Raw genomic sequence first — 54,983 nt, forward strand, 5'->3', positions numbered from 1 at the left:
GATCATCCTCGGAAACGGTTCCAACGATCTGCTGGACCTGATCGCGCGCACCTTCCTGACCGGCGCCGATTCGTCGGTGTACTCGCAATACGCGTTCGCGGTTTATCCGCTGGTGGTGCAGGCGATGGGCGCCGAGCAGATCGAGGTGAAGGCGATCGATTACGGCCATGACCTTGAAGCCATGCGCGCGGCGATCAAGCCCAATACCAAGATCGTCTGGATCGCCAATCCGAACAATCCGACCGGCACGCTGGCACGCCCCGGCGATCTGATCGAGTTCCTCGAGCTGTGCCCGAAGAATGTGCTGGTGGTGCTTGACGAGGCCTATACCGAATTCCTGCCGCGCGAGAAGCGTTCGGATTCGATCTCGTGGCTCAAGCAGTTCCCCAACCTGATCGTCGTGCGCACCTTCTCCAAGGCCTATGGCCTGGCCGGGCTGCGCGTCGGCATGGCGCTGACGTCGCCGGAAGTCGCCGATCTGCTCAACCGCTTGCGTCAGCCGTTCAACGTCAACAGTCTGGCGCAGGCGGCTGCGTGCGCGGCGATCGATGATGCCGATTTCCTGGCCGAATCGGTTCGGGTGAACAGCGCGGGCATGGTACAACTGACCGATGCATTCCAGCGTCTTGGCCTGTCGTTCATTCAGAGCTACGGTAACTTCGTGACCTTCCACTGCGGCGATGCCGCGCTGCTGAACCGCTTTATGCTCGAACGCGGCGTGATCATTCGCCCGCTCGCGGGCTATGGCATGCCGAACAGCCTGCGTGTATCGATCGGTCTGCCCGAAGAAAATGCACGTTTCATCGAAGTACTTGAAGAGGCAATGAACGATTGATCGTCACCTTCGTCTGAAAAGGGGCCATCCGGCCCCTTTTTTTGGACGCTGGCTCATCAAGCGTCCCAGAATCAATGAGTCGTCGGCCATCGTACCGACCAAGTTTTAGCTAACCCTTGCTACCCTCAATCATTGTGTCGCCCTGAAGCGGCATGTTTAAAAGGATATCCATATTGTCGCCAAATACGATCCCCCGCTGGACCCTGGTTTTACCGGCACTTGCCTGGGGGGCCATGCTCGCCTCGCCGTGGAGTGGCGGGCATATGGTCTTTCTGCTGATCGTTGGCATTGCACTGGCGGGAACCGTGTTCGCGGCCGTTCACCATGCGGAGGTGGTCGCCCATAAGGTGGGTGAGCCATTCGGCACGCTGGTGCTGGCGTTGGCGGTGACGGTGATCGAAGTGGCGCTGATCGTTTCGATGATGCTGCCCGGTGGCGAAGAGAAAGCCGCGCTGGCGCGCGATACCGTGTTCGCGGCGATCATGATCGTGTGTAACGGCATCGTCGGTATTTGCCTGCTTTTGGGCGGCTTGCGGCATCGCGAGCAGGATTTCCAGTTGCGTGGCGCGAGTACCGCGATGACGGTGCTGGCATCGCTGGCGGTGTTGACACTGATTCTGCCGAGCTATGCACAGGCGATACCGGGGCCGTATCTCTCGTCGACGCAACTGGCCTTTACCGGCATTGTTTCGCTGCTGCTTTATGGCACTTTCGTGTTCGTACAGACCGTTCGGCATCGTGACTACTTTCTTGCCGATGGTACGGGGAACGAGGATGCGCACGCGGAGGCCCCCTCGGCGCGTGTAGCCTGGATCAGCGGCGGCATGTTGCTGGTTTGTCTGGTCGCGGTGGTTGGGCTGGCGAAGCTGTTGTCGCCGGCGGTGGAGCTGGCGGTCGCGGGCATCGGCGCGCCGGCTGCGGTGGTCGGGATCATCATCGCCGCGCTGGTGCTTTTGCCCGAAGGCGTAGCTGCCGCGCGCGCGGCACGCGCAGACCGTTTGCAGACCAGCCTTAACCTTGCGCTTGGGTCGGCGCTGGCGACGATCGGTTTGACGATCCCGGTCGTATCCTTTGTGTACGTCGCCACCGGCCAATCACTGCTGCTGGGGCTGGAAATGAAAGAAACGGTATTGCTGGCGCTGACCTTGCTGGTGGGCTCGATGAGTTTGGCAACCGGGCGCACCACCGTGCTGCAAGGCATTGTTCATCTGGTGATTTTCGCGTCCTTCCTCTTCTTTGCCATCGTGCCTTGAGTTTGCCGGGCTCGATATGACCAACAAAAAAGCGACCGGACAGGTCGCTTTTTTGTTGGTCGAGGCAAACTTATTTTTTGAGCAGATCGCGGATTTCGCGCAGCAATTGCACGTCTTCCGGCGTGGCGGCAGCCGGTGCGGCTGGCTCTTCACGCTTGAGCTTGTTCATGGCCTTGACGACGATGAAAATTGCGAAGGCAACGATGGTGAAGCTGATCATGGTGTTGATGAATACGCCCAGATTGAGCGTCACCGCACCCGCTTTCTGCGCCGCATCCAGCGTGGCGTAGGGGCCGGGAACCTTGCCTTGGGCCAGTGTCAGGAACAGATTGGCAAAGTCGACCTTGCCGATCAGGAAGCCGAGCGGCGGCATGATCACATCCTTGACCAGCGAGTCGACGACCTTGCCGAAGGCGGCGCCGATAATGACACCGACCGCGAGGTCGATGACATTGCCGCGCATGGCAAATTCCTTGAATTCCTTGAACATGTGTATCTCCGTTATTTTTGGCGATGCGGTTTGCAATCAAGGTGCAGACCGAATGCCTGTAAGCCTAGCCAGCACTGCTAAAAGCTGTCAACGCCCTTTGATGCGAGTCAGGTAGCAGGTGATTTCTTCTCTATCGTGATACAGCTGCTTGGCCGTCAGCTGGTACTCGATGCCGGCGCTATACAAGGCGCCGTCGATCAGCCCGAAGCAACGCTCGATTTCGGCCCAGCGTTTTTTCATCGGCAGCTTCAGATTGAAGACCGCATGGCGGGTATGGCCGCGAACAAACCAGTCCGCGATCAACTGGGCGATGCGTGCCGGTTGTTCGACCATATCGCAGACCAGCCAATCCACGGGACTTTGCGGCCGATACTTGAACCCATCCTGACGCAGGTGTTTTACATGCGGGTGGATCGCCATATCACCCTTCATCGGGCCATTGTCGATTGCGAACACCTTGAGGCCGTGGCTGACGAGCTGGAAGGTCCAGCCGCCGGGCGCGGCACCCAGATCGACGCCGACCATGCCGGGCTTCAGTTTGCTCTCCGCATCCGGCACCAGGATCATCAACGCTTCGGCGAGCTTGAGCGTCGAGCGGCTTGGCGCACCGGTCGGCATGCGCACGCGGGCGATGCCAAGCGGCCATGGGCTGGCCAGCGCGGGCTTGGCCAGCGTGATCCAGGCTTCGGACATCGAGGTGAAGAACAGGTGCAGCCGATAGCGGCCGCGACGCTCGTCGATGGCTTTGCGTTTTTGCAGTGCCTCTTCGACGATGCCGCCAAAGCGTTTGCAAAAGCCCGAAAGCGGTTTGCCTTCATCACTATCGGAGTGCTCAAGCCAGACCGCTTTCCACGGTGCGGCGTAATGGGCATCCAGCTCGGCCAGCGCATTGGTAATGGGAGTGAGGCGATCGCGTTCACCCAGTGTGACCTTGGCCAGGGCCAGTAGCGCCTGACGGGTAAAGATCAGTTGGGCGACATCGAGCTGTTGGTGCAGTTCCATCAGCTCGACGCTATCGTCAGCCTCGAAGATGGCGTAGCCGGCGCCAGTCTGCCAGCGGCCATCGAGCGGATAACGCGCCGCGAACTCCTGTTGGCAGTCGGCCTCGAAGCCGGGACGGCAATAAAGCAGCAGGGCGGGGTTCATCGCAGCGACTCGCAAAACCGCAAAGGATAACTCATTTGGCGCTCCATCTGCTCGGCCAGGCCGGGGAAGCAGGTCGTTTTGCCGTTGTTCGGTATCGTCGCTGGCGCAGGGCGATCCAGCCTCTAAGCTGATTAGCATAGGCGTTGAAAAGGCCGGATATGCGTACTGCTCGCGTTCCCGAGTATAAAACCATTCCCAAGCCGGGAAGCCGGGTCGCCATTGTCGGTGCGGGCCTGGCAGGTCTGACCTCGGCCTGGCTGCTGGCTCGCGACTATCGGGTGACGCTGTTCGAGGCGAGGGCGGTGCCGGGTGGCCATGCCAAAACCGTTGAGGTCGAGCTGCAGGGCAAGCGTCACGGCATCGATACCGGATTACTGGTTTTCAACGAGCGCGGCGATCCGAACCTGAGCGCCTTGTTCGGCGCTCTGGATACGCACTTGCAGCGAGCGGAAATGTCATTCGGCGTCTCGGTCGATGGCGGGCGGCTGGAGTGGGCGACCAAGGGCTTTGGTGGCGTATTCGCACAACGCCGCAACCTGGTCTCGCCGCCGTTTCTGGGCATGCTCGTCGACATCATGAACTTCAAACGCCAGGCAGGGCGGGATCTGATCAAGGTAATTGCGACGCAGATCAGCCTGGCGCAGATGCTTGCCCAGCGGGGTTACGGCCGGGCCTTTCGCGATGACTACCTGCTGCCGATGGCTGCAGCGATCTGGCGCAATCCGGGTGATGATGTTCTGCAATATCCGGCGGCGTTCTTTTTGCGCTACTACCTGGAGCACGAGCTGTCACCGCGTGCGCATCATTCGGGGTGGTGGGGCCCGGGGGGGGGGACGCAAGCTTGCGTGCAACGCTTGTTGGCTGCGGTTCCGGGGATTCGCCTCGCAACGCCGGTGCTCGCCGTGCGACGCGATGCACGCGGTGTGGTGCTGGCCAGCGCTGAGGGTGATGAGCGTTTCGACGCGGTGGTGCTGGCAATCCACGCACCGGACGCCCGCGCTTTGCTGAGCGATGCCACCGAGGCCGAAGCTGCGGTGCTGAACGCTGTGCGCTATCAAACCCGTTCCGCGTATTTGCATGCCGATCGCCGGCTGTTGCCGATCCGGCGCAAGGTCTGGTCGGCGTGCAATTACCTCGGAAACCGTAGTGGCTTGCGCCCAAGCGGGATCAGTTTCCTTATCAACAAGCTGCAGCCGTTGCCGTTTGACGCGCCCTTGATCATGACGCTCAATCCGCCATTCGAACCCGCTTCGGCCAGCGTGTTCGACTGTTGCGACCATGCGATCCCGCTGCTGGATCATGCTGCGGTTCACGCCCAGGCGCGGCTGGCTGGTTTGCAGGGGCTGCGCCAGACCTGGTTTGCCGGTGGCTGGACGGGTGCCGCATTCGTTGAGGATGAGGTGATCTCGGCGCTACGGATAGCCGCCGATTTCGGCGTGCTGCCGTCCTGGGCTGTCTTATAGGACGGGAACAGTGCTGCGATTGTGGTGATCGGTCTCGCAGCCAACTAATCGGCCAAATATTTTTCATCGTCGAAGCTGGCCACCCATTGCGGCCGGTAAATCACCAGCAGTGCCATATTGCTACCGGTGGTGAAGGCTTCCGGCCAGCCCATCAGGAAGTAATACGGCAGCTGTTCGCTCAAGAGAAACTCGAGCGGGTAGGCGCCGACCGCAGCCAGCAGGCCGCAGGTGAGCAGGCCGACCGCCCACATCGACAGCGCAGCGGCGGCGAAGGCGTTGAGGAAGATGTAAATGAAGTAGTTCAGCGGCAAGCGCCGCTGCGCCATGCCGAGCAAGCCCTGGGTCAGGGTGCAGGGCAGCGCGGCGGTGATCAGCCACGACAGGCCGAACGCGCCCCAGCCGGCATGACCGAAGCCGGTGTCGATCGCCAGTGCTGCGGCCAGACCGAGCAGCGCGCGATCACGGCCGGCGATCAGTGTCAGCGCGGTGGCGCCGATCAGGTGGAAGGACAGCCCCGGCTGGATGCTGGCCTTCATCTGCCACAAGGTCAGCGCGGCGATGGTACAGCCCAGCCAGCCGGTGATCGCCGACTGCGACAGTGCGAACCACGGTACGCGCAGTGCGGCACGGATCAGCAGCAGTACGGCGGCGATCCATGACAGCGAAAGCAGCCAGAGCGGAAATTGTGACGAAACGAAGTTCATGTCGAGTGATGGTAAGGCGGCAGCCGGCATCTTAGTGTAGCCGGCGGCCGGCTGCAGCCGGTGCGCATGACCGTGTGCCATTGCCGTGCAGATCGGGATGACCTTGCCCGCTGGCATGGCCGGGTCTGGCTGCCCGATCCGCCGGGGGAAGGCTGCGCGACGTTTGGCGGGCTTGCGCTTACTGGGGCGTGTACGGCACGCCCTGATCCCAGCGTGACTGCCAGTGCGCCACGTACTGCCGGGTAATATCGGGCATGTCGCGCAATACGATGACGTTCTCCGAGTTCTCGGTCTCGGCCGATGGCGCGTAGTTGAACGAGCCGGTTTCCACCGTTTTGCCGTCGACGATGATCACCTTGTCGTGCTGGATGTTGTAGTGGTCGTCGATCCGCAGTTGTACGCCGTGACTGGCGACATACTGCATCGCTTTCTGGCTGGGCTTGCCTAGGTTGCGTTTCTTGTCGATGACCACACGGACGTCCACGCCGCGGGCCTGCGCAGCGGCCAAGGCTTGCATGATGTCGGGTGCGGTGAAGCTGTAGGCCATCATCTGGATGCTTTTTTTGCGCTGCCGATGGTCTGCAACACCAGCGTTCGCGCCGAACCTTCGGGCGAAAAGCCGACCTCGACACCGGGTGCGGCGAATGAAACGGCGGGAAGGCCCACGAGGGCCGCCAAGGCGATGCGCTTGAACCACGGGTGTAATTTCATGAAGGTGACGCTCCGATCTGCTGCAGCAACATTACGCCTGCGCGGATTTCTTCGGCGCCAAAGAAAGGCCGATCGCCACAATTTACACTTCCGACTGGCTGGTGAAGGTTTTTCGCGGACGAAAAAAAGCGGCAGGATAAACCTGCCGCAAACCCGGAAATTGACGACCTGTCAGGCGGCTGCAAAGACCCAGCAATCGTTGGCGGGGAACTCGACCCAGTATTCGCCGGCGTTGCGTGGATCGTTGCCATAGGCGCGGAAGCGCGTCTCGCCCTGATGGAACAGGTACTCCCAGCGGTCGCCCAGATACATGGCGGTGATCAGCTTGGCCTTGATGCGGTTGTGGCCAGGGCCGTCGACGACGCGAACGCGTTCGAGCCGGATCACGGCCTGCGCATCGGCGCCGGCGGCGAGCCAGTCGCGTGCCTGGCCGTGCAGCTCCCAGCCATCGCCGGCCAGCTTCACCTGCTCGCCTTCGACCGAGACGACCTTGGCGTTGAGCTTGTTGTTGCTGCCCATGAATTCGGCGGTGTACAGCGAGTTGGGCGAGGCATACAGCTCGGCCGGCGTGCCTTCCTGTTCGATCTTGCCGTTCTTGAGCAGGAGGATGCGGTCCGACATCGCCATCGCTTCGGTCTGGTCGTGGGTCACGCACAGCGCCGACAGATTGAGCGAGACGATCAGCTCGCGCAGCCAGGCACGCGCTTCTTCGCGCAGCTTGGCGTCGAGGTTGGACAGCGGTTCGTCGAGCAGGATCACCGGCGGGTTGTAGACCAGCGCGCGGGCAATCGCGACGCGCTGCTGCTGGCCGCCCGAGAGCTGGAACGGGAAGCGCTCGGCCAGATGGCCGAGGCCAAGCTGATCCAGCGCCTTCTGCACGCGCTGCTTGATCTCGGCCTGCGGCACCTTGCGCAGGCTGAGGCCGTAGCCGACGTTGTCGAACACGGTGCGGTGCGGCCACAGCGCGTACGACTGGAACACGAGGCCGAGCGAGCGTTGTTCGACCGGCAGATTGGTGTTTTTCGCACCGTCGTACAGTGCCTTGCCGTCGAGCAGGATCTGCCCGCTCGAGGGTTGCTCGAGCCCGGCGACGGCGCGCAGCAGCGTGGTCTTGCCGCTGCCCGAGGCGCCGAGCAGCGAGACGACTTCGCCTGCCTTCAGGTGGAACGACACGCCCTTGAGGATGGGAGTGCTGTCGTAACTGAGGTGCAGGTCTTCAACGATGAGCTTAGTCATGAAGTTTCACTCCGAAACGCAGGGCGACAGCCAGACCGGCGCCGACCATAAGGATGTTGATGACGGAAAGGGCGGCAACCTGATCGACCGCGCCGGTGGCCCACAGCGACACCATCAGTGCGCCGATGACTTCGGTGCCCGGCGAGAGCAGATACACGCCGGTCGAGTACTCGCGTTCGAAAATCATGAAGATCAACAGCCAGCTGGCCATCAGCCCCGAGCGGATCAGCGGCAGCGTCACATAGCGACTGGTCTGGCCACGGGTGGCGCCGACGCTGCGGGCGGCTTCTTCGAGTTCCGGGCCGACCTGCATCAGCGCGCCCTGAATCAGCCGCATGCCGTAGGCCATCCACACGACCATATAGGCGAGCCAGATCGAGAACATCGAGTTCTTCAGTTCCTTGAATCCCGGCACGAACAGAAACACCCACAGGAAGGCGAGGCCGGCGAGCAGGCCCGGCACCGCACGCGGCAGCAGCACCAGATAATCCATCAGCTTGCTGCCCCAGTCGTTGCGGCGGTGGCCGGCAAAGCCGACGGCGGTATAGCACGCCACGGCCATGGCGCCGCCGAGGATGCCGACGCCGAAGCTGTTGATGATGGCGCGCACCAGACTGTCGTTCTCGAACAGATCGGTGAAGTTCGACAGCGTGAAGACTTCCATCAGCGGCACGCCCTGGCCCCAGTGACTGACAAAGGCACGCAGCGTGATTCCGGAAATCGGCACGAACACCGTCACCACCAGCCACAGCAATACGATGCCCATGGCCACCCAGCGCCAGTTGCCGAGCGGCAGTGCATGCTGGCGGGCGGCCTTGCCCTTCATGGTGATGTAGCGGTTGGCGTTGCGCAGCAGCCGGCGTTGCAGCAGCACGAGCGGGAAGGTCACCAGAATGATCAGCACCGCGACCGTCGCCATCAGGTGGTAGGACGGAATGCCAAGCTTGTTGGTCAGCTTGTACAGATAGGTGGTCAGTACCAGATGGCCTTCGGGATCACCGAGCACCAGCGGCAGGCCGAACACTTCGAAGCCGAGGAAGAACACCAGCACGCCGGCGAACAGCAGCGACGGCATCACCATCGGCAGGCTGACATCGCGGGCGACGCGGAAGGGGCTGGCACCGGAGACGCGGGCGGCCTCTTCGACGTCCGAACCCAGATTGCGCAGCGACGACGACGCGTACAGGTACACGTGCGGTACGTGGGTCAGACCGGCGATCAGCGTGATGGCCCACAACGAGTAGATATTCCACGGTGCTTCGGCGGTGCCGAACAGCGACATCCACCAGGCCGAGTAGAAGCCGACCGGGCCGGCGGCAACGACGTAGCCGAAGCCGAGCACCATCGGCGACACGAACACCGGCGTCAGCAGCATCGGTTCGAGCCAGCGACGGCCGGGCAGATCGGTGCGCGCCATCAGGAAGGCAAGCACACCGCCCATCGGCACGGCGATGAACAGCATGCCGAAGGCAATGGCACAGGTGTTCTTCAGCGCCGACCAGAAGTCGGGGTCGTCGAACACGAAGCGGTAGGCTTCGAGCGACACCGTCTTGTTCGGCATGAAGAACGGCGCGCTCAGGAAGCTCTGGAAAAAAATCAGCGACAGCGGCAGCGCAACCACGATCACGGCGATGGCGATGGTCAGCCAGCGGCCGAATCCGGCGTAGGCCCGCCAGGGGCTGCTGCCGCCAGCCGGTGCCGCGGCCGGCAGCGGCACGCTGCCCTGAAGCGAAGTGATGGAACTCATGGCAATACTCCAGCGACCGCGGCCAGAAGCCGCGGCGCAATCACATGCGGGAGAAAAGAAGCTAGGGCCGGTTTAGCGCTTGACGGCCTGTTGCCATTGCTTGAGGAACTCGAGCCGCTTGGCCTGATCGAGATAGACCAGCAGACCGGTGCCGACCTGGATCGGCTTGAGGCTGTTGCCCAGTTGCTTGGTCAGCCCGGCCATCGAGGTTTCACCGGCGACATCGTTGCGGATCGAGAACAGGTCGGCATCGTTGGCGAGCACGGTCTGGCCGCGCTTGGAGAGCAGGTAGTCCAGCCACAGCTTGGCGGCGTTCGGGTTCTTGGCGGCCTTGGTGATCGATGCCAGACGGCTCATCACCAGCGTGTAGTCCTTCGGGTACACGTAGCCGATCGACGGGTCCTTCTTGGCCTTGGCGTAGGCGTACGAGCCGATGATGTTGTAGCCGATCAGGTTTTCGCCCGAGGAAATCCGCTCCATCATCGCGCCGGTCGACGATTGCAGCTTCAGGCCGGTGCCACCCATGGTCTTGACCATGTCCCAGATCGCCGCGCCGCCGACGCGCACGTCCTGGGTCAGGTAGCTGAAGCCGACGCCGGATTTTTCAATGTCGTAGGTGGTGACCTTGCCCTTGAACTTGCCCGGATTGGCCTTGAGGATGCGAGTCAGATCGGCGTGGCTTTGCGGTACTTCGGCAGGCGTCAGCAGGCGCTTGTTGTAAACGATGGTGATCGGCTCGAAGGTCGTGCCGTAGGCCTGCTTTTGGTAGGTCGACCAGTCCGGCATGTTCGGTGCTTCGGGCGAGGCGTAGCTGGCGATATAGCCGTCATTGACGAGCTTGAGCTGCAAGTCCATCGCCGAGCTCCACAGCAGGTCGGCGGTGGTGCCGCCGGCGGCGCTCTCGGAAATGAAGCGGTTGTACAGCTCGGTGCTGTTCATGTCGTTGTATTCGACCTTGATGCCCGGGTACATGGCCTCGAAGTCCTTGATCAACGGTTTGACCGCGGCGCTGTCGGTGGTCGAATAAACGATGACCTTGCCTTCCTTGGTGGCGGCGCCGACCATCGTGGCATAGTTGCCGGGATAACCGGCCGGAATGCTCGTCGCCGCTGCGGTGCCGACGATGGAACAGCTGGCCACGGCCAGGGCAAAACGGGTAAAGCGCTTCATATCGATCTCCAAAGCAGGCCTTGTCGGCTCGTCGGTTCGGATGTGTTTCATCCGTGTGAAACGATCCTAAGCGCCGAGCGCTTTCAATTTGCTTTCCAGGCACCAGATCGATGCAAATCGCCGTTGCGGCGATCCCTGATGGTGCATGCGTCGCCCGCTAACGATACTGAAATGGTCCCCGAATTCGCTGATGCCGCCATGCGCCTGCTCCTTGTAGAAGACAACCTTTCGCTTGCCGATTCGCTCACCAAAGCCCTGAACCAGTGCGGGTTTGCGGTCGATTGCATGCATAACGGCAGCGATGCCGATCAGGTCTTGCGGACCGAGGATTACGCACTGGTGATCCTCGATCTGGGCCTGCCCAAACTCGACGGGCTGGAAGTGTTGCGTCGACTGCGGCAACGGCGCAACAAAGTCCCGGTGCTGATCCTGACCGCGCAGGGGTCGGTCGACGAGCGCGTCAAGGGGCTCGACCTTGGGGCCGACGATTATCTGACCAAACCCTGTGACCTGACCGAACTCGAAGCACGGGCGCGGGCGCTGATCCGCCGCAGCCACGGTTTCGACAGCGCCGAACTCACATTCGGGCCGCTGCGCTATGACAGCGTCAGCCGGGTATTCAGCCTTGCCGGTGGCACGCTGAACCTGACGCCGCGCGAGCACGCGGTGCTCGAGGTGTTGCTGATGCGCGCCGGCAAGGCGGTCAGCAAGGAGGCGCTGTCGGAAAAGATATTCGGGCTGGACGAATCCAGCAGCCCCGATGCGATCGAAATCTACGTGCACCGGCTGCGCAAGAAGCTCGACGGCAGCGGCGTTGCCATCGTCACGCTGCGCGGACTCGGCTATCTGCTGGAAGCGCGCGATGCGGCAGCGTAGCCTGCGGCGCTATCTGACGGTGTGCCTGCTGGTGCCGCTGCTGGTGCTGCTCAGTATCGATGCGGTGCTGACCTATCACCGCGCCCGGCAGTCGGCCGATGCGGCGTTCGACCGCAGCCTGTTCACGTCGACCAAGGCGATGGTCGAGGGCATCACCATCCAGAACGGCCAGATCATTGTCGACATTCCGTATCTGGCGCTGGAAATGTTCGAATCCAACGCCGCCGGCCGCGTGTATTACCGCGTGACCGAAGAGCACGGTGCCGAGCTGACCGGTTACAAGGATCTGCCGCTGCCGAAGCGGCAGGATCAGGAATTCTACAAACCGCGTTTTTACGATGCCGAGTATCAGGGCGACACCATCCGCATTGCGGCGATTCGCCAGCGGGTGCATGACGTCGTGAGCGCGCAGACGCGGATCGTCTGGGTACTGATCGGCGAAACGCCCGAGTCGCGGCGCGAACTGGCCCGGCAGATCCTGATCGGCGCGATCTTGCAGGATCTGCTGCTCGTGGCGCTGTCGCTGGCCATCGTGCTGCTGGCGGTCAGCTTCGGCCTCAAGCCGCTGCGGCGATTGTCGGCCAAGGTCAAGGACAAGGATGCCGACGATTTGCAGCCGCTCGACGCGACCGAGTTGCCGACCGAGCTCAAGCCGCTGGTCGAAGCGATGAACCAGTACATCGCGCGGATCGAGCGCATCCTCAACGATAGAGGCCGTTTTTTTGCCGATGCGGCACATCAGCTGAAAACGCCGCTGGCGGTGCTGCAGGCCAAGGTCGAGCTGGCGCTGCGCGAGGACGAGCTGCCGGTGGTGAAACAGCAGTTGCGCGAACTGCTCGATACCGTCCGCTATGCGTCGCGCGGCGTGAAGCAACTGCTGTCGCTGTCGAGGCTGGCGCCGGATCACTTTCTGGTCGTGACCTACAGCGATGTGGATCTGACGCTGCTGGCGCGCGATGTCGCCCTCGACTGGGCGCCGGTGGCGCGGCGTAGTGATGTGGATCTGGGGTTCGAAGGGAACGAGGTGATGGCGATCTCGGGAAGGCCGGAACTGCTGCAGGAACTGGTCGGCAACCTGATCGACAATGCCATCCGTTACGCCGGTCCCGGCAAGATGGTGACGGTCAGAACGACCGGGATCGAAGGGTATGCGCGCCTGCAGGTGATCGACAACGGCCCGGGCGTTCCCGAGGACGAGCGCGACAAGGTGTTCCGGCGCTTTTACCGGATACCGGGCTCGCAAGTGGAAGGCAGCGGCCTGGGTCTGGGCATCGTGCATGAAATCGCCCGGCTGCACGACGCGAGCATTGCGCTCTCGCATACACCGGGCGGTGGTTTGACGGTGACGGTGGATTTCCCGGCCGTTCCGCCTGCGGTGGGCTGAAGGTCAGCCGCGCAAGCGCCACTGCCTGTCGACAATCTCGCCTAACTGCATCAGCCGGCCGTGAAAGAAGTGGCCGACGCCGGGGACGACGATGATCGGCAACTGCTGCGGCCGCGCCCAGTCGAGCACCGCGGCAAGGCTGATGACTTCGTCTTCCTCGCCGTGGATCACCAGCGTATCGGCCGGCACCGTCGGGTAGTCGCTGTAGCGACTGACCGCCGGGCCGACGAGGATCATGCCTTCGACTTCATCGTCAGCGAGGCGTGTCCGCAGCTGCGATTGCACATAGGTGCCGAACGAGAAGCCGGCGAGCACCAGCTTGGCGGCATCCGGGTGTGCCGAACGCGCGTACGCCAGTACCGCTGCCATGTCGTCGGGCTCATCCTTGCCGCGGCTGTGCTCGCCTTCGGAGTTGCCGACGCCGCGCAGGTTAGGGCAATAGGCGATATAGCCGAGCCGCGACAGCGTCTTGGCCAGCGTATGCACGACCTTGTTGGTGAAGGTGCCGCCCTCGGTCGGGTTCGGGTGCGCGATCAGCGCGATGCCGCGGACGCTGTCGAGCGCCGAATCGAGGCGCAGGCATTCAAGCTTGCCGGCCGGGCCGGTGATCTCGAGCAGTTCGAAGGCGGGGGCTTTACGGGGTGCGTTCATGTTTGTCGGACTGTGAGCGAAGTTGAAGTCGAATGCTGCGGCGCTTGAGCCACCAGCGAGCCGGTAGCCACAGCACCAGCAACCACGGCAGGAGGACCGCTGCGAATGTCAGCAGGGCCGCCAGGCTTCGGGTGAGGTTGAGGCCGATATCGTGCCAAGCATCGACCAGCGGGACAAGGATGCTGCGTTCGGCAATGGAGCGCGCTGCGCGCAATTCCACGTCGACCCTGACCTTTTCGGTCTGGTTGGCAAGCGCCAGTCGCAGGCCCGCTGCGGCGTCGAGTTGGGTTTGCGCGGCGGCCAGTTCCTTTTGTACCGCCAGCAGCTCTTCCAGCTTGGCGTTGCGATTGTTGAGCATCTGACGCAGGTTGTCGCGCAACTGGGTCAGGTTTTTCAAACGGGCTTCGGTATCGATGACCGCGTCGGTCTTGTCTTCGCGCTCGGTCGATTGCGAGACGATGCTGCCTTGCGTGCCCAGACCCGCCAGATAGCCAGCGAAGGAACCGGGTGCAATGCGCAGCGAGAGCCGTGCCGAGCCCGGCGTGTGTGTGCCTTCGCGCTGCAATGTCGTGGAAAGCAGTTCGCATTGCGGCTCGACGCACCGCAGCTGGGCTTGTAGCCAGGCGGCTTCAAGTTTCTCTGGTGAGGTCTCCACGGTCAGGGCATGGCTTACCGCGATGTGGCGCTTCCCCACTGCTGGGCCGGCTTTTGCCGCTTCGGTCGCTGTTGCGGATGGGGCTGCTGCGTAGTCGGCGGAGGAGCTTGCCTCCTCCTTCTTGCCGCAGCCAGCCAGTGTAGCGACGACGAGCAGTAGCGCGAGGCCGTGGCCGAGTTTCATAGCTTCAGCCGTTCGACCACGCGTCCGTGAACGAGGTGTTCGTCGACGATCTCGTCGATATCGCTCTCGTCGACATAGGTGTACCAGGTCTCTTCCGGGTAAATCACGATCACCGGACCTTCCTCGCAACGCTCCAGACAGCCCGCCTTGTTGATGCGCACGCCACCGGGGCCGGCCAACTTGAGCGATTTGACCCGCGCCTTGGCGTGCTCCCATGCAGCGACCGAGCCGCAGTTGGCGCAGCTCTGGCGCTCGCCCGGCTCGCGCTGGTTCAGGCAGAAAAACACATGGTGCTTGTAGTAGCTCATCGGTGTTCCCGTTTACTGCTGTTGAACCGGCTTGGTGTGCGCGGTAACGAAGAAGGGCAGGCCATCGGTATCCAGATCGGGCTGGATCGTTTCGATCACGCGCACCTCATCCACCTGGCACTCCTGCATCAGGCCCTGCACGAAGGCGTGAACCTGCTCGGCGCTGTCGAGCGGTGCCAGTGGCCAGACATAGCCTTCCCAGCGCTCGGCATCCTCGCGGCTGGAGAAGGTGAGGCGGATTTCGCCGCCTTCATGCGCGGCCATGGTGATCACCGGCGTGCGGCCCTTGCTGCGGATGCTGCGCAGCGCGTTGCTGGCGGCGACCTGCAGGCGGGTCTCGAGTACGGTCACCCGGCCGGTTTCCTGCGCCGCGAGCCAGCTTTGCGGCACGCGCGGAATCGGGAACAGCGTCACACCCGGCGTCTTGAGCGTGTCGCTGAGCAACTGCGCCAGCGGCATGCCCCAGCTGCCGACGGCGCCGCCGAGACGGATGACCGGTGCGGCATCGGCAGGCTGGATCGCGACACCAACGAGGTAGCGCAGGAAAACGCCTTCATCCTTGAAGGTGATCGGCGCCGCGCTGAATTCGCCCGGTAGCGAGCCGGCGCTGGTGATCGTTTCCTGCCAGCGTACCAGTTGCGCCGGATTGACCGCTGCCAGTTGCTCGGCGCCGATCAGTGCGCCACCAAGCCAGGCGTCGGTATCGCCGGCGATCACACCGTGCTCGCGCAGCAAGGCCAGAACGGCATCGGCATCGATCTCACCGGCGAGCCTGGCTTCGCCCTTGTGACCGGCGACAAAGACGATGGGTAGCGCAAACGGCACCGCATGATCGATGGCTTGCGCCGGCGTCTCGACTGCGTTGCGCAGCGTTTGCCACAGCACCTTGTACGCTTCCAGCGTCGGCGCTTGCGTCAACGCGCCGTTCAGGCCGTAGTGATCGCCGGTCATCAGCAGCTCGCCAACCACGCCGTTCAAGGCTTCGCGCTTTTGCTGCACATCGGCGGGTTCGCTGGCAGTCAGAAAGGCCATCAGGCTGCGAATCACCGGGTTCTTGGCATTCACGCGCGGATAGAGGCGGGGATCGGGCAGGTACATGTGAGCGGGCCAGTGAGCAAAAAAGTAATTATACCGCGCGGTGGATGGGCCGGCGCGGGCGACTAAGCCTTGCACGATTTATGCTTTCTAAATATGCAAGCTCTTGAATTCATTTGACAATCTTTCATTCAGTGCGGTAGATTCAAGCCTCTGTTGAGGTGCGAAATTCGTGTCTTGATGGGTTTCTCCTTTGTAGATGTTGTTGGTAGCCCGGATCCGTTTACGTGTCCGGGTTTTTTTTCATCTGGAGTTTCTGCAATGACCAAACCGGTGTTCATCGATCGCACCTTCCTGGCTGAATTGAGTCAGGAAGCAGCGCAAAGCCCGCGCTTGCGAAAAAATCGTAATTTTCATGCGGGTAATGACGACGCCTGTCACCGTTTGCTCAATGCGCTCGAACCCGGCACCTATATTCAACCGCACTGCCATCTGGCCGCGGACAAGGAAGAAACGCTGATCGTGCTGTGCGGCCGCATCGGGGTCTTGCTGTTTGACGCCGCCGGCCAGGTCATTGCAGCGCGCGAATTGATTGCCGGTGGCGAAACGGTAGGCATCAATGTGGTGCCCGGTGTCTTCCATAGTCTGGTCGCACTCGAAGCGGGTTCAGTGTTTTTCGAGAGTAAGGCCGGGCCGTATCAGGCGCTCTCGGTGGCCGAAAAAGCATCGTGGGCACCGACGGAAGGCGAGAGCGGTGTTGCGGATTTTCTTGAGGCCATGCTGGCGCACTTTGCGCGTTAAAGCGTATCGACTTCGTTGAAGGTCGATTGATCCTCGACTTGCGCCTCGATCGCCTCAACGCGATCAACCCGTGCCGAATCGGGGCCGATGCGTGCCCAGTGCAAAAAATCATCAATCGCAGCCGTGCGGCCCTGTGCCTGAATTTCAACCGAGCCATCGAGACGATTGCGCACCCAGCCGGTCAGATTGAGCCTGAGCGCCTCCCGGACCGTATAAAAACGAAAGCCGACGCCTTGTACCTTGCCGTAGACGCGCAGGCGCTTGGCGATGAATTCATCCATGGCGTACTCCTCCTCTCCAGAAAAAATAAAACCGGCTACACAGAGCCGGTTTTATTTTAGCCGTACAGGGACAGGCGAGTTTACTTGACCCGCATCCCCGGCTTGGCGCCGCTGTCCGGGCTCAGGATATACAGGCCGCCATCGCCGCCGGCCGCGAGCACCATGCCCTCTGACATGCCGAACTTCATCTTGCGCGGTGCAAGGTTGGCAACCATCACCGTCAGCCGGCCTTGCAGCTCTTCGGGCTTGTACGCCGATTTGATCCCGGCGAAGACGTGGCGGGTTTCATTGCCGATATCCAGTGTCAGCGACACCAGCTTGTCGGCGCCTTCGACCGCCTTGGCTTCGACGATCATCGCCACGCGCAGGTCGATCTTCATGAAGTCGTCGATGCTGATGGTCTCGGCAATCGGCGGGACGTCATAGTCGAGCGCCGGCTTGGTTTCGATCGGCGCCAGCGATTGCTTGTTTTCTTCAACCATGGCTTCGATCGCTTTCGGATCAATCCGCGTCATCAGATGCGAATACGGGTTGATGCAGTGGCCGAGCAGCAAGGAGCCCGCGTCGAGCCAACGCAGCGGCGCGATGTTGAGGAAGGCTTCGACATCGGCGGCGAGCTTGGGTAGTACCGGCTTCAGGTAGATCGTCAGCAGGCGGAAGGCGTTGATCAGAATCGAGCAAACGCGCTGCAGCTCGGCGTCCATACCTTCCTGCTTGGCCATTTCCCACGGCTTGTTGGCATCGACGAACTGATTGACCTCGTCGGTCAGCGCCATGATGTCGCGGATCGCGCGGCTGAAGTCGCGGTTCTCGATCAGTTGTGCCAGATCATCACTCGCGGCTTGCAGCTTGGCCAGTACCGGCGCGTCGCCCAGGTCGCGTGCCAGTTCGCCGCCAAAACGCTTGGTGATGAAGCCGGCGGCGCGGCTGGCGATATTGACGTATTTGCCGATCAGATCGCTATTGACGCGAGCGGTGAAGTCTTCGAGGTTGAGGTCGATGTCCTCGATCGCGCTATTGAGCTTGGCGGCGAAGTAATAGCGCAGCCATTCCGGGTTCAGGTGGTTCAGATACGATTCGGCGGTGATGAAGGTGCCGCGGCTCTTGCTCATCTTGGCGCCATCGACGGTCAAAAAGCCGTGCGCGTTGATGCCGGTCGGGGTGCGATAGCCGCTGTATTCGAGCATCGCCGGCCAGAACAAAGCGTGGAAGTAGAGGATGTCCTTGCCGATGAAGTGGTACAGCTCGGTGGTCGAATCCTTGTTCCAGTATTCGTCGAAATCCAGACCCAGGCGATCGCACAGGTTTTTGTGGCTGGCCATGTAGCCGACCGGCGCATCAAGCCAGACGTAGAAATACTTGCCCGGCGCATCGGGGATCTCGAAGCCGAAATACGGTGCGTCGCGGCTGATATCCCAGTCGTTCAGACCGGCTTCAAACCATTCCTGCATCTTGTTGGCAGCGCCTTCCTGCAAACGCAGGCGCTCGGCATTGCCGACCACGGCCTTGCCGGTGGTCCAGCCCTTGAGGAAGTCTTCGCATTCACCGAGGCGGAAGAAAAAGTGTTCGGAGTCGCGCAGCACCGGCGTCGCGCCGGAGACCGCCGAATACGGATTCTTCAGTTCGGTCGGGCCGTAGGTGGCGCCGCAGACTTCACAGTTGTCGCCATACTGATCCTTGGCGCTGCACTTCGGGCATTCGCCCTTCACAAAGCGATCGGGCAGGAACATGTTCTTTTCGGGATCGAACAGCTGCGAAATGGTGCGACTGACGATCTTGCCATCGGCCTTGAGCTTGGCGTAGATGTCGTACGCCAGCACGCGGTTTTCTTCCGAATTGGTGCTGTAGAAGTTGTCGAAGGCGACATGAAAACCGGTGAAGTCACGCAAATGCTCGGCGTGCACGCGCTCGATCAGCGCCTCCGGCGTAATGCCTTCCTTTTCGGCGCGCAGCATGATCGGCGTACCGTGCGTATCGTCGGCGCAGACGTAATGACAGGTATGGCCACGCATCTTCTGGAAGCGGGTCCAGATGTCGGTCTGGATGTATTCGACGAGGTGGCCGAGGTGAATGGCGCCATTGGCGTAGGGCAGGGCGGAGGTGACGAGGATTTTGCGGCTCATGCGGTGTCGTCTTTTTTGGGCAAAGAATGCCTCGATTATATCGCAGCCGCGCGTCGGGCCGTGGCGCATCTCGGGGGGCGCAAGTTATAGTTGCTTGTCATTTCACGGTCATCATTGCTGGAGCTGCCCACCCATGTCCCAAGCCCCTGCTGAACTTGCGGCCGAACTGCTTCACATCGACGCTGCATTCGCCGCACTGATGCGCGATCTTGGTCAGGACTTGCGGGCCGAGTTGCTCGACGCCTACTGGCCGACGCACGATGCGTGTCTCGCCGAGATTGGCGCGGCACTGAATGAGGGCCAACGCTATGTTGCCGAACAGGCTGCGCATCAGTTGAAAGGTGCGTGTGCGCAAATTGGCGCTGAGCGGATGGCGGCATTGTGCCGGCAGATCGAGGTCGCCTTGCGTAATGACGCACCCGCGGTGGCCTGCGCAGCCTATGTCGAACTCGCGGCCTTGGGCGCGGGTGTTGAGTCTGCGCTGCAGCGGTGCTGACTGTTACGTGCGAGGCGATCATGCCGCGCTAAACTGGCGTGTCTTTTTTCCGGTTCTTGATTGCCATGCAATTGCAGTTCGATGTGCTGTTCCTGATCGGTACCGCCGCATTCACGATTTCGGGCTACCTCGTTGGCGCGACCAAGCGTTTTGACGTGCTGGGCGTGGTGATTCTTGCGCTGCTGACCGCCATCGGCGGCGGGATGATGCGTGATGTGCTGGTCGATCGGGTGCCGCGCATTTTTATCGATGCTGGCCCGCTCTATACGATTTTCGCAACGCTGCTCGTTGCCTGGATCATCAAGCTGCATCAACGCAACCGCGGGCTGTTATATAAAGTATTCATCATTGCCGATTCGATCGGGCTGGTTGCCTTCAGTATTGCCGGTGCGCAAATCGGTCTGGATGTCGGTTTGAATCTGTTTGGCGTTTCCTTCCTTGCCTTCGTTACCGCTGTTGGCGGCGGTCTGGTACGCGACATGATGGTCAACGACGTCCCCTTTATCCTGCACGAGGATTTCTACGGTACGGTCGCGATTCTGGTGGCCGTTTTACTTTATGCCGCCGCGCATTCGGGATGGCGTGGCTTGTGGGTCGAATGGGCGCTGTTTGCCATTGGCCTGAGCTTGCGCCTGGTCGCCCATCTGCGAGATTTTCGCCTGCCGCGCGTGGGGCATTGAGTGAACTGGCCGCAGAGTGCCGAGCATCGTATCTGGGTCGAGTGGCTGAGTGCCCGCCTGGCACACGCGCCGCGTCCCGAAGGGGGGGATTTCCCGATCGAGCAGGAGTCGCGGCCGGCGGCGGTGCTGATTCCCATCGTGCCACGTGCCAGCGGCGCAACGATCTTGCTGACCGAACGCGCCGCTCATCTACCAACCCACGCGGGACAAATCAGTTTCCCTGGCGGACGGGTTGAGGATGAGGATGCCGACGACATCGCCGCTGCGCTACGAGAAAGTGCCGAGGAAATCGGCCTGGATGCCCGCTATGTGCACGTCGTTGGTACGCTGGGTTGTTACTACACCGTGAGTGCCTATGCAGTCACCCCGGTGGTTGGCGTGCTGGACCCGGATTTCGAATTGACGCCGTGTGCCGATGAGGTCGAGCACGCGTTCGAGTTGCCGCTGGCCTTGCTGCTTGATCCGGCAAAGTACGAGCGGCGCTGGGTCGAGCGGCGCGGCTTGCGTGGCCAGACGCATTTCATCGAAATCGGCGATTACATCGTGTGGGGAGCGACGGCGAATATGCTGCTCATGCTGGCAAGTGCGCTGGGCGTGGAAGGCTCACCCAGTATCGTTGATTAAGCGCCGCCGGCCGGGCGTTGCTTGGGTAGCGTGACGCGTGCGATCAGCCCGTGCGGTTGGGCGTCGATGAGTTCGATCCGGCCACCGTGGCGTTCGGCGATTTCCTTGACGATGGCCATGCCTAAACCGCAGCCGTTGCCATCATTCTGGTTCACGCGGTAAAAGCGCTCGAACACCAGCGGCTTTTGTTCGTCGCTGATACCGTTGCCATCATCCTCGACCTCGATCACATAGTCGGCACCTTGTTCGAACAGGCGCACGGTGATGCTGCTGCCGCGCGGGATGTATTTGATTGCGTTTTCGACCAGATTGACGAACAGCTCGCGCAAGAGCGCCGGATTACCCTCAATGCTGGCTGCTGGCAGGGTGCTGTCACAACCGAGATCCATGCCGGCAGCGAGTGCTCGCGGCACCGATTCGGCCGTTAAGTCGCGAATCAGTTTGGCCAGGTCAACGCGCATCCCGGGGGCGCTGGTCTGCGCGCCCGGCTCCGAGCGGGCCAAAGTCAGCAACTGGTTGACGAGATGAATGCTGCGCGTGGCACTGGTGTGCACCAGATTGAGCCGGGCGCGCAAACCTTCGGGCGTGGTTTCACGCATGGCCAGTTCGGTTTGCGATTTGAGTCCTGCAAGCGGGGTTCTAAGCTGATGCGCGGCATCGGCAATGAAGCGGCGTTGCCTGGAAACGCTTTCGTTGGTAGTCGATAGCAGCTGGTTGAGTGCGTGCGTCAATGATTGCAACTCGACCGGTAGCTCCAGTGTCTCCAGTGGCGCCAGATCCTGCGGCGCACGATGCTCGACGTTGCGCTGGAGCTTTTCCAGCGGGCGCAGGCCACGGCGGATGCCTAGCCAGACCAGTACGCTCATGACCACGATCAGCAAGCCCATGGGGATGCCGGTGGCGAGCAGTATTTCACGCGAGATCTGGCTGCGTTTCTGGAGGTTTTTGCCCACTTGCACGTGCAGCCAGTGATCGCTGCTGCCAAGCGGGTAGAAAATGGAGAGAACCCGAAGCGGTTCTTTATCCAGGGCGGTGTTGTAGAACACTGCCTGGTCGGCCACAGGCTTGCCTGGTGGTGCAGGCAGGTGGCGATTGCCGAGGATTATGCCGCCGGGGATGGTGCTGACGGTGTAGAAGAGCTTGTCGTCGGGGCCTTCCTCGAGCAGCAGTTGCGCTGCGCGGGGAAAGTCGACGACCAGTTCACCATCAACAGGTTTGACCTGACGGGCGATGGCCCGTCCGGTTTGCAACAAGCTGTTGTCGGTGATGGCATTGGCGTAGTGCGTTGCAACGTTGTAATACAGCACCGCACCGGCCAGCCAGAGGACGATTTGCGGTATCAGCAACCACAGTAGCAGTTGCCGTTTGAGTGAAACCTTATCCCGCAACATCCTGGGCAAGTGGTTGTTGTTTCTCGAGGAGGTAGCCTAGACCACGGATGGTCCGGATTACGACGCCACACGGTTCAAGCTTCTTGCGCAGGCGGTGAACATAGACTTCGATCGCGTTCAGGCCGACTTCGGCGTTTTCCGAGCCGAGCTCGGAAACGATCTGTTCCTTGGTGACGACGCGATCAATGTTCGACATCAGGATCTCGAGCACAGTCAGCTCACGTGCGGACAGATCAAGCGGGGTGTCGTTGCACCATGCACGCTGGCCGGCGCGATCAAGGCGCAGGTTGCCAAGTTGCTGCACCGACTGCGGCAGGATCTGGCTGCGGCGCAGCAGAGCGCGCAGGCGCGCTTCGAGTTCGGCGAATTCGAACGGCTTGGCGAGATAGTCGTCGGCACCGGCGTCAAGGCCGGCAACACGTTCTTCCAGACCATCAAGCGCGGTCAGGATCAGGATAGGCAGCGATGGTTTGTGTTGGCGCACATTCCTGAGGACGGTGAGGCCATCCATGTTCGGCAGGCCGATATCGAGGACGACAATGTCGTAGTCATTGTGCAGCAGAATCTGCAGTGCCAGCGTACCGTCGTTAACACAATCGACTTGGAAATCAGCCTGCGAGAGGCTGGTTTTCAGTGCGTCGGCGAGAATGAGGTCGTCTTCGGCAAGAAAAAGCCGGGTGCTCATGGTGGGAAACCTCCGGGAATTCGGCGTCTTGTAAGGAAATGCTTACTGCTGAGTGTAACTGCTATTTCACCAATTTCCCAGTTATTTTGGTGCACCCAAGGTGCGGGCGCGTTCCCGGCTTTCTCTGGCCAGACCAGTGGCATATTCGGCTTGCCAGTCAGGGACTAGCCAGCCTGAAAGCTCGCGCTCGACCAGATCGGCGAGCGCGGTAATCCACTTGGGGTTGTCGTTCAGACAGGGGATATAGCGGAAGTTGCCACCGCCGGCGATGAGGAAGCTTTCCTTGCCTTCGATCGCAATCTCTTCCAGGGTTTCCAGGCAATCTGAAACAAAGCCGGGGCAAATGACATCCAGTTGGCCGACTTTGGCCTTGCCAAGTTGGGTTAGGACATCCGCGGTGTACGGTTTGAGCCATTCGGCTTTGCCGAAGCGGGATTGGAACGTCAGCGTGTAGTCACCGGTCTGCAGCTCAAGCGCTTCGGCGAGCAGGCGGGCGGTTTTGTGACAATGGCAGTGGTAAGGGTCGCCTTTGTCTAGCGTGTAACGCGGCAGGCCGTGAAAACTCATCAGCAGATGATCGCCACGACCTTCGCGCTGCCAGTGCGCGCGAACCTGATTGGCCAGCGCGGCAATATAACCGGGGTCATCGTGAAAGCTGCGCAGCGTCCGCAGCGCCGGCTGATTGCGATAACTGACCAAGCGCGCGAAGGCGGCATCACAGGCGGTGGCAGTGGTGCTGGCAGCGTATTGCGGGTAGAGCGGCATCAGCAGGATGCGATCGCAGCCCTCTGCCTTGAGTTTGTCCAGGCCCGCGGCAATCGACGGCTGGCCATAACGCATGCCAACGGCGAACGACAACGGCGCATTGAGCCGTTCGCCCAGATAGCCTTTAAGCAGGCCGGCCTGCTTTTGCGTCCAGACTTGCAGTGGCGAGCCTTCCTTGCTCCAGATACTGGCGTATTTATGCGCCGATTTTTTGGGCCGGATATTGAGGATGATGCCGCGCAGAATCGCCTGCCAGACGATGCGCGGGATTTCGACCACGCGCGGGTCGGACAGGAACTGCCGCAGATAGGGTTTGACCGCCGCGGCCGTCGGCGCATCGGGCGTGCCAAGATTGACCAGCAGCACGCCGATGCGGGCGGGCTGATCGTGGCTGAATTCGGGTTCGGGAAGAAAACGGCTCATGCGGATGTCCTTATGTGTGGCTGCGGGGCGAGTGGTGGCGGCGTATCCGCAGCCGTTTCACCTGCTCGCGCAGCTCGCCCAGTTTGTCGGCGTCCTCGCCATAGCGGACGGCGAGGTAAGCGGCGGCAATCGCGGCAATATCGTCGCCATGTGCCGGCAGCGCGAGCGCGGCGCGGCGGGCAAAGTGAGCCGGGCCTTCGCCGGTGTGCGGCACGATGCTGGCGCGGCCGAGTTTGGCGACGAAGCGTTGCCAGCTGCGCGCCGCGGGATCGCGGCGGTGCGGCCGGTTGCTCCAGCGGTGCACGACGCCATAGGCGGCGAGCAGCGCGAGTATCGCGGCGGCAAACCAGCCAATGAAGGCCGGCGACGCCAGCGCATCGATGCCCAGGCGGTTGAGCAGCTGCAATTGACGCTGCGCATCATAACCGATCACCCAGCGATTCCATTGATAGACGGTGGCATCCCAATTGAGGCGGAAGGCCTTGAGCCAGGGCGCTTCGCTGCGCAGCGAAGCGGGGAGGCGCGAGCCGTCGGCAACGCTTTGCGCCAATCCCTCACTGATCCGGTTTGGGGCGATGGCGGCGGTGGGATCGACGCGTTGCCAACCCTTGCCGGCAAGCCAGACCTCGGCCCAGGCGTGGGCATCGGCCTGGCGGATTAACCAGTAATCGCCGCTCGGATTGCGCTCGCCACCGAGATAGCCGCCGACCACCCGCGCCGGTACGCCGGCGGCGCGCATCAGGAACACGAAGGCGCCGGCGTAGTGCTCGCAAAAGCCCTCTCGCGTCGTGAACAGCAGATCGTCGACAGGGTCGCTCCCCGGCAACAGCGGCGGAGACAATGAATAGTGGAAACCGCCTTGGCGGAGCCAGTGCAAGGCGGCGTCGCTGCGTGCTTGTGGCGGGAGCGATTGCCAGCTCGCCGCGAGCGCGCGTGCCTTGCTGTTTCCGGCCGGTGGCAGCGCCAGATTGCGTGCCAGGACGTCGGCGGATTCGCGCGCGCGCCATCCGGGGCTGCTGACGACGTCGATGCGTCGGCGCTGCGTCAGCGGCGCGTCGGCGACCAGTTGCAGTCTCGAACTCAACCGGCTGCGCTCGGGCCATTGCGTCGGCAGATCCAGCGCCAGCAACCATGGCCGTTCGTGCGGCTCCAGCGTCATGCTGTAGCGCAGTTGGGGGCCGAAGGTCTCAAGTGGCGGTGGCGCGGCGGTGTCGGGCTGGCCTTGCAGCCAGTTCTTGCCGTCGAAACGCTCGAACACCGGGCCGCGCCAGTACAGCGCCGATGGCGGCGGGGCAATGCCGTCGAAGCGAACCCGGAACGCGATGCTGTCGTCGAGCGTGAGGTCGGTAAAACTGCCCGGTGACATGACGTCGGAGAGGCCGCTGCGGGCGTCGGGGCGCTCGCTGGGCATGCTCCACAGGGGGCCGGACAGCCGCGGGAACAGCAGAAACAGCAACAGGACAATCGGCGCGGCTTCGGCGAGCATGCGCAGCGCGCGCCACGCTTCCTCGCCGTCGAGGCGCTCGCGCTGGCGCTGCCAGGCCGTCAATTGCGTGGTCAGCGCGATGGCGGTGGCGAGCGCCCAAGCGAGCATCCAGAACGATTGCGACACCAGAAACATCGCGCCAGCGGAAAAATAACCCAGCAGCGTCAGTACCCGCGCGTCGCGCCGACTCCGGGTTTCCAGCAGTTTCACCGCGATCAGGCTCGCCAGCATCGCCAGGCCGCCGGTGCGGCCGATCAGCGTACGGAACTGCCAGAACACCAGTGCCAGCAAGATGATCATCAAGGCGTAAAGCAGCCAGCGGGAGGGTAAGGCCCGGCCGCGATACGCCAGCGTGGCGCGCCAGATCGGCACGGCGACAATGAGTAGTGCCAGCCACGGTGGCAGCATCAATAGATGCGGCAGCAGCGCCATCAGCAGCGCGGCGATCAGGGCGTACAAGGCCCGAGTCGGCAATGCGCCGCTCATGTTTCGTCCCTGCCGAACAGTGCCAGCGCTTGCAGGCAGGCGTGCCGGTGCGCCGGGCCGGCGCCGAGCGGCAAGGTCTGGCCGGGCAGAATCACGCCATAGCGATCGCCGGCGAGATCGGCGGCGAGCACCCAGGCGGTCAGCCGGCATAGCCGGGCTTCGGTGCCGAGTTCGTCGAGTGCATGCCAGTCGAACAGCTGCGCGGCGCCTTGCACGCTGTCGTTTTCGCGGACCAGCAGCACATCGAGCCGGGCAAACTGTTTCCAGGCGATCTGTTTGGGCGCGTCGCCGGGCTGGTAGGCGCGCAGCCCGGCGAAACCGTCGCTGCCGCGAACCCGCCGCTGGCCGTGGTCGCCGCCGTGATCGAGGTAGGGCGGCGGGTTTTCCTCGGGGTGTGGATAGATCAGGCAGCGCGATGACAATTGCGCGTAGCTCCAGGCCTTGCACCAGCCGGTGGGATAGCGGGTTTCCAGGCGCAGCGGCGGCAGCGTCAGCCAGCCGCGTTCATGACTGAGCAGCGGCAAGCGGGCGATAGCCTCGTCGTCGCGGCCTATGCGTTCGATCCAGCCGACATCGTGACGGTTGAACTTGAGCCCGAGTGCATTCCGGGGCGGCTTGCCCGGATTGGCCACGGCAATCGGAAAGTGGGCGACTTCGCCGGCGAATACCGGTTCGGCGGCAAGGGCGCGAAGCTGCAGCTTGAGCAGGTTGCGATAGGCCTGCAGCAAGGCCGAATTGCCGAGACCGAGCATCAGAAACGCGAACAGGTAGGCGAGGCTGAGCTGATAGTTGATCGCACCGATCAACACCAGCAGCGCGGTGGCGGCATAGGCGATGCCGAACCATGTCGGCAGTACATAGATGCGGTTGTGCCGCAGCGTGATGACGGCGCTTTGCGGGTGACGTCGCGCTAGCGCGCGCTGCCAGTGGCGGGTGAACCAGGCCTTCATCTCGGCACAGGGCTCAAGGAATGGCGACGGTGCCGATCAGCTCGACCGCTGCCAGCGGGTCCGGGCGTCCGCTGGCGCGCGACAGCAGCCGGTGGCCGGCAACGGCCGGGAACACCGCCTGCACATCCTCGGGAATCGCATGGTCGCGGCCATCGAGCCAGGCCCAGGCGCGGGTTGCCGCGACCAGGCCGATCAGCGCGCGCGGCGACAAACCGTAGGCAAAGCGTTGCTGGTGGCGGGTTTCGGCGGCCAGCGCCTGCACGTAATCAAGCAGGGGTGCGGCGATTTTTACCCGGGCCGCCTGCGTCTGCGCCGTGGCCAGCGTGTCCGGATCGCAGGCCGGTGCGAGTTTGGCGAGCATGTCGCGGCGCGTCTCACCGGCGAGCATGGCGCGCTCGGCATCGTGATCGGGGTAGCCGAGTTCGAGCCGCATCAGGAAGCGGTCCAGCTGAGATTCGGGCAGCGGAAAGGTGCCGATCTGGTGCTGCGGGTTTTGCGTCGCGATGACGAAAAACGGTTCGGGCAGGGCGTAAGTATCGCCGTCGATGCTGACCTGACGCTCCTCCATCGCTTCAAGCAATGCCGATTGGGTTTTCGGCGGCGCGCGGTTGATTTCATCGGCGAGCAGCACCTGAGTGAAGACCGGGCCGTGGTGAAAGCGAAAATGCCCGCTGTCACGCTCGTACACCGACACGCCGAGCAGATCGGCCGGCAGCAAGTCGCTGGTGAACTGGACCCGCGAAAAGCGCAGCCCCAGGGTCGCGGCAATCGCGTGCGCCAGCGTGGTCTTGCCGACGCCGGGTACGTCCTCGAGCAGCAGGTGGCCTTGGGCGAGCAGGCCGGCCAGCGCCAGACGAATCGGTGTTTCCTTGCCGAGAATCACCCGGTTTAGTTGGGCAAGTACGGGTTGCAATGCATGGGTCATGGCGGGTGTTTTCGTTGTATTTAGAATGCGCCGGAGAAACTGATACCGAACATCGGCGCGGTATCGTAGTGATCGCTGGCGAGGTCGTTGCCCTTGTCGTTCTCCAGCTTGAGCTTGCCGGCAAATGCCGCCGCGGCATAGGCGTCGATGCGCCAGCCCGGCTGGCCGGCGTAACCGACACGCAAATACACCGGCAGCCGGTCGTGCTGGCCGACGCCACCTGGCGAGACCTGATTATCGCTGCTGAGGCGGAAGCGCTCGGAGCGCCAGGCGCCGCCGGCGGCGATTTGCCAGCGCTCGGTCGGTGCGTAGCTGAGCTCCAGCCCGCCGGGGCCGGACGGGCCGGCGTCGAACGGGTTGCCAAGATGCCATTGCTTGTCGATCTGCCAATCGACGATCAGGAAGGGGAAGGCCGACGTTTTGTCGAACTCGCGATAAACGCCGGCGCCTATCCCCAGTTGCAGTGTTTCGCTGAGCTGCTGCGCAACGATGAAGGTTGCGCCGTAGCCGATGGCGTCGCTACCGGATGCGCCTTGTTCGGCAGCGTATTCGACGGTCGGGACCACCGAGAAGCTCTGATGGCCTTCGGTGAGGTAGTTGACGTGAAAGCCGATACTGCCCTGGCGGATGCTTCCCCATGGTGCTTTGCCGTCAAAGCGTGTCGGTGACTCGAACGACCAGCGATCCTGTGACAAGCGCGCGCCAAGACCGAAGCTCCAGCCCGGGTTCATTGCCTGATCGACGCTGGCGCTGAGCAATATGCTGTTCACGCCGGCCTTGCCGCCATCGTCCAGTGCCGTTCCACCCTGCCAGACCGGTGTCAGTGCGACGTTGTATTCAAGCTCGTCGGCTGCGGCGATACCGGTGGCGAGCAAGCAGGCGATAAGGGTGAATCGGCGCAGCGGCAGCATGGGCGGTCCTGGGGTAGATGGGCCGGGGAGTGTGAATTTTGCCGTCGTCGGGTGTGCGGCGTACACTCGGGGTTCAACGCAAAACAATAACAGCTTTCGCCAAGAGGCCGAGTTTGTACAACACAGAAGCTGCGGAAAAACCCACGGCTTACCTCGCTCATCCCGCCTGCAGCCTGCACGATATGGGCAAGGGCCATCCCGAATGTCCGGAACGCCTGGCGGCGATCCGCGATCGCTTGATCGCCGCGCAGCTGTGGGATTACCTGCTGCACGTCGATGCGCAGCCGGCCAGCCGCGCCCGGATCGAAGCGGTGCACGATCCCGAGTATGTCGAGCGCCTGACGATGATGGTGCCGGCCCAAGGTTATGTGCACCTTGATCCGGACACCGCGATCAACCGTTTCAGCGTCAACGCCGCCTATCACGCCGCCGGTGCCGGTATCGATGCGGTCGATCTGGTCATGGACGGCCGCGCGGCGAATGCCTTCTGCGCGGTGCGCCCGCCGGGCCACCATGCCGAGCGTGCACGCGGCATGGGGTTTTGCCTGTTCAACAATATCGCCATCGCGGCGCGTCATGCCATCGATACCTACGGGCTCGAACGTATCGCCATCGTCGATTTCGACGTTCACCACGGCAATGGCACCGAAGACATCGTTTGTACCGAGCCGCGCATCCTCATGGTTGGGATGTTCCAGCATCCGTTCTTCCCCTACTGTGGCGACGAGCCCAAGGGCGACAACATCCGCAACGTGGCAATGCCGCGCGCGACCACCGGGCAGGATTTCCGCGAGATGGTCGTGGCGCACTGGCTGCCGCAGCTGGACGATTTTGCGCCGCAGCTGATCCTGATCTCGGCCGGTTTTGATGCGCATCTTGAAGACGATATGGCATCGATGGGTCTGGTTGAAGCCGACTACACCTGGGTGACCGAGCGGCTGATGAAGATCGCCGCGCGGCATGCGCAAGGGCGGATCGTCTCGATGCTTGAGGGCGGTTACGATCTGTCAGCGTTGGGGCGTAGCGTCGCCGCGCACGTCAAGGTGCTGGCCGGGCTCTGATTTCCTGCTTGCCCAAGCAAACCCCGCCCGTCCCGGCGGGGTTTTTTTACGCGCTGACGGTTTACGTATAAAAATAGAATTAAGAAATAGATATTTATAATTTATGGTTATTTGGTGGTCGGGCTTAGTATCCAGATCACAAGGACGCCGCGTTTTGATCCGCGGCGATCGTTGCAAACCATCGGGGTTCGGCGGCCAAAAGCCGTTGACCGCAACAAGCCTGAACACAGGCAACAGGGAGTGTGCGCAATGAAAACATCTCGTGGACTGATTTTTGCGTTGCTGGCGCTGGCCGCCGGCTTTGCCCAGGCCGACAAGCTCGACGACATCAAGAAGGCCGGTGTGCTGCGCGTGGCCGTGTTCGACGCCAATCCGCCGTTTGGCTTTATCGACGGCAAGAACAAGCAGATTGTCGGTTTTGATGTCGATGTCGCCCATGCGATCGCCAAGAAGCTGGGCGTCAAGGTTGAGCTGCGCTCGACCAATCCGGCCAACCGCATTCCGCTGCTGACCGCCAACAAGGTCGACCTGATCGCCGCCAACTTCACCATCACCGACGAGCGCGCCAAGACGGTCGATTTCAGCGTGCCGTACTTCGCCACCGGGCAGAAGTTCATCGCCAAGAAGGGCCTGTTGAAGCAGCCCGACGATATCGCCAAGCTGCGAATCGGCGCCGACAAGGGCACGGTGCAGGAAATCACGCTGCGCGAGAAATACCCGAACGCCACGGTGGTGTCGTACGACGACACGCCGCTGGCGTTCGCGGCGCTGCGCAATGGCAACGTCCAGGCGATCACCCAGGACGATGCCAAGCTGATCGCGCTGCTGGCGCTGGTGCCGGACAAGGCCAAGTACGAGGTATCGCCGTTCGCGCTGACGCATGAATATCAGGGCATCGGCATTACCAAGGGCGAAACCCGTTTGGTCGCGCTGGTCAACGAAACCTTGCTTGATCTGGAGAAAACCAATCAGGCGGGCAAGCTCTACGACAAGTGGTTCGGCCCGAAGAGCAACGCACCACTGCCGCGTGGCGACTTCAAGATCGGCCAGCGCTGATCGGCGCCGTTTGACCCCCCGGTTCGGCCCCGCTACCCGGCGGGGCCGTGTGCTTTTCGGTGCCACCGTTGCGCCTTGTAGATATCCATCGCCATGACCTCACTCCTTGCATTGTTTGCCGGCGTGCTTGAACCCCGCTATCTGCTTTGGTTGCTCAAGGGCTTCGGCCTGACACTGCTGATCTCCGCCGCGCGCGAGCACCGCTGGCTGGCGTGGCCGTGCATTGGCTACCTGTCGTTGTTTCGCAATACGCCGCTGCTGGTGCAGTTGTTTTTCTGGTATTTCGGTGCCGCCAGCCTGCTGCCGGAGGCGGCGATGGCCTGGCTGAACACGCCGCGATCTCTACTCGGCGTGCCGTGGCCGTCGTTCGAGTGGCTCGCCGCGCTGTTCGGGCAGACCTTGTATACCGCGGCCTTTATCGCCGAAGAAATCCGCGCCGGCATCCGTGGCGTCGGCCGTGGCCAGCGTGCCGCCGCCGCAGCGCTCGGGCTGTCCGGCTGGCAGAGCCTGCGCTGGGTGATCCTGCCGCAGGCGCTGCGCATCGCCAGAGCACCGCTGTTCGGCCAGTACATGAACGTGATCAAGAACTCGTCGCTGGCGATGGCGATCGGCCTGGCCGAACTCTCGTACGCATCGCGGCAGGTCGAAACCGAAACGCTGAAAACCTTTCAGGCTTTCGGTGTCGCCACGCTGCTTTACGTGCTGGCGGTGGCGCTGGTGCAGGGCGCCAGCCGGCGGCGGGGGGCGTGATGCTCGATTTCAGTGTGATTCGCGACAACCTCGATTATCTCCTGTGGGGCACGTACCCCGATGGCCCGCTCGGCGGCGCGGCGCTGACGCTGGTACTCAGCAGCATCGGCGGCGCGGCATCGGCCTTGCTGGGTGTCGCTGGCGGCGTGGCGCTGACGATGGCGCGCGGCTGGCGGGCAAGGCTGCTGCAGGCGTTGCTGGATGTGCTGCGGGCGATTCCGGTACTGATGCTGATTTTCTGGCTCTATTTCCTGCTGCCCATCGTCTTCGGCATCAACGCGCCCGAGATCGGCACCGTGGTGTGCGCGCTGGCGCTGATCGGTGGCGCTTATCTCTCGCATGCCGTGCACGCGGGTATCGTCGCGGTCGGTCGGGGGCAGTGGCTGGCCGGCTTGTCGCTGGGTTTGAGCGAATGGCAAACCCTGCGTCTGGTGGTGCTGCCGCAGGCCTTGCGGATGATGGTGCCGTCGTTCATCAATCAGTGGATTTCGCTGATCAAGGATACCTCGCTGGCCTACATCATCGGCGTTGGCGAACTGACCTTTCTGGCGACCCAGGTCAACAATCGGGCGATGGTTTACCCGACCGAGGTCTTTCTGTTTGTGGCGCTGATTTACCTGCTGATCTGCGGCAGCCTGGAACTGGCGGCCTTGGCGTATGCCCGGCGTTTTCGAACGATCTGACGGGCAATGAAAAAGGGCGCCCGAAGGCGCCCTTTTTTGAATCCGGCCGGATCAGGTAAAGATTTTTACCGATGCCCAGAACAACCCGGCTGCGAGTGCCATCGACGCCGGCAGCGTGAACAGCCAGGCCAGCAGGATGTTGCGGATCGTGCCCATCTGCAGGCCGCTCTTGTTGGCGACCATGGTGCCGGCAACGCCGCTCGAGAGTACGTGCGTGGTCGAAACCGGCAGGCCGAAGATGTTGGCGATACCGATCGAGCTGGCGGCGACGATCTGCGCGCTCATGCCTTGCGCGTAGGTCATGCCCTGCTTGCCGATCTTCTCACCCACGGTCAGCACCACGCGCTTCCAGCCGATCATCGTACCCAGGCCCAGCGCCAGCGCCACGGCGACGATCACCCATCTGGGCGAATACTCGGTCGTCGCGGTCAGGTCGGCGCGCAGCTTGTTCAGGTCGTCGACTTCGCGCGATTTGAGTTCCGGCAACTTCGAGACCTTGCGTGCGGTGTCGTCGAGGCAGAGGATCAGCCGGCGCACATCGGGGCGCGCGGCCGGGGCGATCTGACTGTAGTCCTTGATACCTTCAAGCTTGGCAACCAGCGACTGCACCGCAGGCTGGGTGTCGTGGTAGTCGCAGTGGAACTGCTTGGGCATTTCGGTGCCGTTGTTCTCGCGCGGCTTGGTCAGCAAGTATTTGCCGAGTTTGTTGTCGTGCTGTTCGTAGAACTGCAGCATATGGATCGCCGCATCGCGGGTGCGGTCGATCTGGTAGGTGGTGCTGTCGAGATCGAGCACGAATTTGGCCGGGACGATGCCGATCAGTACCAGCATGATCAGACCGATGCCTTTCTGGCCGTCGTTCGAACCGTGGGCAAAGCTCACGCCCATCGCCGAGGCGATCAGCACCACGCGGTTCCAGAACGGCGGGTGCTTTTTATTGTCGATCGCGCGGCGGCCTTCGGGCGTCTTGTGCATTTTGCCATCGACCCAGAATCGCTTGAGCAGCAACAGCAGTAGCGCGGCGAGCAGGAAGCCGACGGTGGGCGAGACCAGCAGCGAGAGGCCGATATCGATGGCCTTCTTCCAGTTGATCGCGGTGGCGAGGTCGGTGTCGTTGATGAACGCGTTGGCGAGGCCGACGCCGAGAATCGAGCCGATCAGCGTATGCGAGCTCGACGCAGGCAGGCCGAAATACCAGGTGCCGAGGTTCCACAGGATGGCCGCGGCGAGCAAGGAAAACACCATCGCCAGCCCCTGGACGCTGCTGACATTGATCAGCAGATCGACCGGCAGCAGATGGACGATGGCATAGGCGACGCTGAGTCCCCCGAGTATCACGCCCAGGAAGTTGAAAATACCCGAGGCGATGACCGCGAGATGCGCCGGCATGGCCTTGGTGTAGATCACCGTGGCGACCGCATTGGCAGTGTCGTGAAAACCGTTGATGAACTCGAAGGTGAGCACGAACAACAAAGCGAGCGCCAGACTCACGCCGACGGTGAGCGTGAGTCCGCTGAACATTTCAATCATGGGGAGGAGGAGGGGAGGCTGAAATTGTCGCGGATTATCTCAGAAAGATGACAGTGTCGCTTGACCAAACACAGGCTGGCCGCAGGTTTCCCCGCCGCTGGTCGACGGCACTACTGCCGTGCCCGAACGCCAGCGTGGCCGGGGCTTTTCCGAGACTTAGGTGGTACTTACGATGAGCACGAAACGCTAAGGCTGGCCGCCCAGTCGGGCGCCGCTGCGGCCAGATCGTCGAACTCGGGCGCGTCGTCGAACGGCCGGGCCAGGCAGCGCTGTAAGCGCAGGATTTCGCTGAAGTCGCCGTCGTTGGCCTGGCGGATGGCGGTTTCGGCGAGGTGATTGCGCAACACGTACTTGGGGTTGGCTGCGAGCATCACGGTTTCGCGTTCGGCCGGCGTTTGCGGGTCGGCTGCCAGGCGCGTCTGATAATCGGCGTACCAGGCGTCGAAACCGTCACGGTCGAGAAAACCGTCGCGCAGTGATGCCTGCTGCCGGCTCAGACCACGCCAGAAGTTGGTCCAGTCGTTGCCGGCGGCCTGCATCAAATCGAGCAAGCGGGTGAACAGCGCCCAGTCCGTTTCGCGCCATTCGGCCAGACCGAGCTTGCGACGTAGCCGCTCTGCGTAGGTGCGCTCGAACCCGGTCTGGTAGTCGTCGAGCGCTGCGCGCAGATTGTCGACTTCGACCAGATCGACCAGCGTTTGCGCCAGGCAAGCCAGATTCCACAAGCCGATCTGCGGCTGCTGGTTGAAGGCGTAGCGACCGCCGTGGTCGGAGTGGTTGCAGATATGACCGGCGTCGAAGCCATCCAGAAAGCCGAACGGACCGTAGTCGAGCGTCAGGCCGAGCATCGACATATTGTCGCTGTTCATCACCCCGTGGCAGAAGCCCACGCCCATCCAGTCGGCGATCATCGCGGCGGTACGATCGCGCACGGCCTCGAACAAGGCGAGGTAGGGCTGCGCGGTATCGCGGCATTCGGGATAGAAGTGCGTGATGGTCCAGTCGGCGAGTTCCTTGACCGCATCGTGTTCGCCGCGATGGTAGAAATGTTCGAAATGGCCGAAGCGCAAGAAGCTCGGCGCCACGCGGGTGACCACGGCGGCGGTTTCGCGGGTTTCGCGCCATACCGGCTCGCTGGAGCCGACCAGCGCCAGGGCGCGTGTGGTCGGAATGCCAAGGCCGGCCATCGCTTCGGAACACAGGTATTCGCGGATTGACGAGCGCAGCACGGCGCGGCCGTCGCCCATGCGCGAATAAGGCGTCATCCCGGCGCCCTTGAGCTGGATTTCCTGAATCTGGCCGCGAGCGTCGGTGAGTTCGGCGACGAGGATCGCCCGGCCGTCGCCCAGTTGGCCGGCCCACTGGCCGAACTGGTGGCCCGAATACACGCTGGCGAGCGGCCGTTCGTGCCGCAACAGATTGCCGACCAGCAGCTCGGCCAGCTGCACATGCTTGGCCGGATCGGGATCGAGCCCGAGCGCTTCGGCCAGGCCTGCGTTCCACGCCAACAGCTGCGGCGAGGGTAGCGGCGTCGGCGGGGTGATGCTGTAGTAACGGCTAGGCAGCAAGGCGAAGCGGGGTGTCAGCGGAGCGGTGGCGAGCGTATATTTCATGGCTTTCGCGCGTTGCGCGAATCTTGAGTAACGATCGGGTGAGTCTACGTTGCCCGAGTGCGCTTGACGAGATCGAACCATGGCTGAAAAAACACCGGTCACCGCGGCGGTGCGCGTGCTACGCCAACAGAAGGTGAGTTACACCGAACATTTGTACGAATACGAAGAAAAGGGCGGCACCACGACGTCGGCGCGTGAGTTGGGCGTAGCCGAACACGCGGTGATCAAGACGCTGGTGATGGAAGACGAGAACAAACAACCGCTGATTGTGTTGATGCACGGCGATTGTGAAGTCTCGACCAAGAACCTGGCGCGCTTGCTGCACAAGAAAACCATCCACCCGTGCGCGCCGGAAATCGCCAACAAGCATTCGGGTTATATGGTCGGCGGCACCTCGCCGTTCGGTACCCGCAAGGCGATGCCGGTATATATGGAGCAATCCATCAGCGGGCTCGCTACCATCTACCTGAACGGCGGCAAGCGCGGCTTCCTGGTGGGGATCTCGCCCGTTGATGTGGTGGCGATCCTCAAGCCGACCTTGGTCGAGGTCGCGCTGGCGCACGGCGAACACGGTTGACACGATGTAACGACAGGCTGGCCAAGCCGGGCGGTGAAAAAGCGCCGGCTTGGGCAATCAACTTAACAAGACGGAGAGAACAATGACGGATCGACTTACCCAGATCACCACCCGCGGCGGCGATGACGGCACCACCGGGCTTGGCGATGGTTCGCGCATCGGCAAGGACAGCATACGCATCACCGCGCTCGGCGAAGTGGATGAACTCAATTCGCATATCGGCGTGGTTTTGGCCGAAGCCTTGCCGGCGAATTTGCGCGATGCGCTGATACGGGTTCAGAACGATCTGTTCGATCTCGGCGGCGAATTGTGTATTCCGGGGCGCGAGGCGATGACCGAGGCGCAGCTGCTGCGTCTTGAAGCCTGTGTCGAAGCCTTCAATGGCGAGCTGGAGGCCTTGCGCGAATTCATCCTGCCCGGCGGCAGTCGCGCAGCGGCAGCGCTGCACGTGGCGCGTTGTGTTTGCCGTCGCGCCGAACGTTCGGTGGTCGCGCTCGACAAGATGGAGGTGATTCCGGCGACCAGCATCAAATATCTGAACCGGCTCTCGGATCTGCTCTTCATCGGCTCGCGCATCGCCAATCGGCACGCCGGGCAGCCGGATGTGCTGTGGCAACCGGGCATGAATGCCTGACGGCGCGTGCTAATCGCGCTGCGGTTCGACGTCGGCAGCGCGATCGGCCTCTGTCCGTTGTGCGGCATCGTGCGGATCGGTCTGAAAGTAGCGGCTGGGCTCCACGCCCAGCGCGCGGCGGAACATGGCGCTGAACGCGCTCTGGCTGGCGTAGCCGAGTCGCTCGGCCAGCCGTTTGAGCGGCTCTCCCTGCGCCAGCAATTCCAGCGCATGAATCAGCCGGGCTTGCTGGCGCCATTCGCGGAACGACAAACCGGTGTCGTCGCGAAACCGCCGCGCCAGCGTGCGGCTGCTGGCGCCGACGCGATCGGCCAGTTGTTCAAAGCGGTCATCGCGGCCCGGATGAGCCAGCACCTGCCGGCAGAGCTTGAGCAGGCGCGGGTCGTGCGGCATCGGTAGATGCAGTGGCGCGGTCGGCAACTGCCTCAGCTCGGCGATGATCAAGGTGGCGATCAGGCTGGCGCGGCTCTCGGGTTGATACACGATCGGTAACGCTGTCAGTGCCAAGATCAGCTCGCGCAGCAGCGGGCTGACCTCCAGGACGCTGCAGTGTTCCGGCAAGCCAGGCGCGGCCGCCGGTTCGACGTAGAGCGTGCGCATTTCGGCGTCGCTGGCAATCTGTACCCGATGCGGCGTGAGCGGCGGCACCCACAGTGCTCGCTGCGGCGGCAGTACCCAGTTTCCTGCTGCGGTTTCCACCCGCATGACGCCGCTGCAGGCATAGATCAGCTGAGCACGCCGATGCTGGTGCATGCCGGAATCGTGGCCACGGCCATAGCTGCGCTGCATGGCGACTATGGTTTGGCTCAGGTCCTGGTAATGATCCGGATCGAGGTCGGATTTTGTCATGTTGACGATAATGAATGGCCGATTCGTGCTGAAAAGACAGCATAGACTGGGCGCTCGTCCTTGGTAAATGGGGCGCTTCTCATTCTTCGTTGAGTACGAACATGCAATCCAAGCCCCTCACGCTGCCGGCCGGCGCCACCGCCACACAGAACACCGCCTTCATGGTGCTGGCGGCGATCAGCGTCTCGCACCTGCTGAACGACATGATCCAGTCGCTGATCCTGGCGATCTATCCGATGCTCAAGGACAACTACGCGCTGAGCTTTGCGCAGATCGGCCTGATCACGCTGGTGTATCAGCTCACCGCATCCTTGCTGCAGCCGTTGATCGGGCTTTACACCGATCGCCGCCCCATGCCGCAATCGCTGCCGATCGGCATGGGCTTTACCCTCTGCGGCCTGTTGCTGATGTCGCAGGCGGCGCACTTCCATTGGTTGCTGCTGGCGGCCGCGCTGGTCGGCATCGGCTCGTCGGTGTTTCATCCCGAATCGTCGCGCGTCGCGCGCATGGCATCGGGCGGGCGGCACGGGCTGGCGCAGTCATTGTTCCAGGTCGGCGGTAATCTTGGCTCCTCGCTTGGCCCCTTGCTGGCCGCACTGGTGATCCTGCCGTACGGGCAGGGCAGCATCGCCTGGTTCTCGATTGCCGCAATGCTGGCCATGGCCATCCTCTACCGTGTCGGTCATTGGTATGGTTTGCAGCGGATGGCGAGTGCCGGGCGCAGATCCCAAGGTGCTGCGGTGCCCGCGCTGCCGCGTCGCACGGTGATCCGGGCAATGGCGGTGCTGGCGCTCTTGGTGTTCTCGAAGTATTTCTATCTGGCCAGCCTGAACAGTTATTACACCTTTTACCTGATCGACCGCTTCGGTCTCGGCATTCGCGACGCCCAGCTGTATCTGTTCCTGTTCCTGTTCGCCGTTGCGGCGGGAACGGTGCTCGGTGGGCCGATCGGCGATCGCATCGGCCGCAAGCGGGTGATCTGGGGTTCCATACTCGGGGTTGCACCGTTTGCGCTGATGTTGCCGTATGCCAGCCTGCTCTGGACTGCGGTGCTGACGGTGGTCATCGGCCTCATTCTGGCGTCGGCGTTCTCGGCCATCCTTGTCTACGCCACCGAACTGATTCCGGGCAGGGTAGGCATGGTGGCCGGGTTGTTCTTCGGTTTTGCTTTCGGTATGGGCGGGGTCGGCGCCGCGGCACTGGGTAAGCTTGCCGATCACACCAGCATCGGCTACGTTTACCATGTTTGCTCGTTTCTGCCGCTGCTTGGGCTGCTGACGTGCTTGCTGCCGGATCTGGAACCGAAAAAGCATTGAGGCGAGTGGTGGCGTCTATCGGTGATAGGCGCTGCAACGTCTGATTCGAGTGCTTATATCGAGATCAGTTGTTCGGAACCGGGTGTTCGGGGGTGTTCGGTCGAGGCGAGTCTGTGACACGGTGTGACGGCAGTGCGGATCGGGAGATCCTCGGGATGGCGGGGCGGAAAAACAAAAACCCCGATCTGAGTGATCGGGGTTTTTGTCGTAATTGGTGCCCAAGAGAAGACTCGAACTTCCACGCCCTTGCGAGCGCTAGGACCTGAACCTAGTGCGTCTACCAATTCCGCCACCTGGGCATTTATCTCACGAAGCAAGCAGTTATATAGTCAGTAGTGGTGCCCAAGAGAAGACTCGAACTTCCACGGTGTTGCCACCGCTAGGACCTGAACCTAGTGCGTCTACCAATTCCGCCACCTGGGCACTGCTCTGCGCTAAACTACTGCTTGCTGCACAAGAGGTGGCGACTATAAGGAAGCAACGAAGCGATGTCAAGAAACAAGGCCGAAAAAATCGAAAAATCTGAAAAAACTGCAGCGCCGGTGAAACGGTCAGCCAAACTCAAGGGCCTGCGGGCTCAGGATCCTTACCTCGCGCGTGAGCGCGAGCGTTACGAATCCCCGCTTCCAAGTCGTGAATTCATTCTGCAGTTGCTTGCCGATGCCGGCGCGCCGCTCGATGCGGACGAGCTCGCGCGCATGCTTGATATCGCCGAAGAAGAGCAGATCGCCTTCCAGCGCCGTCTGGCCGCGATGGCGCGTGAAGCCGAGCTATTGATCAACCGCAAGGGGGCCTTGTGCCTGCCGGAAAAAGTGGCGTTGATCGCCGGGCGTGTCCAGGGGCACCCGGACGGCTTTGGTTTCCTCGTTCCCGATGACGACAGCAGCGACCTTTACCTTGGCCCGCGTGAAATGGCCAAGGTGCTGCATAACGACCGCGTGCTTGGTCAGCAGGTCGGTCTGGATCGCCGTGGCCGGCGCGAGGGCAAAATTGTCGAGGTGCTCGAACGCGCCAACAATACCCTTGTCGGGCGGCTGCGCTGTGAGCGCGGCGTCAATATCGTCAGCGCCGAGGACAAGCGCATCAGTCAGGAAATCCTGATTGCACCGGGTGATGTGAGTGGTGCCGAGCCAGGCCAAGTGGTCATGGTCGAAATTGTTCAGCAACCGGAACGCCACGTACAGCCGCTGGGGCGCATCAGTGAAATTCTCGGGCGTTATGACGATCCGGGTATGGAAATCGAGATCGCGCTGCGCAAACACAATCTGCCGTACGTGTTCTCCGATGCCGCGCAGGTGCAGGCCGCCGAGACCCCGCTCAAGGTTCGCAAGAAGGACTGGAAGTCCATCATGGGTGTCGAGCGCGAAGATATTCGCGATCTGCCGCTGGTGACCATCGATGGCGAAACCGCGCGTGACTTCGACGATGCCGTTTTCGCCGAGAAAAAAGGCAAGGGCTGGCGCCTCGTGGTGGCGATTGCCGACGTTAGCCATTATGTGACCCCGGACGATGCGCTTGATCTGACCTCGATCGAACGGGGTAATTCGATTTACTTCCCGCGCCGGGTGATCCCGATGTTGCCGGAAGAACTGTCCAACGGCATCTGCTCGCTCAATCCCGATGTTGAACGCTTGGCCATGGTTTGCGACATGCAGGTCAGTGCCAAGGGCTTGATCAAGAAATACCGCTTCTACCCGGCGGTGATGCATTCAAAGGCGCGGCTGACCTACAACAAGGTCTGGGAAATGCTGTCGCAGCCCGATGGTGAGCTTGCCAAGGAAAACAAGAAACTGCTGCCGCAGTTGCAGACGCTGTACGCGCTGTTCCAGGCGTTTGCCGATGCGCGCAAGCAACGTGGCGCGATCGATTTCGAGACGACCGAAACCGAAGTGATCTTCGATGACAAGGGCAAGATCCGCGAGATCGTCCCGGTGGTGCGCAATGATGCGCACAAGCTGATCGAAGAATGCATGCTTGCCGCCAACGTCTGCGCGGCCGATTTCCTCATCGAAGCCAAGCATCCGACGCTGTTTCGGGTGCACGAAGGCCCGACGCCGGAAAAACTCGAATACCTGCGCGAATATTTGAAGACCTGCGGTCTGTTCCTTGAAGGCGATGACGAGCCGAGTGCATCCGATTACGCCGATGTGCTGGCAAAGATCAAGGCGCGCCCCGATGCCGGTTTGCTGCAAACACTGTTGCTGCGCAGTCTGCGCCAGGCGGTGTACAGCCCGGACAACAAGGGCCACTTCGGCTTGGGTTATGAAGCCTACGCCCACTTCACCTCGCCGATTCGTCGTTACCCGGATCTGCTGGTACACCGTGCGATCAAGGCGGTGCTGGCCGGCAAGAAGTATCGCCCGGCCAAGAAATGGGAAGACCTCGGCCTGCAGTGCTCGATGACCGAGCGCCGCGCCGATGAGGCTAGCCGCGATGTGCTCAACTTCCTCAAGTGCTATTTCATGCGCGACAAGGTCGGCGAGGAGTTCGAAGGCACGATTTCGGCCGTCACCGGTTTTGGTCTGTTCGTGATGCTCGACGGTCTGTATGTCGAAGGGCTGCTGCATATTTCCGAGCTCGGTAAGGATTACTTCAACTTCGACGATCGTCGGCATGAGTTGAAGGGCGAGCGCAGTGGTGCCTTGTACCGGCTGACCGACCGGATCAAGGTCAAGGTTGCACGCGTTAACCTTGAAACCAGCAAGGTCGATTTCGTGCTGGCCGATGCCGTGGTTATGCCGGCCATCGCGCCGCAGCTTGCTGCTGCGGGTGAGCATGCACCGCGAGTGTCTGAAGCGCGTAGCAGCCGATCGCGCAAGCGCCGTGGTGGGGCGGCACGAGTACCACAGCTTGTGGTCGATACGGCGGCAGCGGCGCCTGTCGCCGCCGAGGTGGCTGACGCACCTGTTGCGGCGAAACCGGCACCGCGTCGTGCGCGCGCCAAGGTACGCTCGGTGACGCCAACGCCAACGCCAACGCCAACGCCAACGCCAACGCCAACGCCAACGCCAACGCCGGCTCCTGTTGCTCGTCCTGAGCCAGCTCCGGCAGCGGTGCCCGCGGCGAAACGGCCTAGCCGACGTAGAACGACACCTGCGGCTTCACCCGTTACTCCGGTAGCGCCCAAGGCACAGCAGCCGGATGTCGCCAGCAAGCCGGCGACAGCGGCAGCACCGGCGGCGAAGCGTCCGCGTGGCACTACTGCTGTGCCGACGGCGGTTCCACCTGCTCCGGCCCCGGCCAGAAAGCGCGCACCTGCTGCGGCGAAACCCGCGCCGGCCACACCGGTGGCTGATGCGCCGGCGGCCAAGGCACCAACGCGTCGCAAGCCGGCCATCGCGGCCTTGTTGGCGCCTCCGGTGGTTGCAACGCCAGTGCTTGCAACACCGGCCGAGCCGACACCGCCAGCGCGCACACGTCGCAGAAAATCCTGATCGAACGGTGTATCTTGGCGACCCTGTGAAAACGGGGTCGCGATCGCCTGAGTTTTTGTCTGTATTCAACCCGATTTTAAGAAGGGAATTCCCGTATGTTTATCGTTGACCGTTCGGTTGCGCTGATTCGTCCCAAGCAGCCATTTTTGGATTGGCTGCTGGGTTTGCCGGGAAACGATATTCCGCTGTCACTTGAAGACATCCGTGCCGACTGCACCGTGATCATGATCCCGGAAGCCAACGAGCCCGAGGACGGCATTGCGCATATCGACGAAATCGCCGAAGAGATTTTCGAGCTGGAATTGTCGTCCTGGGTGGGCGATGAGGAACTCTGGCCCAAGAAACGCAATCTCAAGCTCTTCTGGGAGTGGTTCGATGTCGAGATTCATCTCGGCGTCATGGACAGCGTGTCCGAGGAAATCCACAACACGCCGTCGGATCACAGCTATCACTAAAGCCGGCGCCTGCTTTGCTGCAGGCTTCGGTGCGACACACGTCATGGCCCTTGTACGGGCCATGATTTTTTAAGGGAAAACCGATGCGCCGTATTGCTGCCTGCCTGTTGATCGCCGGCTTGTCCGGGCCTGTTCTGGCTGAAACGCTCAATTACAACGTCGTCAATCTCAATGCGCAGGCGAGCCGCGAGGTCGGCAACGACACCGTGCGCGCCTTGCTCTATGTCGAGCTCAACGACAGCGATCCGGCGCGTTTGTCGGACAAGGTCAACCAGACGCTCGCGGCGGCGCTCAAGCGCGTCAAGGCGGTCAGTAGCGTGCAATCGGGCGGTACCGGTTACACGACCTTCCCGGTCTACAACAACAAGACCAACAAGCATGAAGGCTGGCGCGGTCGGGGCGAGTTGCGCTTGAGCAGCAAGGATTTCGCCGCGCTGTCGAAGTTGCTCGGCGAACTGCAACAGCCGCTGGCCGGTGGCCTTGGCATGCAACTGGCCGATGTGCGCTACGGCGTATCCGAACAGAAACGTGATGAGGTCGAGAACGAGCTGATCGAAGAAAGCCTCAAGGCCTTCCGCAAGCGCGCCGACCTGGTTCGCCGCAATCTGGACGGCAGCGGTTTCAAGGTGATCAACGTTAATGTCGATTCAGGCCAATCGTCGCCGCCGATGCCGGTCTACAAGGCCGCACGCGCAATGTCGGCCGATGCGGTGGCTGCGGCGCCGATGCTCGAAGGTGGCGATAGCCGCGTGTCGGTCAGCGTGTCCGGCAGTATTCAGGTTCTGCAATGACGCCGTTGCCGCTGCGGCTGGTCCGTTCGCGGCAACAACGATGCTTGCATGCGGTGGCCGGGTTCGCCGCGGCCGCCGCAGCCATCGCCGCGCCGTGGCCATGGGGCGCGTTCGGGCTGGTTTGGCTGATCGCTGCTGCGTGGATGACTCAGCGGCGCGTCTTGCCGCTTGGGATCGATGGCTGCGACGACGGTACGGTCTTGCTGCGCTGGCCCGACGGCAGCGCCAGCCCGGCGGCGATTGCGCCGGCGTCGCGGGTCGGCGTCTGGCTGATTGCCTTGCAGTTTGTGAGCGAGCGCGGCCGTTGCGCGCTGGTCCTGTGGCCCGACAGCGCCGATAGCGAAACCTTGCGGCAATGGCGCATCTGGCTGCGTTGGGAGCGGCCGGCGGTGTTGCGGCGCATCGAGCGACGCTTGGGTGAAGCGCCGCAGCCGTCCTGATTCGCCGCGCTACCGGCCGGCGATGATCTCGCCGAACTTGAGCAGATTGCCGTGCGGATCAAGGATGTACAGCTCCTTCATCCCCCACGGCTGTACCACCGGTGGCCGGTGGCGCACGCCGCGCTCGGTGAACTCGGCGTGCAGCGCGTCGACATCGTCACTGCGCACATAGCACGAGGTGCTCTCGGCAATGTGGCGCTCGTCGCACGGCCAGAAGTGCAGCTCGCAGCCGTCGCGGGCGACGATCAGGTAGTCGGGCAGCTGCAGCGTCACCGCGAAGCCCAGCGTCTGGTAGTAGGCGGCCGATTCGGCGATGTTCAGCGAGGCGAGCACCGGGACGGTGGCGGTGATGTGTCCTTTCATCATGTTCTCCGACAAGACGCGTGCAATCGTACGACTTATGTAACACTGACGATTCGACTACGACGGCTTGAGGGCCATGCCTGCCGAGATCCGCAATCCCTGTCCACCCGGCGCCTGCGTCTGTGGCCGCGATGCCTTGCTCGATGACCCGTTCGCCGACTGCCGTGTGCTGCTGCTGACGCGCGACGACGAGCGCAAGTTGGTCGAGCGCATCGCGCGGGCCCGCGACTACGCCGATCTGCAGCAGGTCTGCGCCAGGATCGAGGCGCAGCTCGGCGTGGTGTTGCGGATACGACCGGGGCCGAACGAGGTGCGCACGGCGCTCGGCTTTGAGATCGCTTTTGATCCGCATCCGGGGCTGTGCCGCAAGACGCAGCAGGCGATCCCGGCCGCGGTGCGCCGCTGCCTGAACGACAGACCGGCGATCGCGTACGAGATCCTTGATGCGCACAGCCTGTTCGCACCGGCGAACACTAGGTGGTGTCGTCACAAGATGCACGCCCAGATCGCAATGCAGCGAATCTGGACTGCCGCCAGGAATGACGCCGCATTCTTGGCATAGCGCGTGGCGATGCCTCGCCAGCGTTTGAGCTGCAAAAACGCATTTTCAACCAGATGCCGGTGGCGATACAGCGCCGCATCGTGTTCACGCGGCGCCTTACGGTTGCGGCGCGACGGAATCACCGTTCTCATGCCTTGCGCCGAGGCCTGAGCAACGATGGCGTCGCTGTCATAGCCACGATCAGCCAGCAGGTATTCCGCGCTCAAGCCGTCAATCAACGCGCCGCCCTGGGTGCAGTCCGCCGTCGTGCCCGAGGTCACCAAGACCCGCACCGGCATGCCGTGCGCGTCCACCGCCAAGTGCAGCTTACTGTTTAGCCCCCTTTGGTCACCCCCATTGCCTGATTGCCGCCGCGTGCGCCGGCGGCATGCGGATGCACCTTGGCATGCGTGGCGTCGATCATCAGCTATTCGAAATCCGGATTGGTGATCAGCGCTTCAAGCAGGTGTGCCCAGACGCCCTTGTCACGCCAGCGACAAAAGCGGCGGTGGGTGTTCTTCCAGTCGCCATAATCGGGCGGCAAATCGCGCCATGGGGCGCCGGTACGCAAAATCCAGAACACGGCGTTGAGGAACAGGCGGTTATCTCTGGCCCGGCCGCCCCAGGCGCCGTGGCGACCGGGCAGGAGCGGTTCGAGCAAAAGCCACGTTTGATCAGGAAGGTCGTGGCGGCGGTGTACCAGGCGCTTGGTCGGCGGTGTGCTTGTCATGGCGGCAGCATACACACTCGCCAATCACTCGTGACGACACCATCTAAGAGCGCTTAGCAAAATCCAGTGCAACGGTGCTGGCAAGGCGGGCGAAACGTCGACAGTACGAGTAGTACGGCAAGTGAGCACAACGCCGCCAGCAGGATTTGCGCCCGGCAGGAAGTGCCCTTGGGGCATAGCCGCTCTAGTTGAACAGCACCAGCGGCCGGTTCGCATCGCGCGGATGCGGGATGACCTCGGCGGCTACACCATAGACTGCATTCAGCGTCGCCGGTGTCAGCACGCTCGCCGGATCGCCGCAGCCGACCAGTTTCCCTTGCGCCAGCAGTGCCAGCCGATCGCACCATGCGGCGGCGAGGTTCACATCGTGCAGGATCACCAGCACGCCGATCCGCTCGTCGCGCGCCAGTTGTTTGGCGCAGGCGAGCAGTGCCTGCTGGTGTTTCGGGTCGAGGCTGGCAGTCGGTTCGTCGAGCAGCAGGAAGCGCCCGCCGTGGCTTTGCCGCGCCGCGAGCGTCTGCACCAGTACGCGGGCAAACTGCACCCGCTGTGCCTCGCCGCCCGAGAGCTGCGGATAGCGGCGGCCGGCCAGATGCGAGACGTCGGCCAGCGCCAGTGCCCGGATCATCAGTTGCTCGACCTCGGTGGTCGACAGCTCGGGAAACGGGTAGGCACCCATGGCGACGACTTCGCAGACGCCGAGGTTGAACGACAGCGACGGCGATTGCGGCAGCACCGCGCGCTTGCGGGCCAGCTCACCGTTGCCGAGCTGCGCCAACGGTGTGCCGTCGATCGATATATTGCCGCGTTGCGGCGCCAGTTCGCCGGCCAGCATCGTCAGCAGCGTCGATTTGCCGGCGCCGTTGGCGCCGAGCACGCCGACGACTTCGCCGGCCGACAGTGACAGCGTCACGTCGTCGAGCACGACCTTGCCGCCACGTTCGATAAAGATGTTTTCAGCGAGCAGCATCAGTGTCTCCGCTGCGCCAGCAGCCACAGGAAGAAGGGGCCGCCGACCAGGCTGGTGACGATGCCGATCGGCAGTTCGGCCGGGATCACCGCGATCCGTGCCAGCCAGTCGGCCAGCGTCAGCGCGATGGCACCGGCGACGATAGCCGTCGGCAGTAGCCAGCGGTGATCGGCGCCGAGTGCCAGCCGTACCAGGTGCGGCACGACCAGGCCGACAAAGCCGATCGAGCCGGTGGCGGCAACCAGCGGGCCGACCAAGAGCGCGGTCAGCACGATCAGCCGGCGGCGTAGCGCCTTGAGCGGAAAGCCCAGGTGCAGCGCTTCGCGCTCGCCGAGCAGCAATGCGTTCATTGCGCGCCAGTCACGGGTGATCAGCGCGCCGATGATGATCGTCCACGGAGCCAGACCGGCGAGCAGCAGCCAGCTGGCGCCGGCGAGACTGCCCATGTTCCAGAAGGTCAGGCTGCGCAGCTGATTGTCGTCGGCCAGATAGGTGAACAGCCCGACCAGCGCACCGCAGATCGCGTTGATCGCGACGCCGGCGAGCAGCAGGCCGGCCATACCCGGATAACGCCGGCCCAGATGATAGGCGGCGACGGTGGCGATCAGGCTGCCGATGAAGGCCGCCGGTGCCAGCACCATGAAGGAACCGCCGCCGAGCACGATGGCGCCGACGGCACCGAGCGCGCCGCCGGCCGAGATGCCGATCAGCCCCGGTTCGGCTAGCGGGTTGCGGAATAGTGCCTGCATCGCCGCACCCGACAGTGCCAGCGCCGCGCCGGCCAGCGCGGCGAACAGCACGCGGGGCAGGCGGACATCGATCAGCACGCTGCGCCACAGCGCTTCGTCGGCGCCCTCGGCCCCGAACGGCAGGCTTGGCAGCGCGGAGAGCGGGATGTGCAGCGCGCCGCTGCTGGCCGATAGCAGCATCAGCGCGATCAGCAGCACGGCCAATATCGTCAGCACACCGGCGGGCGTGCGCCAGCGCGAGGTTTTCGACGCTGCAGGCAAGGGGGAGGAGAAGGCGGAAGTCACGGAGGTCATGTTACACCGGGGGCTGGGCGATCAAGAGCGGAGCCTGGATTATCGGCTGGGGATTATCGACTGGCCACGGCGGCAGGCGCCGCCTTGAGTTCGCGCAGGGCTTGCGGCAGGCGCGGGCCGTAGCCGAGCAAGAGCAGATCGTCCATCACGATCACCCGCCGCGCTTGTGCCGCTGGTGTGGTGGCAATGCCCGGCTTGGCCAGCAGTGCGTCAATGCCGCCCGATGCCGCGATCGAGGCGGTCGAGGTGATGATCAGCTCGGGCTTGAGCGCGGCAATGCCTTCGAGCGACAGCGGCTTGTAGCCCTTCTGCTTGGCGAGCACGTTGCGGTAGCCGGCGAGCTTGAGCATGGCGTCGGCGCTGGTATCGGTGCCGGCGCCTTCCGGATTGCCGCTGCGGTTGATCAGCAGCAGCGCCCGGGTCGGGCCGAGCTGTTTGGCGGCGAGGGCATCGACCTGCTTGCGCAGCTCGGCCACCATCGCCCGACCATCGTTGCGCAGGCCGAGCGCGGCGGCGACGCCGTGCATGCGCTGTTCGAGCGCATCCAGCGTCGGCGCGCTCGGCAGCACGATCACGCGCAGGCCGAGCCGGCGCAGCTGTTCGAGCGCTTGCGGCGGGCCGGCCTGATCCGAGGCGAGAATGAGGTCGGGCTTCAGTGCCGCCACGCCTTCGAGCGAAAATGCACGGTAGTAGCCGACCTTGGGCAGCGCCTTGGCCGCTTCCGGATAGGTGCTCGACTGATCGACACCGATCAGTCGATTGCCGGCGCCGAGCGCGTAGACAATCTCGGTGAGCGGGCCGCCGAGGGCGACGACGCGCTGCGGCGCGGCTTGCGCCGTCAACGTGGCGAAGGCCAGAACGGCGGCAAGGAGGAGGGCAAGGCGCTGTTTCATCTCAGTTCAACCTCAGGCGGCAAGGGGTTCTTTGCACAGATCGAGCAGCAGTTCGCGCCATTCGGTCAGCTCCGGCACGCCCGGCTTGCGCGCACCGAAGAACTGCACGATCAGCTCGCCAGCTTCGTTGTACAGCTCCATCGAGGTGACCCAGCCATCGCTGGTCGGCTTGTTGACCACCCAGGTGCTCACGACCGATTCGGTGTTCAGATGCAGATTGAACAGCGGGTCGAGGATGTTGTACCAAGGGTCGGTACGCACCAGTTTCTTCACCGGGCCGCTATGGATTTGCACCATGCCGCGGTTGCCGACAAAGCACATGATTGCCAGTTCGCTGCTTGCTGCGCGTTGCAGCATCGCCTCGACCGCGTCGTTGTCGACGACTTGAGCCAGATCGTTGCCCACCGAGCGCAGCGCGCCAAGGCGGCTGACCTTGTGCTTGCGCAGCATCGGGAAGAAGGCGTGGGTGTCCTTGAGGCCGAGCCAGGTTTCGCGCAGCGCGGCGGCATCTTCCGGCACGTCCGGGGTGGTGTCCGGCGCGTAGGCGGTGACCGCTGGCCAGGTCTTTTCCGACTTGGCGAACTTGGCAACCAGCGCGTCATAGGCGGCGTTGTCGCTTTGCTCGGTCATGTAGATTTTGTGGATGGCGATGCCTTCGGCGTCGAAGAATTGCAGGCTGCGGCGCTCGCCCTCGGTCACGGCGTAGAAATGAACCCAGTTATTGAAGAACATGCGCAGATCGATATCGGCACCGAGCACGAGGCCAATCGCGCCTTCGGCCTGGATGTCCTCGTACGTGCCCTTGCGTTCGTGCACGCAGTCATCGTTGCGTGACAGCGCCATTACATGGCCGAGCGTGCCCAGCTCGCGGAAGATCGTCTGCGCCGGGCCTTGCAGCTCGGTCGAGGCCACGCCACAGTCGGCGGCGACCAGTTGCGCTTCGGATACCGCAAGGCGGGCGGCACGTTCGCGTGCGCGCAGCTTGGGTTCGGTGGCCAGCAGCGCCTGATAGCGGGTCTGCAGCGCGTCTGCGTGGTCTTTGAATTCGGTGCTCATTATCGTGGTCTCCTCGGTGGTTCAAATATTGCGAATGCCGACGGCATGAAGGGCGTTTCGCAAATGCAAAGGCCGACCCGCAAGCGGGTCGGCATGTTTCGGTCTTATGGGTTTAGAACACCCAGTTGGCGTTGACGCGGAAACTGCGGCCAGGCTCGCTGTAACGGTCGACGATGACGCTGTTCGACGTCAGTGCACGGGTCGAGGCATCGGCGCCGTCCCAGTACTTCTTGTCGAAGACGTTGAAGACGCCGCCCGAAACGCGCAGGTCCTTCATCGGCTTCCACCATGCGGTCAGATCGACCACGCCGTAGCCCGGTGCCGAGTACAGCGTGCTGCTCGACAGCTTGTTCTTGGCGGCGGCGGCGGTCAGCAGCGCTTGTGCGCCCCAGACTTCCTGGGTGTACGAGAGGCCGGTGATCAGCTTGAGCGGGGCGACCGAATCGAGCCAGGTGTCGTCGGTTTCATTACGGCCGACCGACCATGCCAGCGAGCCCCAGCTGCGCCATGCGCTGGTGAAGCTGTAATGCGCGGTCGCTTCGACGCCGTAGATCCGTGCCTTGTCGATGTTCACGCTTTGGTAAACCATCGGGTAGCCCGGGATCCAGCCCGGTGCGCTGCTGTTGATCGGCTGCAGCGTGTCGATGAAGTCCTTGTAGCGGGTATCAAAGCCGGTGATCGTGCCACCTGCCGCGTCGTTGCCCAAGCGCAGGCCGAATTCGTAGCCCGAGCTGGTTTCCGGCTTCAGATCCGGATTCGGCACCAGCGTGTAGCCCTGCGCCGAGTTGGTGAACTGGCCGTTGATTTCCAGCGTCGTCGGCGCGCGGAAGCCCTGTGCGTACTTGGCGAACAGCGTGGCTTGTTCGGCCAGTTTCCAGGTGCCGGCGAGCGACGGCGAGATCTTGTCGTCTTCCTGGCTCTGCGGCGTCATGCCGATACCAGCGCCGATCTGGCTTTGCAGCGAGCCCGCATCCGGGTTGTTGCGGTAGTTGTCGTAACGAAGACCCGGGGTCAAGGTGTAGCGGCCACCGTCGAAGCCGATTTCATCCTGCGCGAACAGCGCCCACTGGGTGACGGTGGTATCCGGCACGGTACGCAGGTTGATCGACGTCGAGGCCGGATAGCCGGCAGCAAACTCCTTGGTATCGGTCTGCCACCATTCGCCGCCCACCACCCACTGCTGGGTGATGCTGCCTCCGAAATTCTTCACCACCTGGCCCGACACGCCCCTAGCGGTTTCGGTGTAGGTGCCGTCGCGCCAGTACACCGGATCGCGGGTGTTGCGGGTCTGGTCGCGGCGCTGGTCGCTGTCGAACTTCTGGTAATACATCCGTGCCGATGCGGCATCGATGAGGCCGCCGGCTTGCGGCGCGGTGTAATCGTACTCAAGCGACACGCGCTGGCGCTCCTGCTCGTCGTGCGCCTTGCTTGAGGTGATGGTGGTCGGGGCTGGCGGCATCACCACGCCAAGTTCGCTGAACAGGTCGGTGTCGGATTCGGTCTTGCGGTATTCGCCGGTCAGGCCCAGCTTGTGGCCGCCTTCAAAGTAGTGCTGCACCTTGGCGAGGGCATTCTTGGTGGTGAAGTCCTGCGGATCCGGTGTGGTGCGGGTGTACTTGCTCTTGCTGTCGTTGCTGCCCATGTTGTCGAGCTCATGACCCTTGCGGCCGCCGAGCTGCAGCATCCAGTAGGTGTCCTGGTTGACTTCGCCGGCGACGGCACCGGAAACGCCGTAGCTGCTGTCCGCGCTGTCGTAGTCGGCCTTGACCTGGCCGCCGAAGGTCTTGCCGGCCTTGATCAGGTCGGTCGGATCCAGCGTGCGCATGCCGACGACGCCACCGAGCGCGGACGAGCCGTACTGGGTCGAGCCCGGGCCGCGGACGATGTCGATCGCCGCCAGCGAGGTGAAGTCGACCATGTCCTGACCGACGAAGGTGTCGCGGTTCGGGAAACTGAATACTTCGGGTAGACGGATGCCGTCGACCATCATCAGCACGCGATTGCCTTCAAGGCCGCGGATGTTGATGTTGGTGCCGCCGTAGCGGCCGCTGCGCGACATGTCGACGCCCGGCTGATCGGTGTTGCCCAGATCGCTGAAACTGTTGATGAACTTCTCGTCGAGCGTTTTGCGGCTGGTCGTGGTGACCGAAGGCGGCAATTCGTCGATGGTTTTTTCGGTGCGCGTGGCGGTGACGACGATCGGCGACAGGCTGGCCGTGCTGGCATCCTGTTTAGCCGGCTTGCTGGCCGTAGCCAACTGCGGCGCAGCGGCGATCTGGTCGGCCGCGAAGGCCGTCTGCAGGGCGCAGGCCAGCAGGCTGAGTACGAGCGGGTGAGTAGAGCGAGTCATGCCAGAATCCTTGAGCAGTCGAATCGGTGCAGTGCACCGGTCGCGGCTGGCTTGCTGGCGGGGAGACCTTCCGCTGGCTGGCTGGCATGCGATTGATGATGTTTGTTATTTGGTCAGAATCAGCTTGCCCTGACGGGTTTCACGCAGGGTGTAACGCTCGCCGTTGTGCTCGATCACGACGGCGCGCTGGCCTTGCAGCAATGCGGCGCTGCTGAGGACCGGCGGTTGCGGGCTCGAGGGAGTGTGGGTGGGCGCGGGCTTGTTCATGGTTGAGAATACTAACGCGAATTGTTCTCATTAACAAGTTTTCTTACGGGATGTCGTGTATTTGCGCCAGATCAAACATCTTTGCGTGAGTCATGAAACGAGAATCGTTATCAAATAGATTGATGGGCATGTCTTGAATCCGCTCAGGAGCCTGCATGTCCGCAGAACTCAGCGCCTGGTTCGCCGAAAGCGGCGAGCTGGCGTTTGCCAAGCGCGCCCTCGTTATGCCGTGGCGCCACCGAACCCCGATCATCGAGACCGAGCATCCAGCCGCATGGCGAAGGCTGCAGGCCGCGCCGCGTTATGGCCGCAAGGGTCTGGCTTACGTGCATGTACCGTTCTGTGCCAATCACTGTCTTTTCTGCGGCTTTTACCAGAACCGCTGGCAGGAAGAGGCATCGCGCCCGTACACCGACAGGCTGATCGCCGAAATCGAACGCGAAACCGATACGCCGCTGGTGCACAGCGCGCCGATCCACGCGGTGTATCTGGGCGGCGGTACGCCGTCGGCACTGGCCGCGAATGATCTGGCCCGGCTGATTACCGCCTTGCGCACGCATCTGCCGCTGGCGCCCGACGCCGAAATCACCGTCGAGGGGCGGATTCGTCATTTCGACGATGCCCGCATCGACGCCTGCCTCGACGCCGGCGCCAACCGTTTCTCGATCGGCGTACAGAGTTTCGATACGCAGGTGCGGCAGCGGCTCGGCCGGCAGGCCCGCGGCGAACAGGCGATCGCCTTTCTCGAAGGCCTGGCCCGGCGCGACCGCGCCACCGTGGTTTGCGACCTGATCTTCGGCCTGCCCGATCAGGATGACGCGGTCTGGCAGCGTGATCTGGATACCGTCCGCGGCCTGCCCATCGATGGCGTCGACCTGTACGCGCTCAACCTGCTGCCGACGACGCCGCTGTTCAAGGCGGTCGAACTGCAGCGCCGCAGCCTGTCGACACCGCAGGAACGCCAGCGCATGTATCTCGCCGGCGTGGCGCAGATGAGGGATGCCGGCTGGGCGCAGCTGTCGAACAGCCATTGGGCCCGCGCCACGCGCGAGCGCAATCTGTACAACCAGTTGATCAAGGACGGCGCCGATTGCCTGGCGTTCGGTTCGGGCGCCGGCGGCAGCGCGCACGGTGTCAGCTATGTCGTCGGCGGCGAGCTGGCGAGCTACGAGGCGCAGATCGACGCCGGCCTCAAGCCGATCTCGAACATGGCGACCAGCGATGCATGGCAGCGAACCCGCGATACCGTCACCGGCGGGATCGAGGGCGGCCGGCTGGATCTGGCGACCTTGCCGCTGGCCGATGTCGCCGCCTTGCTGGTGCGTATCGAACCACTGATTGCGAACTGGCACGAAGCCGGCCTGCTGCTTGATGCCGGTCCGGTGCTGCGCTTGAGTCCACGTGGCCGCTTCTGGGCCAACAACCTGCACTCGGCGCTGAACGAGCTGATCCCGCAACTGGCCGCGGCACCCGCCGCCGAGCCGGCCGAATCCATTGCCGCCTGAACACGGAGAACCGAAATGAACGCAGTTGTTACCCCGCTTGCCGAACGCCTTGCCCTTGACGCCGACGGCATCCTTGAAAACCTTGCCCGCGAATACGGCGTCAGCCTGCTTGATGTGGTCACTGCTATGCCTGAAGCAACCCCCGAAGCCTCGCGCACGCTGCTGCCCGGCGAGCGCTTTGCCGAGGTCATGGCCGACATCAGTGACTGGGGCGATGTCACCGTGCTGACCCACAGCGCCGACGCTATCCTTGAGTTTCACGGCCGCGTGCCGGTCGGCCGCTCGGCGCATGGCTTTTTCAATTTGCGCGGTGGCGGTGCGCTCAGCGGCCATATCCGCACCGACCGCTGCAAGACGATCGCGCTGGTCGAGCGCCCGTTCATGGGCTTGGCAACGGCAAGCGTGATTTTCTTCAATCCCGAAGGGGCGGCGATGTACAAGGTCTTCGTGCATCGCAACAAGGACAAAAGCCTTGATGCCGAACAACTGCTACGCTTTCGCGCTTTGGCCGCGGCGAAAACCTGCTGCGGCGGTTGCCAGGGAGAAGGGTCATGCGGGAGTTGATGGTATTTGGAGCCAGTCGTGGCGTCGGTTTCGAGATCGCGAAGCAGGCGCGCTCGCAAGGGCGCAGCGTGCGTGCGCTGTTGCGTGATGGCGCGGACGACGGCGCCTTGCGCGAGATCGGCGTCGATGTCGTCCGTGGCGATGCGCTCGATGCGGCGGCAGTGAACGCGGCCATGGCCGATCTGGGGGCGGATGCCGAGATCGTGAGCACGCTCGGCAGCTTCGGCCCCGGCGTGCCGGTGGATTACCTTGGCAACCGCAACGTGATCGAAGCCGCCGAGCAGGCCGGCATCCAGCGGCTGGTGCTGGTCACCTCGCTCGGTTGCAGCGAAACCTGGGCGCATTTGTCCGAGCGGTCACGCAAGGGTTTTGGCGGCGCGGTCCGCGAAAAAACGCTGGCCGAAGCATGGCTGCGCACCAGCGGTCTCGATTTCACCATCATCCGCCCCGGCGGCCTGCGCGATGGCCCGGCACTGGGTGGCGCGCAGCGGATCGAGAACGAAGAAGCGCACGGTTTCGTTCGCCGCGCCGATGTCGCCGCCGAGGTGCTCGCTTGCCTCGCCGATCCGGCGACCATCGGTCGCGCGTTCAGCGTCGTCGATCCGGCCTGCCCGGCCTGAGTCGTCGGGTGCGAGCTG

55 protein-coding genes, 2 tRNA genes and 1 pseudogene (1 of these 58 cut by a window edge) are annotated in these 54,983 nt (G+C 62.8%); 24 read left to right on the forward strand and 34 right to left on the reverse strand.

Annotated features, from left to right (window positions below; genetic code table 11):
• Positions 1-835 carry the 3' portion of a histidinol-phosphate transaminase gene (gene hisC / locus JLC71_RS03435; RefSeq protein ID WP_200917281.1) on the forward strand. 263 nt of this gene lie to the left of the window's left edge, so 835 of the gene's 1,098 nt are visible here — the last part of the coding sequence; the start codon falls outside the window, past its left edge; the stop codon is at positions 833-835.
• Between the two features lie 173 nt (positions 836-1,008).
• Entirely contained in the window at positions 1,009-2,088 is a 1,080-nt protein-coding gene (locus JLC71_RS03440) for a calcium:cation antiporter (protein ID WP_200917282.1), read from the forward strand.
• A 70-nt stretch (positions 2,089-2,158) separates the two neighbouring features.
• Here JLC71_RS03440 and mscL read toward each other — a convergent pair whose 3' ends face one another.
• Positions 2,159-2,578, reverse strand: a complete 420-nt coding sequence (gene mscL / locus JLC71_RS03445) for a large conductance mechanosensitive channel protein MscL (RefSeq protein ID WP_200917283.1) — start codon at positions 2,576-2,578, stop codon at positions 2,159-2,161.
• Positions 2,579-2,665: 87 nt separating this feature from the next.
• Entirely contained in the window at positions 2,666-3,724 is a 1,059-nt protein-coding gene (rlmM, locus tag JLC71_RS03450; protein WP_200917284.1) for a 23S rRNA (cytidine(2498)-2'-O)-methyltransferase RlmM, read from the reverse strand.
• 158 nt (positions 3,725-3,882) lie between these two features.
• Between rlmM and JLC71_RS03455 the strand changes: the two genes are divergently transcribed.
• Positions 3,883-5,187, forward strand: coding sequence for an NAD(P)/FAD-dependent oxidoreductase (locus JLC71_RS03455; protein WP_200917285.1), 1,305 nt, complete (start codon positions 3,883-3,885; stop codon positions 5,185-5,187).
• 44 nt (positions 5,188-5,231) lie between these two features.
• Here JLC71_RS03455 and JLC71_RS03460 read toward each other — a convergent pair whose 3' ends face one another.
• The 6 genes from JLC71_RS03460 to JLC71_RS03480 form a co-directional block, all read right to left on the reverse strand.
• Positions 5,232-5,972, reverse strand: a complete 741-nt coding sequence (locus tag JLC71_RS03460; protein WP_200917286.1) for an energy-coupling factor ABC transporter permease — start codon at positions 5,970-5,972, stop codon at positions 5,232-5,234.
• A 97-nt stretch (positions 5,973-6,069) separates the two neighbouring features.
• A complete protein-coding gene (locus JLC71_RS03465) occupies positions 6,070-6,441 on the reverse strand; it encodes a phospholipase D family nuclease (RefSeq protein WP_236250963.1) in 372 nt (123 codons plus the stop codon).
• The gene (locus JLC71_RS16395; RefSeq protein ID WP_236250964.1) at positions 6,438-6,602 is read right to left on the reverse strand and encodes a hypothetical protein; all 165 of its coding nucleotides are present in this window, start codon (positions 6,600-6,602) and stop codon (positions 6,438-6,440) included. Before JLC71_RS16395 ends, JLC71_RS03465 begins: the two co-directional genes overlap by 4 nt.
• 171 nt (positions 6,603-6,773) lie before the next feature.
• A complete protein-coding gene (locus JLC71_RS03470) occupies positions 6,774-7,838 on the reverse strand; it encodes an ABC transporter ATP-binding protein (protein ID WP_200917287.1) in 1,065 nt (354 codons plus the stop codon).
• On the reverse strand, positions 7,831-9,585 hold the full coding sequence (locus tag JLC71_RS03475) for an ABC transporter permease (protein WP_200917288.1): 1,755 nt from the start codon (positions 9,583-9,585) through the stop codon (positions 7,831-7,833). Before JLC71_RS03475 ends, JLC71_RS03470 begins: the two co-directional genes overlap by 8 nt.
• 72 nt (positions 9,586-9,657) lie before the next feature.
• On the reverse strand, positions 9,658-10,755 hold the full coding sequence (locus tag JLC71_RS03480; protein ID WP_200917289.1) for an ABC transporter substrate-binding protein: 1,098 nt from the start codon (positions 10,753-10,755) through the stop codon (positions 9,658-9,660).
• Positions 10,756-10,953: 198 nt separating this feature from the next.
• On the opposite strand from JLC71_RS03480, the gene JLC71_RS03485 reads away from it, so the two are divergent.
• The gene (locus JLC71_RS03485; protein ID WP_200917290.1) at positions 10,954-11,631 is read left to right on the forward strand and encodes a response regulator; all 678 of its coding nucleotides are present in this window, start codon (positions 10,954-10,956) and stop codon (positions 11,629-11,631) included.
• Positions 11,618-13,015, forward strand: a complete 1,398-nt coding sequence (locus JLC71_RS03490) for a sensor histidine kinase (RefSeq protein WP_200917291.1) — start codon at positions 11,618-11,620, stop codon at positions 13,013-13,015. Before JLC71_RS03485 ends, JLC71_RS03490 begins: the two co-directional genes overlap by 14 nt.
• Before the next feature lie 3 nt (positions 13,016-13,018).
• On the opposite strand, the gene JLC71_RS03495 is transcribed toward JLC71_RS03490, so the two are convergent.
• From JLC71_RS03495 to JLC71_RS03510, 4 genes are read right to left on the reverse strand one after another with little or no spacing between them, the layout of a single operon-like run.
• Positions 13,019-13,666 (reverse strand): alpha/beta hydrolase, encoded by a 648-nt coding sequence (locus tag JLC71_RS03495; RefSeq protein WP_200917292.1) that lies wholly within the window; start codon positions 13,664-13,666, stop codon positions 13,019-13,021.
• Complete coding sequence (locus tag JLC71_RS03500; protein ID WP_200917293.1) at positions 13,650-14,504, reverse strand: DUF4349 domain-containing protein; 855 nt, start codon at positions 14,502-14,504, stop codon at positions 13,650-13,652. Before JLC71_RS03500 ends, JLC71_RS03495 begins: the two co-directional genes overlap by 17 nt.
• Complete coding sequence (locus JLC71_RS03505) at positions 14,501-14,812, reverse strand: (2Fe-2S) ferredoxin domain-containing protein (protein WP_200917294.1); 312 nt, start codon at positions 14,810-14,812, stop codon at positions 14,501-14,503. Before JLC71_RS03505 ends, JLC71_RS03500 begins: the two co-directional genes overlap by 4 nt.
• 12 nt (positions 14,813-14,824) lie before the next feature.
• On the reverse strand, positions 14,825-15,910 hold the full coding sequence (locus JLC71_RS03510; protein WP_200917295.1) for a hypothetical protein: 1,086 nt from the start codon (positions 15,908-15,910) through the stop codon (positions 14,825-14,827).
• A 177-nt stretch (positions 15,911-16,087) separates the two neighbouring features.
• Between JLC71_RS03510 and JLC71_RS03515 the strand changes: the two genes are divergently transcribed.
• Positions 16,088-16,648, forward strand: coding sequence for a WbuC family cupin fold metalloprotein (locus JLC71_RS03515; RefSeq protein WP_200917296.1), 561 nt, complete (start codon positions 16,088-16,090; stop codon positions 16,646-16,648).
• On the opposite strand, the gene JLC71_RS03520 is transcribed toward JLC71_RS03515, so the two are convergent.
• A complete protein-coding gene (locus tag JLC71_RS03520) occupies positions 16,645-16,929 on the reverse strand; it encodes an acylphosphatase (RefSeq protein ID WP_200917297.1) in 285 nt (94 codons plus the stop codon). The genes JLC71_RS03515 and JLC71_RS03520 overlap by 4 nt on opposite strands.
• Before the next feature lie 80 nt (positions 16,930-17,009).
• The gene (gene metG, locus JLC71_RS03525; protein WP_374757615.1) at positions 17,010-19,121 is read right to left on the reverse strand and encodes a methionine--tRNA ligase; all 2,112 of its coding nucleotides are present in this window, start codon (positions 19,119-19,121) and stop codon (positions 17,010-17,012) included.
• Positions 19,122-19,185: 64 nt separating this feature from the next.
• Between metG and JLC71_RS03530 the strand changes: the two genes are divergently transcribed.
• From JLC71_RS03530 to JLC71_RS03540, 3 genes are all read left to right on the forward strand, one after another.
• Entirely contained in the window at positions 19,186-19,548 is a 363-nt protein-coding gene (locus JLC71_RS03530; protein WP_200917299.1) for an Hpt domain-containing protein, read from the forward strand.
• A 65-nt stretch (positions 19,549-19,613) separates the two neighbouring features.
• Positions 19,614-20,228, forward strand: coding sequence for a trimeric intracellular cation channel family protein (locus JLC71_RS03535; RefSeq protein WP_200917300.1), 615 nt, complete (start codon positions 19,614-19,616; stop codon positions 20,226-20,228).
• On the forward strand, positions 20,229-20,852 hold the full coding sequence (locus JLC71_RS03540) for a CoA pyrophosphatase (protein ID WP_200917301.1): 624 nt from the start codon (positions 20,229-20,231) through the stop codon (positions 20,850-20,852).
• Here the strand turns inward: JLC71_RS03540 and JLC71_RS03545 are convergent.
• The 7 genes from JLC71_RS03545 to JLC71_RS03575 form a co-directional block, all read right to left on the reverse strand.
• Positions 20,849-22,198 (reverse strand): sensor histidine kinase, encoded by a 1,350-nt coding sequence (locus JLC71_RS03545; RefSeq protein ID WP_236250965.1) that lies wholly within the window; start codon positions 22,196-22,198, stop codon positions 20,849-20,851. The genes JLC71_RS03540 and JLC71_RS03545 overlap by 4 nt on opposite strands.
• A 31-nt stretch (positions 22,199-22,229) precedes the next feature.
• Complete coding sequence (locus JLC71_RS03550) at positions 22,230-22,928, reverse strand: response regulator transcription factor (protein ID WP_200917303.1); 699 nt, start codon at positions 22,926-22,928, stop codon at positions 22,230-22,232.
• A gap of 81 nt (positions 22,929-23,009) precedes the next feature.
• Positions 23,010-24,116: a ferrochelatase gene (gene hemH / locus JLC71_RS03555; RefSeq protein ID WP_200917304.1), complete on the reverse strand. Its 1,107-nt coding sequence runs from the start codon at positions 24,114-24,116 to the stop codon at positions 23,010-23,012.
• Between the two features lie 10 nt (positions 24,117-24,126).
• Complete coding sequence (locus JLC71_RS03560; RefSeq protein ID WP_200917305.1) at positions 24,127-26,088, reverse strand: transglutaminase TgpA family protein; 1,962 nt, start codon at positions 26,086-26,088, stop codon at positions 24,127-24,129.
• Complete coding sequence (locus tag JLC71_RS03565) at positions 26,085-27,038, reverse strand: DUF58 domain-containing protein (protein ID WP_200917306.1); 954 nt, start codon at positions 27,036-27,038, stop codon at positions 26,085-26,087. The genes JLC71_RS03560 and JLC71_RS03565 overlap by 4 nt, the downstream gene beginning before the upstream one ends.
• 13 nt (positions 27,039-27,051) lie before the next feature.
• Positions 27,052-27,963, reverse strand: coding sequence for an AAA family ATPase (locus tag JLC71_RS03570; RefSeq protein ID WP_200917307.1), 912 nt, complete (start codon positions 27,961-27,963; stop codon positions 27,052-27,054).
• A 20-nt stretch (positions 27,964-27,983) separates the two neighbouring features.
• The gene (locus tag JLC71_RS03575; protein WP_200917308.1) at positions 27,984-28,874 is read right to left on the reverse strand and encodes a DUF6268 family outer membrane beta-barrel protein; all 891 of its coding nucleotides are present in this window, start codon (positions 28,872-28,874) and stop codon (positions 27,984-27,986) included.
• 113 nt (positions 28,875-28,987) lie between these two features.
• On the opposite strand from JLC71_RS03575, the gene JLC71_RS03580 reads away from it, so the two are divergent.
• The 4 genes from JLC71_RS03580 to JLC71_RS03595 all read left to right on the forward strand — a co-directional run bounded on the left by JLC71_RS03580 (position 28,988) and on the right by JLC71_RS03595 (position 32,424).
• Complete coding sequence (locus JLC71_RS03580) at positions 28,988-29,935, forward strand: histone deacetylase family protein (protein ID WP_236250966.1); 948 nt, start codon at positions 28,988-28,990, stop codon at positions 29,933-29,935.
• A 249-nt stretch (positions 29,936-30,184) separates the two neighbouring features.
• Entirely contained in the window at positions 30,185-30,991 is an 807-nt protein-coding gene (locus JLC71_RS03585; RefSeq protein ID WP_200917309.1) for an ABC transporter substrate-binding protein, read from the forward strand.
• Positions 30,992-31,084: 93 nt separating this feature from the next.
• Positions 31,085-31,741, forward strand: a complete 657-nt coding sequence (locus tag JLC71_RS03590; RefSeq protein WP_200917310.1) for an amino acid ABC transporter permease — start codon at positions 31,085-31,087, stop codon at positions 31,739-31,741.
• The gene (locus tag JLC71_RS03595) at positions 31,741-32,424 is read left to right on the forward strand and encodes an amino acid ABC transporter permease (protein ID WP_200917311.1); all 684 of its coding nucleotides are present in this window, start codon (positions 31,741-31,743) and stop codon (positions 32,422-32,424) included. Before JLC71_RS03590 ends, JLC71_RS03595 begins: the two co-directional genes overlap by 1 nt.
• 51 nt (positions 32,425-32,475) lie before the next feature.
• Here JLC71_RS03595 and JLC71_RS03600 read toward each other — a convergent pair whose 3' ends face one another.
• On the reverse strand, positions 32,476-33,945 hold the full coding sequence (locus JLC71_RS03600; protein WP_236250967.1) for an inorganic phosphate transporter: 1,470 nt from the start codon (positions 33,943-33,945) through the stop codon (positions 32,476-32,478).
• A gap of 176 nt (positions 33,946-34,121) precedes the next feature.
• On the reverse strand, positions 34,122-35,567 hold the full coding sequence (locus tag JLC71_RS03605; protein ID WP_200917313.1) for a protein adenylyltransferase SelO: 1,446 nt from the start codon (positions 35,565-35,567) through the stop codon (positions 34,122-34,124).
• A 79-nt stretch (positions 35,568-35,646) separates the two neighbouring features.
• On the opposite strand from JLC71_RS03605, the gene ybaK reads away from it, so the two are divergent.
• Positions 35,647-36,144, forward strand: a complete 498-nt coding sequence (gene ybaK, locus JLC71_RS03610; RefSeq protein ID WP_200917314.1) for a Cys-tRNA(Pro) deacylase — start codon at positions 35,647-35,649, stop codon at positions 36,142-36,144.
• An 82-nt stretch (positions 36,145-36,226) separates the two neighbouring features.
• Positions 36,227-36,778 (forward strand): cob(I)yrinic acid a,c-diamide adenosyltransferase, encoded by a 552-nt coding sequence (locus JLC71_RS03615; protein ID WP_200917315.1) that lies wholly within the window; start codon positions 36,227-36,229, stop codon positions 36,776-36,778.
• 9 nt (positions 36,779-36,787) lie between these two features.
• Here the strand turns inward: JLC71_RS03615 and JLC71_RS03620 are convergent, their stop codons facing one another.
• The gene (locus tag JLC71_RS03620) at positions 36,788-37,627 is read right to left on the reverse strand and encodes an AraC family transcriptional regulator (RefSeq protein WP_200917316.1); all 840 of its coding nucleotides are present in this window, start codon (positions 37,625-37,627) and stop codon (positions 36,788-36,790) included.
• Between the two features lie 101 nt (positions 37,628-37,728).
• Here JLC71_RS03620 and JLC71_RS03625 point away from each other — a divergent pair, with 101 nt between their 5' ends.
• A complete protein-coding gene (locus JLC71_RS03625; RefSeq protein WP_200917317.1) occupies positions 37,729-38,943 on the forward strand; it encodes an MFS transporter in 1,215 nt (404 codons plus the stop codon).
• Between the two features lie 212 nt (positions 38,944-39,155).
• On the opposite strand, the gene JLC71_RS03630 is transcribed toward JLC71_RS03625, so the two are convergent.
• Both JLC71_RS03630 and JLC71_RS03635 read right to left on the reverse strand, forming a co-directional pair.
• Positions 39,156-39,242 (reverse strand) — tRNA-Leu (locus JLC71_RS03630).
• 37 nt (positions 39,243-39,279) lie between these two features.
• A tRNA-Leu gene (locus tag JLC71_RS03635) sits at positions 39,280-39,366 on the reverse strand.
• 65 nt (positions 39,367-39,431) lie between these two features.
• Between JLC71_RS03635 and rnr the strand changes: the two genes are divergently transcribed.
• The 4 genes from rnr to JLC71_RS03655 all read left to right on the forward strand — a co-directional run bounded on the left by rnr (position 39,432) and on the right by JLC71_RS03655 (position 44,063).
• A complete protein-coding gene (gene rnr / locus JLC71_RS03640; protein ID WP_200917318.1) occupies positions 39,432-42,377 on the forward strand; it encodes a ribonuclease R in 2,946 nt (981 codons plus the stop codon).
• 95 nt (positions 42,378-42,472) lie between these two features.
• Positions 42,473-42,832 carry a hypothetical protein gene (locus JLC71_RS03645; protein ID WP_200917319.1) on the forward strand — a complete coding sequence of 120 codons (360 nt, stop codon included), beginning with the start codon at positions 42,473-42,475 and terminating at the stop codon, positions 42,830-42,832.
• Positions 42,833-42,915: 83 nt separating this feature from the next.
• Positions 42,916-43,623 (forward strand): SIMPL domain-containing protein, encoded by a 708-nt coding sequence (locus JLC71_RS03650; RefSeq protein WP_200917320.1) that lies wholly within the window; start codon positions 42,916-42,918, stop codon positions 43,621-43,623.
• Positions 43,620-44,063: a protein YgfX gene (locus tag JLC71_RS03655; protein ID WP_200917321.1), complete on the forward strand. Its 444-nt coding sequence runs from the start codon at positions 43,620-43,622 to the stop codon at positions 44,061-44,063. The genes JLC71_RS03650 and JLC71_RS03655 overlap by 4 nt, the downstream gene beginning before the upstream one ends.
• A 9-nt stretch (positions 44,064-44,072) precedes the next feature.
• Here JLC71_RS03655 and JLC71_RS03660 read toward each other — a convergent pair whose 3' ends face one another.
• On the reverse strand, positions 44,073-44,426 hold the full coding sequence (locus JLC71_RS03660; RefSeq protein WP_200917322.1) for a bleomycin resistance protein: 354 nt from the start codon (positions 44,424-44,426) through the stop codon (positions 44,073-44,075).
• Positions 44,427-44,502: 76 nt separating this feature from the next.
• Here JLC71_RS03660 and JLC71_RS03665 point away from each other — a divergent pair, with 76 nt between their 5' ends.
• Positions 44,503-44,988, forward strand: a complete 486-nt coding sequence (locus JLC71_RS03665; protein ID WP_200917323.1) for a hypothetical protein — start codon at positions 44,503-44,505, stop codon at positions 44,986-44,988.
• Here JLC71_RS03665 and JLC71_RS03670 read toward each other — a convergent pair.
• The 7 genes and pseudogenes from JLC71_RS03670 to hemP all read right to left on the reverse strand — a co-directional run bounded on the left by JLC71_RS03670 (position 44,913) and on the right by hemP (position 52,276).
• A pseudogene (locus tag JLC71_RS03670) lies at positions 44,913-45,697 on the reverse strand (IS5 family transposase). The gene JLC71_RS03665 and the pseudogene JLC71_RS03670 sit on opposite strands and share 76 nt — an antisense overlap.
• 184 nt (positions 45,698-45,881) lie before the next feature.
• Positions 45,882-46,667 carry a heme ABC transporter ATP-binding protein gene (locus JLC71_RS03675; RefSeq protein WP_200917324.1) on the reverse strand — a complete coding sequence of 262 codons (786 nt, stop codon included), beginning with the start codon at positions 46,665-46,667 and terminating at the stop codon, positions 45,882-45,884.
• Complete coding sequence (locus JLC71_RS03680; RefSeq protein ID WP_200917325.1) at positions 46,667-47,710, reverse strand: FecCD family ABC transporter permease; 1,044 nt, start codon at positions 47,708-47,710, stop codon at positions 46,667-46,669. The genes JLC71_RS03675 and JLC71_RS03680 overlap by 1 nt, the downstream gene beginning before the upstream one ends.
• A gap of 53 nt (positions 47,711-47,763) precedes the next feature.
• The gene (locus tag JLC71_RS03685; RefSeq protein ID WP_200917326.1) at positions 47,764-48,603 is read right to left on the reverse strand and encodes a heme/hemin ABC transporter substrate-binding protein; all 840 of its coding nucleotides are present in this window, start codon (positions 48,601-48,603) and stop codon (positions 47,764-47,766) included.
• A gap of 12 nt (positions 48,604-48,615) precedes the next feature.
• Positions 48,616-49,659: a hemin-degrading factor gene (locus tag JLC71_RS03690; protein ID WP_200917327.1), complete on the reverse strand. Its 1,044-nt coding sequence runs from the start codon at positions 49,657-49,659 to the stop codon at positions 48,616-48,618.
• Between the two features lie 112 nt (positions 49,660-49,771).
• Positions 49,772-52,009, reverse strand: a complete 2,238-nt coding sequence (locus JLC71_RS03695; RefSeq protein ID WP_200917328.1) for a TonB-dependent hemoglobin/transferrin/lactoferrin family receptor — start codon at positions 52,007-52,009, stop codon at positions 49,772-49,774.
• 105 nt (positions 52,010-52,114) lie between these two features.
• Positions 52,115-52,276 carry a hemin uptake protein HemP gene (gene hemP / locus JLC71_RS03700; protein ID WP_200917329.1) on the reverse strand — a complete coding sequence of 54 codons (162 nt, stop codon included), beginning with the start codon at positions 52,274-52,276 and terminating at the stop codon, positions 52,115-52,117.
• A 155-nt stretch (positions 52,277-52,431) separates the two neighbouring features.
• On the opposite strand from hemP, the gene hutW reads away from it, so the two are divergent.
• Genes hutW through JLC71_RS03715 form a run of 3 tightly spaced genes read left to right on the forward strand, consistent with a single transcriptional unit; the run spans position 52,432 to position 54,965 of the window.
• Positions 52,432-53,781 carry a heme anaerobic degradation radical SAM methyltransferase ChuW/HutW gene (gene hutW / locus JLC71_RS03705; RefSeq protein WP_200917330.1) on the forward strand — a complete coding sequence of 450 codons (1,350 nt, stop codon included), beginning with the start codon at positions 52,432-52,434 and terminating at the stop codon, positions 53,779-53,781.
• A gap of 15 nt (positions 53,782-53,796) precedes the next feature.
• On the forward strand, positions 53,797-54,345 hold the full coding sequence (hutX, locus tag JLC71_RS03710) for a heme utilization cystosolic carrier protein HutX (protein ID WP_200917331.1): 549 nt from the start codon (positions 53,797-53,799) through the stop codon (positions 54,343-54,345).
• Positions 54,333-54,965, forward strand: a complete 633-nt coding sequence (locus tag JLC71_RS03715) for an SDR family oxidoreductase (protein ID WP_200917332.1) — start codon at positions 54,333-54,335, stop codon at positions 54,963-54,965. The genes hutX and JLC71_RS03715 overlap by 13 nt, the downstream gene beginning before the upstream one ends.
• The last annotated feature ends 18 nt before the right edge of the window (positions 54,966-54,983 follow it).

Origin of the sequence: Jeongeupia sp. HS-3, assembly GCF_015140455.1 — a bacterium.
Taxonomy (GTDB): domain Bacteria; phylum Pseudomonadota; class Gammaproteobacteria; order Burkholderiales; family Chitinibacteraceae; genus Jeongeupia.

Coding starts and splice junctions, on each gene's coding strand:
- JLC71_RS03600 (WP_236250967.1), bottom strand. CDS start 33,945: ATGTTCAGCGGACTCACGCTCACCGTCGGCGTGAGTCTGGCGCTCGCT.
- JLC71_RS03470 (WP_200917287.1), bottom strand. CDS start 7,838: ATGACTAAGCTCATCGTTGAAGACCTGCACCTCAGTTACGACAGCACT.
- ybaK (WP_200917314.1), top strand. CDS start 35,647: ATGGCTGAAAAAACACCGGTCACCGCGGCGGTGCGCGTGCTACGCCAA.
- JLC71_RS03660 (WP_200917322.1), bottom strand. CDS start 44,426: ATGAAAGGACACATCACCGCCACCGTCCCGGTGCTCGCCTCGCTGAAC.
- mscL (WP_200917283.1), bottom strand. CDS start 2,578: ATGTTCAAGGAATTCAAGGAATTTGCCATGCGCGGCAATGTCATCGAC.
- JLC71_RS03675 (WP_200917324.1), bottom strand. CDS start 46,667: ATGCTGCTCGCTGAAAACATCTTTATCGAACGTGGCGGCAAGGTCGTG.
- JLC71_RS03595 (WP_200917311.1), top strand. CDS start 31,741: ATGCTCGATTTCAGTGTGATTCGCGACAACCTCGATTATCTCCTGTGG.
- JLC71_RS03715 (WP_200917332.1), top strand. CDS start 54,333: ATGCGGGAGTTGATGGTATTTGGAGCCAGTCGTGGCGTCGGTTTCGAG.
- JLC71_RS03485 (WP_200917290.1), top strand. CDS start 10,954: ATGCGCCTGCTCCTTGTAGAAGACAACCTTTCGCTTGCCGATTCGCTC.
- JLC71_RS03625 (WP_200917317.1), top strand. CDS start 37,729: ATGCAATCCAAGCCCCTCACGCTGCCGGCCGGCGCCACCGCCACACAG.
- JLC71_RS03680 (WP_200917325.1), bottom strand. CDS start 47,710: ATGACCTCCGTGACTTCCGCCTTCTCCTCCCCCTTGCCTGCAGCGTCG.
- JLC71_RS03455 (WP_200917285.1), top strand. CDS start 3,883: ATGCGTACTGCTCGCGTTCCCGAGTATAAAACCATTCCCAAGCCGGGA.
- JLC71_RS16395 (WP_236250964.1), bottom strand. CDS start 6,602: ATGAAATTACACCCGTGGTTCAAGCGCATCGCCTTGGCGGCCCTCGTG.
- JLC71_RS03570 (WP_200917307.1), bottom strand. CDS start 27,963: ATGACCCATGCATTGCAACCCGTACTTGCCCAACTAAACCGGGTGATT.
- hemH (WP_200917304.1), bottom strand. CDS start 24,116: ATGAGCCGTTTTCTTCCCGAACCCGAATTCAGCCACGATCAGCCCGCC.
- metG (WP_374757615.1), bottom strand. CDS start 19,121: ATGCGCCACGGCCCGACGCGCGGCTGCGATATAATCGAGGCATTCTTT.
- JLC71_RS03460 (WP_200917286.1), bottom strand. CDS start 5,972: ATGGCACACGGTCATGCGCACCGGCTGCAGCCGGCCGCCGGCTACACT.
- rnr (WP_200917318.1), top strand. CDS start 39,432: ATGTCAAGAAACAAGGCCGAAAAAATCGAAAAATCTGAAAAAACTGCA.
- JLC71_RS03480 (WP_200917289.1), bottom strand. CDS start 10,755: ATGAAGCGCTTTACCCGTTTTGCCCTGGCCGTGGCCAGCTGTTCCATC.
- JLC71_RS03615 (WP_200917315.1), top strand. CDS start 36,227: ATGACGGATCGACTTACCCAGATCACCACCCGCGGCGGCGATGACGGC.
- JLC71_RS03520 (WP_200917297.1), bottom strand. CDS start 16,929: ATGGATGAATTCATCGCCAAGCGCCTGCGCGTCTACGGCAAGGTACAA.
- JLC71_RS03655 (WP_200917321.1), top strand. CDS start 43,620: ATGACGCCGTTGCCGCTGCGGCTGGTCCGTTCGCGGCAACAACGATGC.
- JLC71_RS03515 (WP_200917296.1), top strand. CDS start 16,088: ATGGGTTTCTCCTTTGTAGATGTTGTTGGTAGCCCGGATCCGTTTACG.
- JLC71_RS03530 (WP_200917299.1), top strand. CDS start 19,186: ATGTCCCAAGCCCCTGCTGAACTTGCGGCCGAACTGCTTCACATCGAC.
- JLC71_RS03695 (WP_200917328.1), bottom strand. CDS start 52,009: ATGACTCGCTCTACTCACCCGCTCGTACTCAGCCTGCTGGCCTGCGCC.
- JLC71_RS03565 (WP_200917306.1), bottom strand. CDS start 27,038: ATGAAGGCCTGGTTCACCCGCCACTGGCAGCGCGCGCTAGCGCGACGT.
- JLC71_RS03535 (WP_200917300.1), top strand. CDS start 19,614: ATGCAATTGCAGTTCGATGTGCTGTTCCTGATCGGTACCGCCGCATTC.
- JLC71_RS03500 (WP_200917293.1), bottom strand. CDS start 14,504: ATGAAACTCGGCCACGGCCTCGCGCTACTGCTCGTCGTCGCTACACTG.
- JLC71_RS03590 (WP_200917310.1), top strand. CDS start 31,085: ATGACCTCACTCCTTGCATTGTTTGCCGGCGTGCTTGAACCCCGCTAT.
- hemP (WP_200917329.1), bottom strand. CDS start 52,276: ATGAACAAGCCCGCGCCCACCCACACTCCCTCGAGCCCGCAACCGCCG.
- JLC71_RS03490 (WP_200917291.1), top strand. CDS start 11,618: ATGCGGCAGCGTAGCCTGCGGCGCTATCTGACGGTGTGCCTGCTGGTG.
- JLC71_RS03495 (WP_200917292.1), bottom strand. CDS start 13,666: ATGAACGCACCCCGTAAAGCCCCCGCCTTCGAACTGCTCGAGATCACC.
- rlmM (WP_200917284.1), bottom strand. CDS start 3,724: ATGAACCCCGCCCTGCTGCTTTATTGCCGTCCCGGCTTCGAGGCCGAC.
- JLC71_RS03560 (WP_200917305.1), bottom strand. CDS start 26,088: ATGAGCGGCGCATTGCCGACTCGGGCCTTGTACGCCCTGATCGCCGCG.
- JLC71_RS03550 (WP_200917303.1), bottom strand. CDS start 22,928: ATGAGCACCCGGCTTTTTCTTGCCGAAGACGACCTCATTCTCGCCGAC.
- JLC71_RS03505 (WP_200917294.1), bottom strand. CDS start 14,812: ATGAGCTACTACAAGCACCATGTGTTTTTCTGCCTGAACCAGCGCGAG.
- JLC71_RS03690 (WP_200917327.1), bottom strand. CDS start 49,659: ATGAGCACCGAATTCAAAGACCACGCAGACGCGCTGCAGACCCGCTAT.
- JLC71_RS03620 (WP_200917316.1), bottom strand. CDS start 37,627: ATGACAAAATCCGACCTCGATCCGGATCATTACCAGGACCTGAGCCAA.
- JLC71_RS03650 (WP_200917320.1), top strand. CDS start 42,916: ATGCGCCGTATTGCTGCCTGCCTGTTGATCGCCGGCTTGTCCGGGCCT.
- JLC71_RS03575 (WP_200917308.1), bottom strand. CDS start 28,874: ATGCTGCCGCTGCGCCGATTCACCCTTATCGCCTGCTTGCTCGCCACC.
- JLC71_RS03465 (WP_236250963.1), bottom strand. CDS start 6,441: ATGATGGCCTACAGCTTCACCGCACCCGACATCATGCAAGCCTTGGCC.
- JLC71_RS03585 (WP_200917309.1), top strand. CDS start 30,185: ATGAAAACATCTCGTGGACTGATTTTTGCGTTGCTGGCGCTGGCCGCC.
- JLC71_RS03475 (WP_200917288.1), bottom strand. CDS start 9,585: ATGAGTTCCATCACTTCGCTTCAGGGCAGCGTGCCGCTGCCGGCCGCG.
- hutW (WP_200917330.1), top strand. CDS start 52,432: ATGTCCGCAGAACTCAGCGCCTGGTTCGCCGAAAGCGGCGAGCTGGCG.
- JLC71_RS03605 (WP_200917313.1), bottom strand. CDS start 35,567: ATGAAATATACGCTCGCCACCGCTCCGCTGACACCCCGCTTCGCCTTG.
- JLC71_RS03685 (WP_200917326.1), bottom strand. CDS start 48,603: ATGAAACAGCGCCTTGCCCTCCTCCTTGCCGCCGTTCTGGCCTTCGCC.
- JLC71_RS03645 (WP_200917319.1), top strand. CDS start 42,473: ATGTTTATCGTTGACCGTTCGGTTGCGCTGATTCGTCCCAAGCAGCCA.
- hutX (WP_200917331.1), top strand. CDS start 53,797: ATGAACGCAGTTGTTACCCCGCTTGCCGAACGCCTTGCCCTTGACGCC.
- JLC71_RS03510 (WP_200917295.1), bottom strand. CDS start 15,910: ATGTACCTGCCCGATCCCCGCCTCTATCCGCGCGTGAATGCCAAGAAC.
- JLC71_RS03665 (WP_200917323.1), top strand. CDS start 44,503: ATGCCTGCCGAGATCCGCAATCCCTGTCCACCCGGCGCCTGCGTCTGT.